Below are 57671 nucleotides of genomic sequence, written 5' to 3' on the forward strand. Positions count from 1 at the left end.
GCCGAGGAGGGCGTACTGCCCAAGGCGCTGGGCCGCATCCACCCGCGGCACGGCTCCCCGTACGTGGCCGGCCTCGCCCAGACGGTCCTCGGCGCGGTCGTCGTCCTGGCCTTCGCGGCAGCAGGGGCCGACCCGTACGGGCAGCTGCTGCTGTGGGTCAACACCCCCGGGATGATCGGCTTGTTCCTGCTCCAGCTGCTCGCCGCGATCGCCGTGCCCTGCTACTTCCGCCGGGTGCGCCACCAGGAGGGCGCGCTGCGGACGGTCGTGGCGCCCGTCGCCGCCGCCGTGCTGCTCGCCACGGCCATCGTGCTGGTGGTGAACCACATCGACCTGTTCACCGGGGCGTCCCCGGCCGTGAACACCGTCCTGATCGTCACGGCACCCGGCGTGTTCGCCACCGGCCTCGCCCTCGCCTGGTGGCTGCGCCGACAACGCCCGGACGTGTACGCCGACTTCGCCGCCGAACCCACCGAATAGCAAAGCCCGACAAGGGAGTTCCTCACATGCCCACCGCCCATCTGGTCCTCTTCGGCGCCAAGGTCCGCACCCTCGACCCGGACCGCCCGTACGCCACGTCCGTCGCCGTACGCGACGGGCTGATCGCGGCGGTCGGCGACGAGACGGACGTACGCGACTGGTGCGGCCCGGGCACCGAGGTCGTCCACCTGGACGGCGCGCACCTGGTGCCCGGCCTCGTCGACGCGCACAGCCACCCCGTGTGGGGGCTGGACATGGCGACCGGGACGGACCTGTCGGGCGTCACGGACCTGGCGGGGCTGCGGGCCGCCCTCGCGGACGCGGAGCGCACCGACGGGTGGGTGACCGGCTTCGGCCTCGACCACAACGCCTTCGCGGGTCGCCCCGTCGACCGGGAACTGATCGAGGACGTCCTGGACGGCACACCCGCCTTTCTGCGCCTCTACGACGGCCACTCCGCCCTCGCGACCGGCCCGGCCCTCACCGCGGCCGGCGTGCACGGCCCCCGGGGCTTCGACCAGCGCTCGGAGGTCGTCTGCGACGCCTCGGGCCGGCCCACCGGGCACCTCGTCGAGCACGCGGCGATGAACCTGGTGGCCGCGATCGCACCGCGCCCGTCCCACGCCGCACGCCGGGCCCGCCTGGTGGAGCTGCTGTCCGCCATGGCCGCGACCGGGCTGACCGGGGCGCACGTCATGGACGCCGGCGACCCGGAGCTGATCGACTCCGTGGCCGCGGAGAGGGTGCTGCCGGTGCGCTTGCGGTTCGCGCCCTGGTGCATGCCGGGCGCGGACCGGACCACCCTGGACGAGCTGGTCGCCGTACAGGGCCGGGGCGGCCGGCACTGGCGGACCGGCGGGGTCAAGTTCTTCATGGACGGCACCGTCGAGGGCGGCACGGCCTGGCTGGAGCACGCCGACTGCCACGGCCAGGGCACGGACGCGTTCTGGCCCGACCCGGAGGCGTACGCCGCCGCCGTACGGCACCTGCACGCGGCCGGCGTGCGCACGGCCACGCACGCCATCGGGGACGCGGCGGTACGGCACGTCCTGGACGTGGTCGAAGGGCTGGGGCCGGGCGGGCACGGGGCGCACCGCATCGAGCACATCGAGACCGTGCCGGACGAGCTGCTGCCGCGGTTCGCTCGGCTGGGAGTGGCGGCGTCCATGCAGCCGCCGCACACCGCGTACACCCGGGCCGACGGCACCGACGAGTGGTCCCGGCGGCTGGGCACCGGACGGGCCGGCCGCGCCTGGCGGCTGCGGGACCTGCGGGACGCGGGCGCGGTCGTGGCCCTCGGCTCGGACTGGCCGATCGCGCACTACGACGCCCGCGCCGTCCTCGCCACGGCCCGCACCCCCATGGGCGCGGCCTCGACACGAGCCGGTCTCACCGGCCTCGAGGCCCTGGAGGGCTGCACCACCCATGCGGCGCTGGCAGCGGGCGAGTCCCACAAGACCGGCCGCATCGCTCCCGGCCTCCGAGCCGACCTGACGGCCCTGGGCCTGGATCCGGTGACCGCCCCGGCGGACGAGGTGGCCCAGGCGCCGGTACGACTGACGGTGACCGGGGGGCACGTGGTGTATCGGGGGACGTGAGGCCCGTCCGGCTCCGCCCGGGCCCCGGCCCGGGTGTGCCGTCGGTGGCGGCAGTGTGGGCGGTGGTGCTGTCAGGTCAGAGCCGGTTGGGTACCGCCGTGGTGGGAGCGGGTCAGGCCTTGGTGGAGGCCACCGGTTCTCGTGGTCGCCGCGGCGTGCCGGCGTCCCGCCTCGGTGTGTCCCTCGGCAGTGCGTAGGGATGCCTTCCGTACCAGACCCCCGCCACCGCGAACCCGAAGGCCAGGCAGAGCATGCCACCGACCGCATCCAGCCAGAAGTGGTTCGCCGTGGCGACGATGACGACCAGCGTCAGCGCCGGGTACAGCAGGCCCAGCACCCGCACCCAGGGCACCGTCGCCAGGGCGAAGATCGTCAGGCCGCACCACACCGACCAGCCGATGTGCATCGACGGCATCGCGGCGTACTGGTTGGACATGTGTTTCAGGTCGCCGGACGCCATCGAACCCCAGGTCTGGTGAACCATGACGGTGTCGATGAAAGCGCCGCCGTTCATCAGCCGTGGCGGCGCCAGCGGATACAGATAGTAACCGACCAGGGCGACGGCGGTCGTCGCGAACAGCACCAGGCGGGTCGCCGCGTACCGGCCGGGATGGCGACGGTACAGCCACACGAGCACACCCAGCGTCACCACGAAGTGCAGCGTCGCGTAGTAGTAGTTCATGCCGATGATCAGCCAAGTCACCGAGTCGGCGGCGTGGTTGACCGACTCCTCGACGGCGATGCCCAGAACGTGTTCGGCCCGCCAGATCCAGTCGGCGTTGCGCAGCGCCTCGGCCTTCTGCTCGGGCACGGCGTTGCGGACGAGCGAGTACGTCCAGTAACTGACCGCGATCAGCAGGAACTCGAACCAGAACCGGGGCCGGCGGGGGGTGCGCAGCCGGGGGAGGAGACCCCGTCCCGGATCGGCCGCGACCGGGTCCGGAACGGCCGCTTTCCGGCCGTCCAGCGTCGTCACGGTCGTGTCACCCATAGGCACAAAGTCTGCCAGAAAAGCCCTGTCTCCCCGATCATCCTCCGCTCTGGTGCGGACCGCATGTTCTACGGCGAAATCCAGCCGAGAACCTCAGGGGCGAGCACGGTCCCCGGGCGCCGAAGCGGTCGAGCCGCGCACCACCAGTTCCGGCATGAACACGAACTCGCTGTGGGGTGCGGGCGTCCCGCCGATCTCCTCCAGCAGCGTGCGGACCGCCGCCTGGCCCATCGCCGGGACCGGCTTGCGGATCGTGGTCAGCGGCGGGTCGGTGAAGGCGATCAGCGGAGAGTCGTCGAAGCCGACCACGGAGACGTCCTTCGGAACCTCCAGGCCACGCTGCCGCGCCGCCCTGATCGCGCCCAGCGCCATCATGTCGCTGGCGCACACCACGGCCGTGCAGTCCCGCTCGATCAGCGCTGTGGCCGCGGCCTGACCGCCCTCCAGGGTGTAGAGGGAGTGCTGGACCAGCTCCCGCTCGACGGTCTCGGCGCCCAGGCCCAACTGGTCCTGCACGGTGCGTACGAACCCCTCGATCTTGCGCTGCACGGGCACGAACCGCTTGGGCCCCAGGGCCAGACCGATCCGCGTGTGCCCCAGGGACACCAGGTGCGTCACCGCGAGGTTCATCGCCGCGCGGTCGTCGGGGGAGATGAACGGCGCCTGCACCTTCGGCGAGAAGCCGTCGACCAGCACGTACGGCACGCCCTGCGCGCGCAGCCGGTCGTAGCGCTGCATGTCGGCGGTGGTGTCCGCGTGCAGCCCGGAGACGTAGATGATGCCGGCGACCCCGCGATCCACGAGCATCTCCGTCAGCTCGTCCTCGGTGGAGCCGCCCGGCGTCTGGGTGGCCAGCACCGGCGTGTAGCCCTGCCGGGTCAGCGCCTGGCCGATGACCTGGGCCAGGGCCGGGAAGATCGGGTTCTCCAGCTCCGGGGTGATCAGGCCCACCAGGCCCTCGCTGCGCTGCCGCAGCCGCACGGGGCGTTCGTAGCCCAGCACGTCGAGGGCGGCCAGCACGGACTGGCGGGTGGTGGCGGCGACGCCCGGCTTCCCGTTGAGGACGCGGCTGACGGTCGCTTCGCTCACCCCCGCCTGAGCAGCGATGTCGGCAAGCCGTGTGGTCACAGGAGTGGACTGTAGCGGCCGGGGTTCCGCTTGCACACCGACGGGACGCCTGGCGCGGGCCGGCGCACGGCCCGCTGGGGGTTGCTTGGTCATCGCGGTCCCTCGAAGTCGTGGTCGGCGTCCGCTCCGCAACGGATGATTCCCTCCGGCGGCAACGGATGGCAAGTGCTTGCAGAGTCTTGCACAACTGCCCCACTCCCCGCCGATCAGCCGGAAATCCCCGTTCCACAACGGTCAGGAGTAGGCCCGGAAGAGGTCACGGCAGGATAACCATCCGCACCCCTTGCAACTTTTTGCTGCAAGGTCTTTCGCAACTCCTTCCAGCGCGGCTAATCTCACCGACGCCCGGCGGCCAACGGCGCAGTCGGCAGCACGAAACGGGCTTTCACCCTCAAGGAGAACTCATGCGGCGTGGCATAGCGGCCACCGCGCTGGTGGCGTCCCTCGCCCTGGCGGCGACGGCGTGCGGCGGAAGCGACAGCGGCGACGAGGCCGACGGCCCGGTCACCATCACCTGGTGGGACACCTCCAACGCCACCAACGAGGCGCCGACGTACCAGGCCCTGGTCAAGGAGTTCGAGGCCGCCAACAAGGGCATCAAGGTCAACTACGTCAACGTCCCCTTCGACCAGGCGCAGAACAAGTTCGACACCGCCGCCGGCTCCAAGGGCGCCCCCGACGTGCTGCGCTCCGAGGTCGGCTGGACTCCGGCCTTCGCCAAGAAGGGCTTCTTCGCGCCGCTGGACGGCACCGAGGCCCTCGCCGAGCAGGACAAGTTCCAGCCCAGCCTGATCGAGCAGGCCAAGTACGACGGCAAGACCTACGGCGTCCCCTTCACCACGGACACCCTCGCCCTCGTCTACAACAAGGCCCTGTTCGAGAAGGCCGGCGTCGAGGCCCCCAAGACCTGGGACGACCTGAAGAAGGCCGCCGCCACCATCAAGGACAAGACCGGCGTCGACGGCTACTGGGGCTCCACCCAGGCCTACTACGCGCAGTCCTTCCTCTACGGCGAGGGCACCGACACCGTCGACGTCGACGCCAAGAAGATCACCGTCACCTCGCCCGAGGCCAAGAAGGCCTACGGCACCTGGCAGGGCCTGTTCAAGGGCAAGGGCCTGCACAAGGCCGACACCACCGCCGACGCCTACGCCCACATCCAGGAGGCGTTCGTCAGCGGCAAGGTCGCCTCGATCGTCCAGGGCCCGTGGGAGATCACGAACTTCTACAAGGGCTCGGCCTTCAAGGACAAGAACAACCTCGGCATCGTCACCGTCCCGGCCGGCTCCACCGGCAAGGCGGGCGCCCCGACCGGCGGCCACAACCTCTCCGTGTACGCGGGCTCGGACAAGGCCCACCAGGAGGCCTCACTGAAGTTCGTGAAGTTCATGACCTCGGCGAAGGCCCAGGAGACCATCGCGCTGAAGAACTCCACGCTCCCCACGCGCGAGGACGCCTACACCGCGAAGGTCAAGGCCGACCCCGGCATCGCCGGCTACCAGGGCGTGCTGTCCTCCGCCCAGCCGCGCCCGGCGCTGCCCGAGTACAGCTCCCTGTGGGGGCCGCTCGACGACGAGCTGATCGAGATCGCGGGCGGCAAGGAGTCCCTGGACAAGGGCCTCGGTGACGCCGAGACCGCCATCACCAAGCTGGTGCCGGACTTCTCCAAGTGACCGCCGCGTGGCTGCCGGGCCCCGGTCATGGGGGAGGGGTCCGGCAGCCACCGGCTCGCGCCTGCGCCCGTGCTTGCGCCCGGGCAGCTCCGTTGACCTCCTTGAACCTCCAGAAGGTGTCGAACCATGACCGTCGTCATCGACCGAGCGACCGGCAAGCGGCGCGGTGAGCGGGAGCCGCGGCCCGGGCCGGCCCGGCGGCTGAAGAACGGCTTCCACAAGCACTGGTACGCCTACGCGATGATCGCCCCGGTGGTGATCGTCCTCGGCGTCCTCGTGCTGTACCCGCTGGCGTACGGCCTGTACCTCACCCTCACCGACGCCACCAGCCTCAACACCGCCCGCACGATCGGCGTCAACGAGATCGACGCCACCTACAGGTTCATCGGCCTGGACAACTACGCCGACATCCTGTGGGGCCCGACGTCCTACGACCGCTTCTGGTCGCACTTCCTCTGGACGATCTTCTGGACGGCCGCCTGCGTCGCCCTGCACTACGGCATCGGCCTCGGTCTCGCGCTGCTGCTCAACCAGAAGCTGCGCGGCCGCACCCTCTACCGGATGATCCTTGTGCTGCCCTGGGCCGTGCCGACCTTCGTGACGGTGTTCGGCTGGCGGTTCATGCTCGCCGACAGCGGCATCATCAACTCCGGCCTGGACTTCCTCCACCTGCCGACGCCGCTGTGGCTGGAGGACACCTTCTGGCAGCGGTTCGCCGCGATCATGGTCAACACCTGGTGCGGCGTGCCGTTCATGATGGTCTCGCTGCTCGGCGGCCTGCAGTCGATCGACGCGAGCCTGTACGAGGCGTCCGAGATGGACGGCGCGAACGCCTGGCAGCGCTTCCGGTACGTCACCCTGCCCGGCCTGCGGTCCGTCAGCACCACGGTCGTGCTCCTGGGCGTGATCTGGACCTTCAACCAGTTCACCATCATCTTCCTGCTGTTCGGCAACACCGCCCCGGACGCCCAGATCCTCGTGACCTGGGCCTACCAGCTGGGCTTCGGGCAGCAGCCGCGCGACTACGCCCAGTCCGCCGCCTACGGAATCCTGCTGCTGTCCCTCCTGATCGTCTTCACGTCCTTCTACCGCCGCTGGCTGAACCGCAACGAGCAGCAGCTCGCGATCTGAGGCAGGAGTCCGAAAATGAGTACGACCACCGTCGAGACCTCCGCCGCGGACACCGAGCGGCGGCCCGCCGGCGCGCCCCGCACGGTCCGCCGGCGCGGCGACCGCAGCCGTGCCGCCTCCTTCGTCTCGCACGCCGTGCTGATCGGCGCGAGCCTGATCGCGCTCTTCCCGATCGCCTGGCTGCTCTTCCTGTCCCTCGGCCCGGACAAGGACGACTACCTCCACCCCGGGCGCATCTGGCGCAAGATGACGTTCGACAACTACGCGTTCGTCCTGAAGGACACGGGCTTCTTCGACTGGCTGACGAGCACGCTGGTCGTGGTGCTCGGTACGACGCTCATCGGTGTCGTCGTCGCCGCGTCCACCGGCTACGCGGTCTCCCGCATGCGGTTCCCCGGCTACCGGAAGCTGATGTGGGTGCTGCTCGTCACCCAGATGTTCCCCATCGCGGTACTGATCGTGCCGATGTACCAGATCCTCTCGGATCTGCAGCTCATCGACAGCTACCTTGGTCTCATCCTTGTCAACTGCACCACGATCGTTCCGTACTGCGCCTGGCTGATGAAGGGCTATTTCGACACCATCCCGTTCGAGATCGACGAGGCCGGGCGGGTCGACGGGCTGACCCCCTTCGGCACGTTCGCGCGGCTGATCCTGCCGCTGGCCAAGCCGGGCCTCGCGGTCGCGGCGTTCTACAGCTTCCTCACGGCCTTCGGTGAGGTCGCCTTCGCCTCGACGTTCATGCTGAGCGACGACAACTACACGTTCGCCGTCGGTCTGCAGACATTCGTCAGCGAGCACGACGCGCAGCGGAACCTGATGGCCGCGACGGCCGTGCTGATCGCGATACCGGCCGCCATCTTCTTCTACCTCGTGCAGAAGAACCTGGTGACCGGGCTCACGGCCGGTGGCACGAAGGGGTGACCCGGTGCCCTCCGGGGCGCTGTTCGAACGGCACGTCACAAACCCGAGGCGGCCGCGGTGCCCATCCGACCCCGCTGTGCCGCGGCCGCCTCGTCACCACCCCACGTCTCACATGACCACACCTCTGTTACGCATCAAGGACGACATGAGCCAGCACTCAGCTGCACCTGCCCCCACCTCCACGTCCGCCGTGGCCGTCGCCAGGCGTCGCGACTGGTGGCGGGACGCGGTGATCTACCAGGTGTACCCGCGCAGCTTCGCCGACAGCAACGGCGACGGCATGGGCGACCTGGAAGGTGTCCGCACCCGCCTGCCGTACCTGCGCGACCTCGGCGTGGACGCCGTGTGGCTCAGCCCCTTCTACGCCTCGCCGCAGGCCGACGCCGGCTACGACGTCGCCGACTACCGGGCCGTCGACCCCATGTTCGGCAACCTCCTGGACGCCGACGCCCTGATCCGCGACGCCCACGAGCTGGGCCTGAGGATCATCGTCGACCTCGTGCCCAACCACTCCTCCGACCAGCACGAGTGGTTCAAGCGAGCCGTCGCCGAGGGGCCGGGCTCCCCCCTGCGGGACCGCTACCACTTCCGCCCCGGCAAGGGGGAGCACGGCGAGCTCCCGCCCAACGACTGGGAGTCGATCTTCGGCGGCCCGGCGTGGACCCAGGTCCCGGACGGTGAGTGGTACCTGCACCTCTTCGCCCCCGAGCAGCCCGACTTCAACTGGGAGCACCCGGCGGTCGGCGACGAGTTCCGTTCCATCCTGCGCTTCTGGCTGGACATGGGCGTCGACGGCTTCCGGATCGATGTCGCCCACGGTCTGGTGAAGGCGGAGGGGCTTCCCGACCTTGGATCCCACGACCAGGTGAAGCTGCTGGGCAACGATGTCATGCCGTTCTTCGACCAGGACGGGGTGCACGAGATCTACCGGCAGTGGCGGCTGATCCTCGACGAGTACCCGGGGGACCGGATCTTCGTAGCCGAGGCGTGGACTCCGACCATCGAGCGCACCGCCCACTACGTCCGCCCGGACGAGCTGCACCAGGCCTTCAACTTCCAGTACCTCAGCACCCACTGGGACGCCGCGGAGATGCGTGAGGTCATCGACCGCACCCTGGACGCCATGCGCCCGGTCGGCGCCCCCGCCACCTGGGTCCTGTCCAACCACGACGTGACCCGGCACGCCACCCGCTTCGCCAACCCGCCCGGCCTCGGCACCCAGATCCGCCTGGCCGGCGACCGGGACCTGGGCCTGCGCAGGGCCCGGGCCGCGACCCTGCTGATGCTCGCGCTGCCGGGCTCGGCCTACGTCTACCAGGGCGAGGAGCTCGGCCTTCCGGACGTCGTGGACCTGCCGGACGAGGTGCGTCAGGATCCGGCGTACTTCCGGGGCGCGGGCCAGGACGGCTTCCGTGACGGGTGCCGGGTGCCGATCCCGTGGACCCGGACCGGGTCGTCGTACGGCTTCGGAGAAGGGGGCAGCTGGCTGCCGCAGCCGGAGGGCTGGGGCGAGCTGAGCGTGGAGGCGCAGACCGGCGAGCCCGGCTCGACCCTGGAGCTGTACCGGGCCGCGCTCGCCGTGCGCCGCGAGCAGCCCGACCTCGGTGCCGGCTCCCGTGTGGAGTGGCTGCGGGCGCCCGAGGGCGTGCTCGCCTTCCGGCGCGGGGAGTTCGTGTGCGTCGCGAACACCACCGGCGAGTCGGTGGCGATGCCGGCGTACGGCCGGGTGCTGGTCGCGAGCGGGGAGATCGTCCAGGTCGACGACGAGTCGAAGGTGCCCGCCGACACCACGGTGTGGTGGACCACCGCCACCGCCTGAACTCGCGCCGGCGCCTGACTTTCCGTTGAATTTCGCACGGCCCGCTGCCCATTCGGGCGGCGGGCCTTTACCATCTGCGTCACCGCAAGGTTTCTGAACCTTGCAGCAAGAACCTTCAACGAAGAAGGAAACCCCACATGGCACGCAGACACCTCTCCGCCGCCGTCGCGCTCGCCGCGGCTGCGGTTGTCATGAACCCGACTAGTGCACAGGCCTCCCCACCTGGCACCAAGGACGTCACCGCCGTCCTCTTCGAGTGGAAGTACGCCTCCGTCGCCCGCGAGTGCACCGACACCCTCGGCCCCGCCGGATACGGCTACGTCCAGGTCTCCCCGCCCGCCGAGCACATACAGGGCCCGCAGTGGTGGACCTCGTACCAGCCGGTCAGCTACAGGATCGCCGGCCGGCTCGGTGACCGCGCGGCCTTCCAGGGCATGGTGAACACCTGCCACGCGGCCGGTGTGAAGGTCGTCGTCGACACGGTGATCAACCACATGTCGGCGGGCAGCGGCACCGGCACCGGCGGCTCGTCGTACACCAAGTACGACTACCCCGGTCTGTACTCGTCGTACGACTTCGACGACTGCACGAGCCGGATCGGCAACTACCAGGACCGCTGGAACGTCCAGCACTGCGAACTGGTCGGCCTCGCCGACCTCGACACCGGCGAGGACTACGTCCGCAGGGCGATCGCCGGGTACATGAACGACCTGCTCTCCCTCGGCGTGGACGGCTTCCGCGTCGACGCGGCCAAGCACGTGGACGCCGCAGACCTGGCGAACATCAAGTCCCGGCTGAGCAATCCGAACGTGTACTGGAAGCAGGAAGTCATCCACGGCAGCGGAGAGGCCGTGCAGCCGACCGAGTACACCGGCAACGGCGACGTCCAGGAGTTCCGCTACGCCTACGACCTCAAGCGGGTCTTCGGCAACGAGAACCTCGCCTACCTGAAGAACTACGGGGAGGGCTGGGGCTACATGAACAGCTCGGTGGCCGGCGTCTTCGTCGACAACCACGACACCGAGCGCAACGGCTCCACCCTCAGCTACAAGGACGGCGCGAACTACACGCTGGCCAACGTCTTCATGCTGGCCTGGCCCTACGGCGCCCCGGACATCAACTCCGGCTACGAGTTCACCGACCACGACGCCGGCCCGCCGAACGGCGGCCAGGTCAACGCCTGCTGGCAGGACGGCTGGAAGTGCCAGCACAAGTGGCCGGAGATCAAGTCGATGGTCGGCTTCCGCAACGCCACCCGCGGTGAGGCCGTCACCAACTGGTGGGACAACGGCGGCGACGCCATCGCCTTCGGCCGGGGCGGCAAGGGGTTCGTGGCCATCAATCACGAGTCCGCCTCCCTGACCCGGACGTACCAGACTTCGCTGCCCGCGGGGACGTACTGCAACGGGCAGAACAACACGACCGTGACGGTGAACTCCAGTGGGCAGTTCACGGCCACGCTGGGCTCGAACACGGCTCTGGTGATCCACGCGGCGAAGCCGAACTGCTGAAAGTTCTTTCCAGCAGTTGCAGGACTCTTGCTGTAAGCGTTTCGGCGGCGATACGTTCGCGCGGGGTCGGACCCGAGAGAGCCGCAACGCAAGGAGTCCACGTCAGTGATACCGAGATGGCCGGTGCCGTCCAGGCGCCGAACCTCCCGTGCCGGACGGGTCGCTGCGGTCACCGCGACCGCGCTGGCCGCAGCACTCGTCCAGCCTCTCGCCGCCGGCGCGGCCACCCCGCCGGCGCCCCCGTCCGACGCGAAGCTCGCCGCCGAGCCCGCCCGGCACGACGCCACCCGTGAGCAGTTCTACTTCGTCCTGCCGGACCGTTTCGCGGGCGGCGACGCACGCAACGACAAGGGCGGGCTGACCGGTTCGCGCCTCGCCACCGGCTACGACCCCACCGACAAGGGCTTCTACCAGGGCGGCGACCTCAAGGGCCTGACCCGGAAGCTCGACTACATCAAGGGCCTCGGCACCACCGCCCTCTGGATGGCGCCGATCTTCAAGAACCAGCCCGTGCAGGGGACGGGCAGCAACGCCTCCGCCGGCTACCACGGGTACTGGATCACCGACTTCACCCAGGTCGACCCGCACTTCGGCACCAACAAAGACCTCGAGACCCTCGTCGACAAGGCCCACGCCAAGGGCATGAAGGTCTTCTTCGACGTCATCACCAACCACACCGCGGATGTCGTCGACTATGAGGAGAAGTCGTACGACTACCTCTCCAAGGGCGCCTTCCCGTACCTGACCGAGGACGGCGTGCCCTTCGACGACGCCGACTACGCGGACGGGCGGCGGGACTTCCCCGAGGTCGACAGCGGCTCCTTCCCGCGCACGCCCAAGGTGACCAGGAACAACAAGGTCCCGTCGTGGCTCAACGACCCGACGATGTACCACAACCGCGGCGACTCCACCTTCGCCGGGGAGAGCTCCGCCCACGGTGACTTCTCCGGCCTCGACGACCTGTGGACCGAGCGGCCCGAGGTCGTACGGGGCATGGAGCGGATCTACCAGCGCTGGGTGCGGGACTTCGACATCGACGGCTTCCGGATCGACACCGTGAAGCACGTCAACATGGAGTTCTGGACGCAGTGGGCCACCGCCCTGGACGCGTACGCCGCCGAGCGGGGCCGCGACGACTTCTTCATGTTCGGCGAGGTCTACTCGGCCGACACGTCCGTCACCGCCCCCTACGTCACCCAGGGCCGCCTCGACGCCACGCTCGACTTCCCCTTCCAGGAGGCGGCCCGGCAGTACGCCTCGCAGGGCGGCAGCGCGCAGAAGCTCGCGAGCCTTTTCCGCGACGACTACAAGTACACGACCGACAAGGCCAACGCGTACGAGCAGGTCACCTTCCTCGGCAACCACGACATGGGCCGGATCGGGCACTTCCTGAAGCAGGACGACCCGAAGGCCACCGATGCCGAGCTGCTGCAGAAGGACAGGCTCGCCAACGAGCTGATGTTCCTCAGCCGCGGCAACCCCGTCGTCTACTACGGCGACGAGCAGGGCTTCACCGGCGCGGGCGGCGACAAGGACGCCCGGCAGAGCATGTTCGCCTCCCGCACCGCCGACTACCTCGACGACGACCTGATCGGCACCGACCGCACCCACGCCGAGGACGCCTACGACACGAGAGCACCGCTCTACCGGCAGATCAGTGCTCTCGCGGGGCTCCGCAAGGCCCACCCCGCGCTGGCCGACGGCGTCCAGGAGCAGCGGTACGCGGCCGACGGGCCGGGCGTGTACGCCTTCTCCCGCACCGACGCGAGGAGCGGCATCGAGTACGTCGTCGCCGTCAACAACGCCGACGAGGCGAGGACGGCGACCTTCGCCACCGGTTCGGCCGGCATGGCCTTCAAGGGCATCTACGGCACCGACGCCCTCCTGAAGAGCGACGGCGACAGGAAGCTCACCGTCACCGTCCCGCCCGGCTCGGCGATCGTCCTCAAGGCGGCCGGCAGGCTCGCGAAGCCCGCCACCGAACCGACGATCTCCCTGGCGGCCCCCGCGGCCGGCGCCACCGGCACCGTGGAGGTCTCCGCGGACGTCGACGGCGGACAGCTGAACCGGGTCGTCTTCGCCGCGCAGACCGGCAACGGCAAGTGGCGGGTGCTCGGCTCCGCCGACCACGCCCCGTACAAGGTCACGCACACCGTCGGCAAGGACGTACCGCCCGGCACGGCCCTGCGCTACAAGGCCGTCGTGGTCGACTCGGCCGGCCGCACCGCGAGCGCCCTGGCCGCCTCCGCCACCGGCACCCCGCCCACCGAGGAGCCGCCCAGCGCCTCCTCCCGCGACTACGCGATCGTCCACTACAAGCGCGCCGACGGCGACTACGCCGACTGGGGCCTGTACGCCTGGGGCGACCTCGCCGACGGCGAGGCCACCCAGTGGCCCGACAGCCACCCCTTCGCCGGCCGGGACGCCTACGGCGCCTTCGCCTGGGTCAAGCTCAAGCCCGGCGCCTCGACGGTCGGTTTCCTCGTCATCGACAAGGACGGCGACAAGGACGTCGCCACCGACCGCACGATCGACGTCACGAAGACCGGCGAGGTCTGGATCGAGCAGGGCAAGGAGACCGTCACCACCGAGCGCCCGGACCACCCGGCCCCGGACAAGACCAAGGCCGTCCTCCACTACCACCGCGCCGACGGGAACCACGACGGCTGGGGCCTGCACGTCTGGACGGGCGCCGCACAGCCCACCGAGTGGTCGAACCCCCTGAAGCCGGTCAAGACTGATACCTATGGTGCGGTCTTCGAGGTACCGCTCAGCGACGGTGCCACCAGCCTCAGCTACATCATCCACAAGGGCGACGAGAAGGACCTGCCCGCCGACCAGTCGCTCGACCTCAAGGCGAACGGCCACGAGGTGTGGCTGTTGAGCGGCCAGGAGAAGTACCTGCTCCCGCAGCCGGCAGGCACCTCCGCCGCGCTCGACCTGACCACGTCCAAGGCGGTCTGGATCGACCGGAACACCCTCGCCTGGAACGGCTCCGAGGCCGCCGCCTCCACGCAGCTGCTGTACAGCCGGGACGGCTCGATCGCGGTGCGGGACGGCGCGCTGACCGGCGACGCCAAGTGGCTGCGCCTGTCGAAGAGCGAGCTCACCGACGCCCAGAAGGCGAAGTTCCCGCATCTGAAGGAGCACGACGCCTGGACCGTCGACCCGCGCGACCGCGACCGGGTCCGCGAGGCCCTGCGCGGCCAGGTCGTCGCGACGCAGCACGCGGTGAACGGGGCCGTGCTCGCGGCGACCGGCGTCCAGATCGCCGGTGTCCTCGACGACCTGTACGACGCGACGAAGGCCGACCTGGGTCCGACGTTCCCCAAGGGCCGTCCCACGCTGTCCGTGTGGGCGCCGACCGCACAGCAGGTGTCCCTGGAGATCGGTGACTCCACCGTCCCGATGCGGCGCGACGCCGGCACCGGCGTCTGGTCCGTCACCGGCCCGGCGTCCTGGAAGGGCAAGCCCTACCGGTACGTCGTGAAGGTCTGGGCGCCCAGCGTCCGCAAGGTCGTCACCAACAAGGTCACCGACCCCTACGCTCTCGCCCTCACCGCCGACTCCGAGCGCAGTCTCGTCGTCGACCTGGACGACAAGGCGCTGAAGCCCTCCGGCTGGTCGACGTACACCAAGCCCAAGGCCGTGCCGCTGCGGGACGCCCAGATCCAGGAGCTGCACATCCGCGACTTCTCCGTCGAGGACCGCACGGCGAAGCACCCGGGCACCTACCTCGCCTTCACCGACAAGGCGAGCGACGGCTCGAAGCACCTGCGCGAGCTGGCGAGGGCGGGCACCTCCTACGTCCACCTCCTGCCCGCCTTCGACATCGCCACGATCCCGGAGCGCAAGGCCGACCAGGCGAGCGTCGACTGTGACCTGGCCTCCTACCCGGCCGACTCCGACAAGCAGCAGGAGTGCGTCGGGAAGATCGCCCCGAAGGACGCCTACAACTGGGGCTACGACCCGTACCACTACACGGTCCCCGAGGGCTCCTACGCCACCGACCCGGACGGCACGGCCCGCACGGTCGAGTTCCGCAGGATGGTGAAGGCCCTCAACGACGACGGCCTGCGGGTCGTGATGGACGTCGTCTACAACCACACCGCGGCCGCCGGCCAGGAGCGGACGAGCGTCCTCGACCGGATCGTGCCCGGCTACTACCAGCGGCTCCTCGCCGACGGCTCGGTCGCGAACAGCACCTGCTGTGCCAACACCGCCACCGAGAACGCCATGATGGGCAAGCTGGTCGTCGACTCGATCGTCACCTGGGCCAAGGAGTACAAGGTCGACGGCTTCCGCTTCGACCTCATGGGCCACCACCCGAAGGCCAACATCCTCGCGGTCCGGGCGGCCCTCGACGCGCTCACCCTGGAGAAGGACGGCGTCGACGGCAAGAAGATCATCCTGTACGGGGAGGGCTGGAACTTCGGCGAGGTCGCCGACGACGCCCGGTTCGTCCAGGCCACCCAGAAGAACATGGCCGGCACCGGCATCGCCACCTTCTCCGACCGGGCCCGTGACGCCGTGCGCGGCGGCGGCCCCTTCGACGAGGACCCCGGCGTACAGGGCTTCGCGTCCGGCCTCTACACCGAACCCAACTCCTCGGAGCACAACGGCACTCCGGCCGAGCAGAAGGCGCGCCTGCTGCACTACCAGGACCTGATCAAGGTCGGGCTGTCGGGCAACCTCGCCGGCTACCGGTTCACCGACACCAGCGGCAAGGAGGTCAAGGGCTCCGAGGTCGACTACAACGGCTCACCCGCCGGCTACGCGGACGCCCCCGGCGACGCCCTCGCCTACGCCGACGCGCACGACAACGAGTCCCTCTTCGACGCACTGACCTTCAAGCTGCCCGCCACGACGAGTGCGTCCGACCGGGCCCGGATGCAGGTCCTGGCCATGGCGACGGCCGCCCTGTCCCAGGGCCCGGCCCTCTCCCAGGCGGGCACCGACCTGCTCCGCTCCAAGTCCCTGGACCGCAACTCCTACGACAGCGGCGACTGGTTCAACGCCGTCCACTGGAACTGCGCCGACGGCAACGGCTTCGGCCGCGGACTGCCCATGGCGGCCGACAACGCCGCCAAGTGGCCGTACGCCAAGCCCCTGTTGAGCAAGGTCAGGGTGGGCTGCGAGCAGATCGACGGCGCCTCGGCGGCCTACCGCGACCTGCTGCGGATCCGTACCACCGAGCGGGACTTCTCCCTCGGCACCGCCGAGCAGGTGCAGTCCCGGCTCTCCTTCCCGCTGTCCGGCGAGGACGAGACACCCGGCGTGATCACCATGCGGCTCGGTGACCTCGTCGTGGTCTTCAACGCCACGCCCGAGCGGCAGGAACAGCGCGTCCCCGCACTCGCCGGGACCGGCTACCGGCTGCACCCCGTGCAGGCGGCGGGGGCGGACTCTACCGTCAAGTCGGCCTCCTACGCGGCGGAATCGGGCACGTTCGCCGTTCCGGGGCGCACGGTCGCCGTCTTCACCCGGGCGGTCGGATAGCCGCACTACGTTGGGTGGGGCAGGCCGCGATCGACGGTCTGCCCCACCCACGTACGCCCCGAGGCGCCAGTCGAAGATGGACCGCAACGGCACGCAGCACAGCCCCGGCACCACCGTGCTGGTCGTGGACGACGTCGCGGCCAGCCGGTACGCCATGGGCGCGGTGCTGAGCCGCGCCGGCCACCGGGTCGTGCCGGTCGCCAGCGGCGGCGAGGCGCTCGTCGAACTCGACGTCCGGCTGCGGGACGGCACCCTGCCCGACGTGGCCCTCGTCGACGTGGGCCTGCCGGACATGAGCGGCTTCGAACTGTGCCGCCGGGTCCGGGCCCGGCCGCCCATGGCCGCCCTGCCCGTCGTGCACTTCTCCGCCGCCGCGACCGCGCCCGGCGACCGGTGCCGGGGACTGGACGCGGGCGGCGACGCCTATCTGACCGTGCCCGCCGAGCCACAGGAGATCCAGGCCGTCGTACGGGCCGCCGTGCGCGGGGCCCGCCGCAGCACGGGCGCCGAGACCGCCGTCCACCGTCTGACGCTGCTGTCCGAGGCCATCGTCACCGTGCAGACCGCCCGCTGCCCGCGGGAACTCGCCGCCGCGGCCGCCGACGGCGCCGCACGCCTCACCGCCTCGCCCGCCGTGGTGTTCGTGATCGGCCCGGACGGCGAGCCGTACCGGGGCACGGCCCGCTGCCGCCCCGCGCCCGAGGACAGCGGCGCCCACCAGGCGGCGGCACGGCTGGTCACCCGGCTCGCGGAGGACCGCACGGGCGTGACCAGCACGGTCGTCCCCGCGCCGCTGTGGCCGGCCGGGATGTTCCGGCCGGGCGTCGAGGAGGACGCCCGGCTGACCGTGGCGACCGCCCAGGACGGCCGGACGGCGGTCTGCCTCGCCACCCCCGTACGGCGGGCCGCGATCACCGACCCCGCGGCCGACGGGCTGCTCGCTCGCCTCGCCCAGGCCTGTGCGCTGGCCGCCGAGCCGCTGCTGCTGTACCAGGTGGAGCGGCACGTCGCTCTCACCCTCCAGCGCAGCTTCCTGCCCCAGCCGCACAAGCTGCCGCACCTGCCCGGCGTCGACATCGTCGTCCGCTATGTGCCCGCCTCCCGGCAGACCGAGATCGGCGGCGACTTCTACGCCGCCCTGCGCACCGGCGAGGGCGTGCTCATCGCGGTCGGGGACGTCGTCGGGCACTCGCTGGACGCGGCCACCGTCATGGTCGAGATCCGGCACGCGCTGCGCGCCTACTGCGTGACCGAGAGCGACCCGGTGGTCCTGGCCGAGCAGCTCGACCGGATGCTCCAGCAGTACCACCCCGACATCACGGCCACCGTGTGCCTGGCCCTGGTCGACCCCGGCAGTGGGCGGGTGCGGATCGCCAACGCCGGGCACATCCCCCCGCTGATCCTGCGCGAAGGGGGCGGTGCCGAGTACGTCGACGCGTGCGGTCCGCTGCTCGGGCTGGGCCTGGAACGGCCCGCGCCGACCGAGCGGCGCCTGGACCCCACCGACCGCCTCCTGATGGTCACCGACGGCCTCATCGAGACCCGCGGCACTCCCCTGGAGACCTCCATGGAACAGCTCCGCACGGCCGCCGCAGACGCCCCGGCCGGCCTCGACACCCTCTGCGACGTGCTGCTCGGCTGCTTCGGCCGGGACCGGGAGGACGACATCGCGATGCTGGCCCTCCGGTTGGCGCCTGTCTAAGGTGAGCCCGTTGCCCGCCCAGAACAGGAGTGCTCATGCCGCAGATCACCGTCGACTATTCCGCCGACCTCGCGGACGGCTTCGACCGGCCCGGGTTCGCGAAGGCGCTGCACGAGGCGACCGTCGAGATCGCGGCCGCCAAGCCGCCGGCGTGCAAGACCCGGTTCCGCCGGACCGAGGACGTCGTGGTCGGCCCCGAGACGGGGGGACACGCCCATGTGCACGTCCACATCGCGCTGCTCCCCGGCCGCACCGAGGAGACGAAGGCCCGGCTCACCGAGGCCACCCTGGAGTTGTTGCGCACCCACCTGAAGGCCGCCGAGGGACGCGTGCTGCACGCCTCCGCAGAGGTGCGCGAACTTGACGCGTCCTACCGGAAGTTCGAGAGCTGAGAAGTCCGAGAGCTGAGAAGTCCGGGCGCTGAGAGGTCGGGGAGCCGCGCGGTCTCAGGTCGCCAGCGCCAGCAGGCGGCCGGCCAGCTGGGCGAACGGGCCGTCCGCCGGCTCCTCCTGGGCGATGCGGCGCATCAGGGCGCCCATCTCCGCGTCCTGGGCGGCGCTGACCGCGGTGAGCGCGGCGAAGTCGTGGACGAGCTGGACCTCCAGCTCGGCCCGTGGGATGCGCCGGCCGTCCAGCCAGATCAGCGCCGTCGACTCGGCGAGGGAGATCCAGGAACGCACGACCAGTTCCAGCCGCGCGGGCGGATCGGTCACGCCCAGATGCGAAAGGATCTGGACATACGCGGCCTGCCGTACGGAGTCGATGAGCGCGTTGGTCGTCGAGGAGCCGACCGCCGGGCCGCCGCGCATGAGGGCGGAGAAACCGGGGCCGTGCTCGTCCACGAAGTCGAAGAAGCGGCGCATCACCCGCAGCAGCCGCGCCCCCAGCGGCCCCTCGTGCGGCTCCACGAAACGGGCCGCGAGATCGTCCGAGGCCCGCTTCAACGCGGCCTCGTACAAGCTGAGTTTGCCGGGGAAGTAGTGGTAGACCAACGGGCGTGAAATGCCCGCGGCCGACGCTATCTCGTCGATGGAGACCTCGTCGGGCGAGCGGCGGCTGAACAGTTCGAGGGCGACGCCGATCAACTGCTGCCGCCGCTCCTCGACTCCCATTCTGCGGCGAACCCCGATAGTCATGCGAACACCTTACCGATCGATTCCGGCCTTGAACGGATCGGATCGGTCAGGGATGTTCACCCGGGTGCACCGGGCGGGCGCCCGGGGCTGTCGGGTGGGCGCCCGGGCCCGTCGGTCAGCGCAGCCCGCCGATCGAACGCCCGTCCCGCAGCGTGCCCTTCAGCTCCGCCCGCGCGCCCCGCTCGGCCGGCACGGTCAGCAGACTGGTCTGCGACGACCCGGCGACCCCGCCCGTCGCCCGGACCGACGCGGTCTCCCGGCTGCCGGCGGCCAGCAGATACCAGTCGCCCGCCTTCGACTTCCACAGCACTCCGGCCAGGACGTGCGGCTCGCGCGCCCCGCACGCCGGGACGTTCTCGGCCTTGGCCGCCACCGCCCCGTACGTCCCACCCGGCGTGTGGAACTGGGCGAGCACCCGCGCCCCGCCGCCCCGCCAGGTCTCCGCCCGAGTGCACACCCACGCCGCCGAACCGCTCGCGTCCGGCAGCGGCTGCTCGTTGAACCCCCAGACGTTGACGCTCCGCACGCCCGCGGAGCGCACCGTGCCCAGCGAGCAGGCGAAGGGCTCCCAGGTGCGCAGGGCCTTGGCGCCGGACGCCTCACCCGGGGACCCGGGCCGCCCGGCGGTGAGCCGGGCCGGGACCAGTTCGCCGAGGTCGGTCAGCAGCCGCGTCCGCGTGCCGTCGGTCAGTTGCAGCACGTTCCACGACGTGCACGCGCCGGACCGCAGGACCGGGCTGGCCAGCGGCGCGGTCACACCGTCGGTGAGGGTCAGGTCCATCGCGCCGGCACCCGGCTTCATCAGGTCCCGCTCGCCCGCCTCCTTCACCCAAGGGGCGGTCAGATAGCGGACGTTGCCGTCGGCCCGGCCCAGGACCACCGCGCCTGCCTCGGCCCGGCCCGCGCCGTCGACCCGCGCGAAGTCGAGGGCGGCGCCCTGCGTGCCCTCCTTCGGCTCGGCGTACCGGGCGATGCGCAGACCGTCGTAGAGGATCACCACGCGCGCCGCGTCGACCGTCCCCGCGTACAGCAGCTGGGGCGGTCCGGCCGGCCCGCCGGACGCGGTGCCGGGCGTCGCGGAGACCCGGACCGTCTCGCCGGGGCGGGCCCAGACGGCCAGGGCGCGGCGCAGCAGGGCCGAGTCGCCGGTGAGATCGCCGCGCGCCGGCCACACCGAGAAGTCGGTGCGCGCCGAGCCGCGCCACGCGGTGGGGGAGACCCGGGTCAGCTTCGCCGGGTCCAGGGCGGCCTGGGCGGCCGGGTTGCGCGCATACGGCGGTGCGGCGGCGCCGTCGGGGCCCCAGCCGTCGCCGGGCAGACCCAGCAGCGCCCCGCACACCAGCAGCGCCGCCCCGGCGGCCAGCGCAGCCTTCAGGTGCTGGCGGCGCCGCATCAGGTCGGTGGGGCGGGCCTGCAGCGAGCAGGGGTCGAACTCGGGGGAGTCGAGCAGCCCGTACTGCGCGGGGATCCCGTCGGCCTCCAGCAGCGCGCCGTCCGCGTCGGCGACGCCCGCGGCCGTGAGCACCTTGCGCACGCCGTCGTCCGTCAGCCGCTCCAGGCCGCGCAGCGCGTAGGCGGCCCGGGCCGGTCCGGACAGGGTGGACAGCCGCTGGTCCAGGGCGAGTTCGTCGGCGCCGCCGGAGCGCGGGAACAGCTTCAGGCCCCACACCTGCGGCAGCACCGGCGGCAGCTGGGACCGCCTGGGCCATGCCTTGCGCTTCAGCGGCAGCCCCGCCTCCAGTGCCGTACGCAGCACCTGGAGACGGACCAGGGCGTAGCCCGGGTCGCCGTCCCGGCCGGTCGACTGGGCGGGGATGACCGGTGCCGGTGTGCGGTTGCGGGGGAGTGCCCGCTGGGTGAGGGCGTGTGCGGTGAGGACGCGCCTGCTGCGGCCCAGGCCCGGCGGCAGCACCAGATAGGCGAGCCGCACGAGCCGCGGATAGTGCTCGACGAGCGCGGCCTCGGCCTGCTCGACATCGACGACCGGGCCGGCGGGGGAAGGGGGCGCGGGGCGCTGGGCGACATCCTGTGACTGCACGTTCAGCAGAACGAGCGAATCGGGGGATGGTCACCTGACAGCGGGGGCGTCACGCCCCCGGCGACTCCTCGGGCTCCACGAGCAGCCGGGCGTAGTTCGCCATCGACCGCTGGTAGCGCGGCAGATGCGGGGCCAGGGCTCCGAGGGCCAGCGACAGCGCCTCGCGGTCGCGGCCCAGGCCGGACAGGCACAGCGCGAGCGTCGCGCGTACGGGGTCGTCCAGCTCGTCGGACGGGGCGTCCAGCTCCGCTTCGAGCAGCTTGACGCCCTCTGCCGCCTGCCCGGTGTTCCGCAGCGAACTGGCCAGCTGGATCTTCGTCCGTCGGACCTTGTAGGGGCTGACGTCGGCGAGGCCGAGCTCCAGCGCCTCCCGGTAGAGCGGGACGGCCTTGTCCGAGTGGCCTGTGGAGTCCCAGGCGCAGGCCTGCTCGAACGGCCCGAGCGGGCTGCCCTCCGGCAGCTCGGCGACGAGGGCGTCGACGGCGGCCCGGAAGCGGGCCTCGTCCTGCTCGGTTTCGGCGTAGTCGTCGAACCGGTCCCACAGGGCGGCCACGCGATCTTCCCAGTCCTGGTTCACCCGGACACACTCGCACGGGAGTGCCTACGCTGACACCCGAATTTGAGCGCTGCGCCCGCCACAGCCGTATCGAAGGCGAGAGCCTCTTGCCGGGGCTCCGTGCGGCATGCGTCCGGACCGTGCCGTGACAAGGACCGGAGGAACAGATGAGGGTGACCCGACCGATGCTCGCGCTGAGCGGCGCGGTGGCGATACTGGCGCTGGCCGGCTGCGGATCCGGCGGCAAGGACGAGGCGGCCGTGCCGGAGGCCGTGACCGGCAGCCTGGAGCACATCGCGGCAGAGGCCAAGTGCAAGCCGAACATGCAGACCGACGCCGACGAGATCCGCCAGGCCCTCTGCAAGAAGGGCAAGGAGAAGTACGTCCTCGCGACCTTCGCCACCGACCGTGGGCAGCGCGAATGGCTGAACAGCGCCAAGGACTACGGCGGCTACTACCTCGTCGGCCGCAAGTGGGTCGCCGTCGGCCAGGAGAAGACGGTCACGGCGCTTCAGGGGGCCCTCGGCGGAACCATGGAGGAGGGCTCCGAGCACATGAACCCCGGCGGCAGCCACAACAAGGGCGGCCACGACGGCGGCAGCAGCCATCACGGCTGACCACGCGGGCGGCAACCGCAAGCGAAAGCCGGCGGTGGGAAATCCCACCGCCGGCTTTCTGCTGTTCTTACCGCGTGAGGACTACTGGCAGTCCTCGCCGTTGTTGATGCACTGGACCATCTCGTTCATCACGTTGTCGTCGAAGAAGTTGATGAAGTCGTTGTGGTCGGTGATCGGCTTGTGCAGCTGCTCCGGGAAGGAGTCCACCGCGAAGGCGTTCTGCACCTGCCCGTTGTTGATCTGCGGCGCCTGGACGTCGTAGACCAGTCGGACCTGGAGCTGGGGGATGGCCTTGAAGCCGTTCGAGCAGCTGCCGTCCGCCTCCACGAAGTCCACGTGGGTGCGGTGGTTGGCGCTGTCGATGTTCTGGCCGTCCCAGCAGCTCTGGAAGTTGGACGTCCGCACCACGCTGCTGCCCTCGGGGCAGATCGGGTACTTGTCCGTCACCTGCCGGTCCTCGAAGCCGGTGCAGCTCCAGGAGGTGTTGGCGTTGTTCAGGCCGTTGGTGAAGGACTTGGCGTCACCCGTGATGATGCGCAGGGCCTTCGGCATCGCGACGACGTCGCTCGTCCGGTTGCCGACGAACTTCAGCTGCGCCTCGGCCGGCTCGACGATCTTGCCGACGTTGCCGTCCTGACCGCCGCCGGGCTGGCCCTGGTCGATGTCCTGCGTACCGTCCTGGATCCGGATCACCGGCCAGAAGTACGTCGACTTGTCGCCCTGGTTCTGGCAGGTCGTCTCGCCATTGGCCAGGTCTTCGTCGCTCGCGAAGGCGTTGTTGTTCTGGTTGCCGACGTAGTCGTGCTGGTGCTGCGCACCGTTGGAGACACCCGGCGCCACGATCACGTTGTCCGAGTTGCGGTTCTCGTTCTCGTTGGTACCGCAGTTCGTGGTGAAGGTGCCGGTGGAACCACCGTCGCCGTTCGCCGCGAGGCCGTTCGGCAGGTTGCGGGAGTTCGGCTGGACGTCCTCGATGTTGATGAAGTCGTCGGCCACCGGGCCGTTGCCGGCCTGACCGCCGTTGCCGCCCTGACCCTGGTCCTGGCCGTTGTCGCCGCCCTGGTCCTGACCGCCGTCCTGGTTCTGACCGCCGTCCTGGTTCTGGTCCTGGCCGTCCTGGTTCTGGCCGTCGTTGTTCTGACCGTCCCCGGCCTGGCCGTCGTTGGTGTTCGCGTCGGCGGCCATGCCCTTGCACTCGGCCATCTGGGCGAGGTTGTCCGGCGCCTGTCCGCCCACCCGCCGGATGTTGATGCCGATCCGGTCGATGGCCGCGGTCCGCTTCGACTTCAGCGGGCCGAGGATGGCGTTGTTGACGAAGCCCGGGTCACCGGCCTGGGCCTGGCGCGTGGAGGCGAGCCGGGTGTAGGCCTCGCTGATCTGCTTGTCGAGGTTCGCCAGCTCCTTGTCCACCCCCTGGCGCGCACCGTCCGGCACATCGGTCAGCTGCTGACCGACGTCCGGGCACTGGATCGTGGCGACCTGTGCGCCCGCGGACTTGGTCTGGTTCGCCGAGTTCTCCTCGTGCGCCGAGGCGTAGAAGTTTGCCCAGATCAGCCCGCCCCCACCGAGCGCTAGGGCCGCCGATGCGGCTATGGCCTTGGTGGCCATCGGCGTCCGGCGTTTTCTTGTGTTGCGTCCCATGGAACTCCTCTGACTTCCTTTTTCGGGGGCATCGAGGCGCCCGACAGGAGTGAAGCGGCGCCCTTCCATACGGAGGCCGTCCCAGGGGTGTTCAGATGTCTCGGAAATTGATGCGAGATTCGTGAGGGAGCTGTGTGCTCAACAGCCCCACAGGCACCGGGAGTTGTTGATCACCGACCGTGGGTGAATCAGCAGGTCCGATATCACCGGCCGTGGTCGAGATACGCGAGAACCGCCAGCACGCGCCGGTTGTCGTCGTCCGAGACCTCCAGTCCCAGTTTGGCGAAGATGTTCGCGGTGTGCTTGGCGATCGCCCGTTCCGTCACCACCAGCCGGCCCGCGATCGCCGCGTTGGTCCGGCCCTGCGCCATCAGCTCCAGCACCTCCCGCTCCCGGGGCGTCAGCCGGGCCAGCGGACGGTCGTCGCCCGACTGCCGCGCCAGCAGCTGCTGGATGACCTGTGGATCCATCGCCGTACCACCGGCGGCGACCCGCCGCACCGCGTCCACGAACTGCTCGGCGTCGAACACCCGGTCCTTCAGCAGGTATCCGACGCCGCCGCTGCCGTCGGCCAGCAGCTCCCGTGCGTACAGCTGCTCCACGTGCTGCGAGAGCACCAGCACCGGCAGCCCGGGCCGCTTCCTGCGGGCGTCCAGCGCGCACTGCAGCCCCTCGTCGGTGTGCGTGGGCGGCAGGCGTACGTCGACCACGGCGACGTCCGGCTCAAGCTCGGCCAGCGCGGCGGCCAGTTCGGGACCGGACTCGACGGCCGCCGCGATCTCGAAGTCGTGCGCCTGGAGCAGCCGGACGAGTCCGTCGCGCAGCAGGAAGAGGTCTTCGGCTAGGACAACGCGCAAGGGATCTCCATGGTGACCATGGTGGGACCGCCCGCGGGACTGCCGACGGCCAGGACGCCGTCGAATGTACCCAGTCGCCGCTCGACCCCGGCCAGCCCCGATCCGGCCCCGATCACCGCACCTCCCTTGCCGTTGTCGGTGACGGTCACCCGCAGATGGCCGTCCGCGTGGTGCAGGTCCACCCAGATCCGGTCGGCGCCGGAGTGCTTCACGGCGTTGGTGAGCACCTCGCTCACGGCGAAGTACGCGGCCGACTCCACGGGCGCCTCCGCCCGCCCGGGCAGGTCCACGTTCACCTCGGTGGCCACCGGCAGCCGCAGCGCCAGCGCCCGTACGGCGTCGCCCAGTCCGCGCTCGGCCAGGACCGGCGGATGGATGCCGCGCACCAGCTCGCGCAGTTCGGACAGCGCCTCGACCGAGGACCTGCGGGCCTGCGCGATCAGCTCCCTGGCCTTGGCCGGGTCCTTGTCGAGGAGCGCCTCGATGGTGCCGAGGTCCATGCCGACCGCGACCAGCCGGGCCTGCGCCCCGTCGTGCAGGTCCCGTTCGATGCGCCGCAGTTCGGCGGCCGAGGTGTCGACGGCATCGCGCCGCGTCTCGGTCAGGACCCGCACCCGCTCGGCCAGTTCGCGCTGGCCCGAGCCCAGGACGGCCTGGGTCAGCCGGAGGTGGACGTCCAGCAGCAGCGGCGTGAGGAAGCGCGCGGAGAAGAGGATGACCAGACCCAGGGCGGCGGCACCGAACGCCGACAGCTGCCCGGTGACCTCGACGAACCCGTACCAGTACCCCTCGGGAAAGACCCGCCACAGCCCGGCCGCGAGCGCGAACCCCTCCAGCGGGTACAGCCACAGCGCGGCCGGCAGCAGCGCGGTGAGGAACCCCGCCGTCATGTCGGCCGGCAGCCACATCAGGTCCCGCCAGGTCGCAGGGTCACGCAGCATCCCGAAGGTGCGCGACCACGGATTGGCGTCCCTCGGCAGCGGCCGGTACGCCGGAGGTATCCGCACCCCGCCCCACTCCGCCGCGAGCACCCGCCGCCAGTTCGCGAACGCCCGCACCCCCTGCAGTACGTACGGCGTCGTGACGAGCCCGATCCCGATCGGGATGAGCGCCATGGACACCAGGGACAGGGTGAAGCACAGCACCGCCCCCGGCAGGGAGACGAGGGCGACCCCCAGCCCCCGCACCGCGGCGAGTGCGAGGCTCCGCCCCTTCGTACGCCCGTTGCCGCTCTTCGTGTCGATGGTCATGGCGTCAGTCTCGCCGAGCGGGGGTGCGGGGTCACTGGGGCGGAACACCCGGTCACGGAGTGGTGCTACGTACACCTCCGCCGGCTGCGAGCACCTTGGCCTCCACCTCCGGGTCCAGGCCCGAGCGCGGCCGGTCCGGGCGCTGTGGCGCAGCGCCGCCGATGTCCTGGAGCCACTGCCAGGTGTCGGCCACGGTCTCCTCGACGGGCCGGCAGCTCAGCCCCGCCGCGACCGCACGTGAGACGCCTCTGTTGTGCAGGGCGTCGTGCAGGTCGCTGCCCGGCGGCACCCACACCGGCAGCTCGGTCCACGGCTGGATGCCCGCCTGGAGGATCACCTCCGGTTCGGTCCACCGGAGTTCGGCCGCGCCGCCGGTGACCGTCACGCAGGTGTCCAGCAGCTCGCCCATCGTGGTGTGCCCCTGCGGACTGGCCAGGTTGTACGGCCCGCTCAGCTCCCGCTCCGCCGCGTGCAGCAGCCACTCGGCCAGGTCACGGACGTCCAGGTACTGGAGGGGCAGGTCACGCGGGCCGGGCGCCAGCACCGGACCGCCGCGCGCCGTGCGGGCCAGCCACCAGGGCAGCCGGCCGATGTTCTCGTACGGGCCGAGGATCAGCCCGGACCGGGCGAGCACCGAACGGTCCTCGCCGAAGGCGTCCAGCACGGCCAGTTCACCACCGAGCTTGTCCTGTGCGTACGCGGTCTGCTCCGCGTCGGCCGAGGCGCCCTCCACCAGCGGCGCGTCCTCGGCGTACCCGGCGGGCCGGGCCGACGCGTACACCGAGCAGCTCGACACGTACACGTACCGGCGGGCGCGGCCCCGCAGCAGCCGCGCCGCGTCCCGGACCGCCCGGGGCGCCGCCGACCAGGTGTCGACGACGACGTCCCACTCGCCCGGGTCCTCGGCGAGGGCGGCCAGACCACCGGGCGTGGTGCGGTCGCCGAGCAGCGACCGCACACCCGGCGGCGCCTCGTGCCGCCCCCGGTGGAAGACGGTCACCTCCCAGCCCCGCCGCAGGGCCGCCTCCACGACGGCCCGGCCCACGAACTCCGTACCACCCAGCATCAGAAGTCTCATGCCGTCGACTCTGCCCGCCGGGGCGGCGGAACGGAACGCCCGTCTGCCGTCAGCAGACTGGCGGACAGCAGCGGCTCAGTGACCCACTGGAGGCACGTACTTGTAGCCGACCCGCCGCACCGTGCGGATCGTGTCGCGGTGCTCGGCACCCAGCTTGCGGCGCAGGCGGGCGATGTGGACGTCGACCGTACGGCCGTCGCCGACGTGCCCGTAGCCCCACACCGTGCCGACCAGCTGGTCGCGGGTGTGCACCCGGCCCGGGTGCGCCACCAGGTGGGCCAGCAGCTCGAACTCCAGATACGTGAGGTCGAGCGGCCGCCCGGCCACCTCGGCGGTGCGCTGCACGGTGTCGACCCGGATCGGCGGCTCGCCACCCGGCTCGGAGACTGCGGGACTTGCGGGGCTTTCAAGGCCTGTGGGCACTGCGGGGCCGGCGGTCTCGGGCCGGTCCGGCACCGCCACCGGGAACGGCGGCTGCTGATCGGCCGGGACGAGCACCAGATAGCCGATCATCGGCGGCTGCCCGGGGAGCGTGGGCAGGGTGTGCTGCGGCGCAGGCAGCCAGGTGGCTCCCGGAGGCAGCAGATCCGCGACCGTCACCACCTCGTCCCGGTCGACGGCACGCAACCGGTGCCGGGGCCCGGTGGCCGACGGGGCGTTGAAGGGGGCGGCGGTGGACAGGGAACGAGTGGTCGCCATGAGAGGTCAGCTCTTTCGCGCGAGGAGTTCGTCGGGGAGTTCGACGGCCGCGAGTTCGTGGTCGGGCTCGCCGAGGACGTACGCGGTTCGCGCTGGCCGAAGGCCGGGGGTACGGCTTTAGAGGGCCGGCGCGTTCGTCGCGCGGCAACACACCCGGTCGAAGTCGTGGTGCTGACGGGACGGCCAGAAGGGCTCGAGGTCATGGCGACCCGTCGCGGTGTACTTCTGGTAGCTGGCCATGGGGCCATTGAAGCAGACCGGTGCCGGGTGCCGGGACCCTCCTCTCACAGCTTGGACACCGGCCGGGAGGCGGACGGCCCGCCCGGCGTCTCATCCCACCAGGCGTTTGCGCCACTCCAGGGGCGTGACGTCGATCGCCTTGCCCGGGTCGCCGTCCCACTGCGCGGACAGCCCGGCCGCGGTCAGCGCCGCCACGACCTGGTGTCCGACGGCCTTCGTGGTCTCCTCGGAGTCGTCGAACCCGCCGTAGTAAAGCGACAGGCCGTGGCCCTGCGCCGCGCCGCGGGTGCCCTGGTGGTGGAAGAAGACGAACCCGCGCACCCCCGGCTTGCCGTCCGCCTCCGCGCCGATCTCCGACATGCCGCAGCCGCGGCAGCAGGTGAAGTCCTCCCGGGCGACGATGCCGTCGTCCTCCAGGGCCGCGAAAGCCCGCTCCAGCCGGTCCGGACCGGTCGGCCCGGCCCACTTCTCCTGCTCCGCCAGCCGCTCCAGCCACAGACTCTCGACCAGCTCGCGGGCCTGCTCCCGGGAAACGGGAGCGGTCTCCTCGCCGTCGTCCATCAGGTACACCGTCTCCCGGATCATCGCCTCGATGCCCAGATAGCCGTCCTGGAGCATGTCGCGGACATACTCCTCGGCCCGCGCGGCCACCTCGGGCGCGAGGGCGGGAGCCTCCTCGGGCAGCCCGAACTCCTCGCGCTCCCAGGTGACTGAGGCGTCCCAGCCGTCCTCCTGCCGCGCCCAGCGCACCATCACGTCGGCGACGAGACCCGGGTCGCTCACCCGGGCCACCCACATGTGGGGGACGCGGCCCGTGCGGTGCTGGAGGTCGTACGCCCCGTCCGCGTCGCGTGCCGTCTGGATGAAGACCAGCGGCCGGTCCGGTATCCGCTGCACCACGAGGAAGTGGTCGTCGTCCCCGCCGATCCGCTCCACCAGCCCGCGCAGTTGCCGCGCCGCGATCCGCGCGTACGTCTGCCCGCTCTCCGTCTTCACCTTGATGGCAAGGCCCCCGTCGATCTCCATGCCCTCACGATGACACGGCCCACTGACAACGCGAGGGGGCGCCCACCGCGAACGGTGAGCGCCCCCAGGAGCCTTGCGGGCGGATCAGACCTGGCCGGCCTTCTCCAGCGCCGAGCAGCAGGTGTCGACGAGCAGGCGGGTCACCACGTACGGGTCGACGTTGGCGTTCGGGCGGCGGTCCTCGATGTAGCCCTTGCCGTCCTTCTCGACCTGCCACGGGATACGGACCGAGGCACCGCGGTTGGAGACGCCGTAGGAGTACTCGTTCCACGGGGCGGTCTCGTGCAGACCGGTCAGGCGGTCGTCGATGCCGGCGCCGTAGTTCTTGACGTGGTCGAGCGGCTTGGAGCCCTCACCGAGCGACTCGGCCGCGGTGATGATCGCGTCGTAGGACTCGCGCATCGCCTTGGTGGAGAAGTTGGTGTGCGCACCGGCGCCGTTCCAGTCGCCCTTCACCGGCTTCGGGTCGAGCGTGGCGGCGACGTCGAAGTCCTCGGCGGTGCGGTAGAGCAGCCAGCGGGCCACCCACAGCTGGTCGGAGACCTCCAGCGGGGCCAGCGGGCCGACCTGGAACTCCCACTGGCCGGGCATGACCTCGGCGTTGATGCCGGAGATGCCCAGGCCCGCCTTCAGGCAGTTGTCCAGGTGCGCCTCGACGACGTCACGGCCGAAGATCTCGTCGGCGCCGACACCGCAGTAGTAGCCGCCCTGCGGGGCCGGGAAGCCGCCCTTGGGGAAGCCGAGCGGGTAGCCGTCCTTGAAGAAGGTGTACTCCTGCTCGATGCCGAAGATCGGCTCCTGGGCCGCGAACTTCTCCTCGACCTCGGCCAGCGCGGCACGCGTGTTGCTGGCGTGCGGGGTGAGGTCGATGTTCAGGACCTCGCACAGTACGAGGATGTCGTCGCCGCCGCGGATCGGGTCCGGGCAGGTGAAGACCGGCTTGAGGACACAGTCCGAGGCGTGGCCCTCGGCCTGGTTGGTGGAGGACCCGTCGAAGCCCCAGATCGGCAGCGCGTCGAGACCGGCGGGGGAGCCCGCGATGATCTTGGTCTTGGAACGCAGCTTGGCCGTCGGCTCGGTGCCGTCGATCCAGATGTACTCAGCCTTGAAGGTCACGGGCCACATCCTTCGGGGGTGTGTCTGGGCGCGTATCGCGGGTGCTTGCGGCGCTGCGGCACTGGGGCGCCGCTCAATGCCCGGCAGCCTGTCAACAGGCGATTTCCCGGCCATTGCTCGAATGTGAACCCCGTGTTACCTGGTGCCGCTGTGCCGCACCTCACGGTGTGAGGGGCGTTTGCCCGCGGGGGAGGAGCCGGTCACCGGCTTCCCTCCGTCAAGCCGGTGACCGGCGCCGCGTGTCCCACAGCGCGCCGGTCCTGCCGCTCCTGGCCGGGAGCGGCAGGACCGCTGACACGTACGAGGAGGCGGCCGAGGGGTGGGCCGCCGCCTCAGTGACTCACTTGTCCTCGTCCGTCCGGCGTCACCCCACCTTCTCGATCACGGCCCGGCGGATCAGGAACTTGCCGGGCTCGCGGACTTGTTCGAAAGCCGCGTTGTTCAGCAGCACACAGCTGCCGGAGACCGAAGTGACCTCCACCGTCGTGGACTTGTTGTTGTCCAGGTTGGTGACCTTCAGCTTCGTGCCGGCCGGGAACTGGTTGCTGGACGCGGCGGGCGCACCGCCCTCGCCGGAGAGCGTGACGGTGGAGCCGTTGCACACCTGCTGCCCGGAGGCGGCAGCGCCACCACCGGGGTTCGCCGCGGGGGCGGACTGAGCCGGCTGTGCGGGCTGCGCGGACTGACCGGGCTGCGTGGCCTGGGAGTCCTGAGCCGACTCCCCCACCACGCACCCCGACGCCTCCTGCTTCCGCTTGATCTCCGCGACGACCGCCTCGCGGTTGGCGATCCGCGCCTCGGACTGCGCGTCCGGGTTGGCCCGCTGATCCGCGATGAACTTCTGGTTGTTGCCGAGGGCGGTGGCGAGGCCCTGGCAGACCGCCGACTCCGCCGCCGACTTGGGGGCCTGCGCGGCGTTCGACGTGCTCGCCATGACGAAGGCCCCGCCTCCCGCCACGGTCGCCGCGCTCACCAGCAGCGCGATCTTCTTCTTCGTACCGAGCGTTCTCCTACGCGACATGCGCGCCTCCTGAAGAGATAGGGGAGCGTACGCCGCTATGTACGAGATACCGAACGAGGTTACTCAGCGGTTACAGGAGTCACTGAAGTAACCTCCGTCACACAAGAAGGAGATCTCCAGGGGCCTCTAACGGGACAGGGCGTCCCGTACGGCCTCGTCGGTGCGCCCGACCACCGCCGTACCGTCGTCCGCCGTGATGATCGGCCGCTGGATCAGCTTGGGATGCTCGGCGAGGGCCTTGATCCACTGCTCCCGCGAACCCGCGTCCCGTGCCCACTCCTTGACGCCGAGTTCCTTGGCGGCGTCCTCCTGGGTGCGGGTGATGTCCCAGGGCTCCAGCCCGAGCCGGTCCAGCACGCCCCGGATCTCGTCCTCGCTCGGCACGTCCTCCAGGTAGCGGCGGACGGTGTAGTCGGCGCCTTCGGCGTCGAGCAGCTTCACGGCACTGCGGCACTTCGAACAGGCCGGGTTGATCCAGATCTCCATGGGCCTACGGTACGCCCTCGTGACATCGGGGAGAGTGGGCTCAAAACCCGTTCTCCACTTGTGTCACCACACCCCCGAAAGCCCTTGTGGCCAGGGCCTTTTGTCAGTGGTGGGCAGTAGAATAGAAGCAGTGTTCGAGGGTGGCGCCGGGATCGCCGAGGACTCCGGAGTGCCGCCCTCACCGCGACAGGAGGATGCCTGTGCCCGCTGCCGCACTCAAGCCGAAGCCGCTGCCCACCCAGTCCACCGCGAAGCGCCCCGTCCTGCTCGACCTGCCCTACGCGCCCCTGGAGAAGCGGCCGCTGCCGCCGGGCCGGCCGCGCGAGTGGTACGTCATGCACAACCGTCGCCTCAAGGCGATGCGCCTCGCCATCGCCCTGCTCGACTCCGGCGTCCACACGCCGAACCAGGCCCGCAACGAGACCATCCGCGACACGGCGGAACTGATCGGCGTCCACCCGCCGTCGGACACGACGTGCCACATGGTGAGGGCGTTCATGCGCTACTCGCGCTGAGCCGCCTGACCTGAACAGAGCCGAACTGAGCGCCGGGTGCCCGTTCGCCAGGGCACCCGGCGTCGGAGTTCTCAAACGTCCTGCCCCGCCGCCAGCTCCTTCTCCAGCGGCGTCCGGAAGCGCGGCGTGATCCTGGTCGTCCCCACCCACCCGCTCAGCCGCTCCGCTTCCTTCTCGATCGCCGCGAGCGCCTCCCGGCCCACCCCCTCCTCGTCGAGGATCCGCCAGACGATCTCCCCGCCGGGCCGCTGGGCCCACCCGCCGACCACGCGTCCGTTCCACCACACCGTCGGCCCGACGTTCCCACTGCCGTCGAACAGCCGGGGCCGCAGCTCCGGCGCGAGATACCAGTCGCGCTGCTGCCACCCCATCGCCGTCGGGTCGAGGCCGGGCAGCAGCGCCGCCCAGGGCTCGCCGGGCTCGGCCACCTCGTCGAGGTCGCCGTCGGTCACCCAACCGGTGCCCTCGTCCAGCGACACCGGCCGTGCCCCGATCGCGGCCAGTGCCGCACGGACCTCCGTCACGCGCCACCCCGTCCACCACTTCAGATCGGCCTCGGTCGCCGGACCGCACGCGGCGAGCCACCGCCCCAGCAGCTCCGCCTGCGCCTGCGCCGGGTCCAGATCGGGATGCTCGGGCGCGACGGCCCAGCGGAACTGGCTGGATGTCCAGGAGCCGAGAGGCCGCCCGCGTACGACCTTCCCCTCGACGCCGAGCACCCTCAGCAGCCGGGTCGAGACCGTGTGCAGGCCCTCGTACTTCTTGCCGGCCGCGTACACGAACTGCACCCGCAGCCGCGGCTCGTCCTGGGCGAGTTCAGCGGCCGTGGCCTGCCCGCGCCGGGTGAGCGCCGCCAGCGCCGACTCCTCGACCTCCGTCAGCCACGCCGCGTCCGGCGCCCCGGCCGCCGCCATGTCGCTGAGCAGCTTGGCCCGCTCCCGGGCGGCGACCGTCAGGCCGGTCGAGGCGTGCACGACGGCCGTCAGGGCCGTGGGGAACACGAACACCGTGTGGCGCATGCCGTGCATCCGCACCAGGGAACGGTCGTCGTACAGGGCGCGCCCGGTCTCCGCCACCGTCTTCGCGGGGTCCGCGAGCCGTGCGCCCACGGCCAGGTACACCGTCGCCGGGTCCGTGCCGTGCAGGGCGACGAGCGAACCGGCGACCTCCTCGGGCGTCCCCGCCCGCGCCTGCCCGGCCAGCCGCTGCCGCAGCGCGAGCCGGGCCCGCCGCTCCGCCACCCCGATGTACCGCTGCGCCTCGCCCATACCGGCCTCCACTCGTTGTGCCCGTCCCACTCCCACTGCATCTTGGCGAACACCACTGACAGTCGACCGTCCGCGGCCCGGCTCAGGCGTACCGCTCCAACAGGCCCGCCACATACGCCTCCAGCCGCCCGCCCAGCACCTGGGGCGTCAGATCCGTCCGGCCCAGCTCCCGCCACGGGCCCGCCAGCTTCGTCGCGTCGGGGGCGTAGGCCAGGGCGTCGAGCAGCCGCCAGTACAGGTGGTCCGGGCCGTCGGCGAGCCGGTGGCCGCCGTGCGCCTCATAGCGCTCCCGGAAACCGAGGCCGTACTCCGGGCCGTGCAGCAGCGCGAGGGCCGTCGAGCAGTGGGCGACGTCCAGGTCGGCGGGGCCCCACGAGGTCTCCACCCAGTCGACGACACCGCTGATCCGCAGGCCGGCCCCCGAGCCGGTGAACAGCACGTTCCCCGGGTGGAAGTCGCGGTGCAGGAAGCAGCCCTCGTACGGCGGCGGGTCGCGGCGGATCACGTCCACCGCTCGTTCCCACATCGCACCCTCGGGTGCGAGCACCCGATCCGGGGACGTCCACGCCTGGTAAGGCCGCGGGCGCTCCTCGGGGACGACCCGGTGGATCCGGGCCAGCTGGGCCGCCAGCAGGTCCACCCGCGGGTCCAGGTCGTCCTCCTCGTCCACCCGGACCCGGCCCGGCAGCACGGACATCAGCAGGGACGGATGGTCGCACTGCTCGGCGGTCGCGTCCACGCCGGTCAGCTCGGGCGCCGGCACGCCCTCCTGCCCGGTCAGCAGCGTGAGCACCTCCGCCTCGCGGGCGAGCAGCCCTGGGGCGTGCCGCCGGAAGAAGGGCTTCACGAAGGTCCGCAGGGCGAGTGCGGTGCCGTCGTCGAGGGTGAGCCGGCGCATCTGGGCGCTCCAACCGCCCGTGAGGAAAGTGGACGTGGCGACCGTACGGCCCTGAGGGAGCTGTTTGGCCACCCACGCGCGGGTCGCCGTCCAGCCCTGGTCGCCGAGCCCGGTCAGCACGGCGGTGACGAACTCCCGCAGGTCTCCGGGGTGGTCGCGGAACCACCTGCCCAACCGGTGCTCCGCCTCGGGGAGTTCCCAGTGGGTGAACTGGGCGCGCCGGGCCAGTGCTTCCGAGACGGCGTCCGTCACGGCGGGCGGGATGACCTCGTCCGTGCCCGGCACCGCCAGCACCGCCCGCCCCTCGTACCCGCGCAGGACGTCGAGCGCGGGTGACTCCCGCCAGCTTCCGGGCCGCCGGATGACCTCGCTGAACCGGCCGTCCCCCGCGCCGAACGGCACGTCCCACGCCTGCGCCGCGTACACCGCCGGCGCGCACAGCCCCAGTGCCGCCACCCGGTCCCCGTAGTGACGGGCGAGATCGGCCACCGTCTGGCCGCTCATGCTGAAGCCGACGAGGACCAGCGGCCCGTCCACGCGCGCGTGGGCGTCGATGACGGACACGGCCTGCTCGAAGCGGCGGCGCAGGCTCAGCTCCCGCAGCAGGCCGGTGCTCTCCCCGTGCCCGGAGAAGTCGAAGGCGAGGGCGTGGCAGCCGCGGGCGGCGAACTCCCCCAGCAGGGGCACCAGCCGGTCCTTGCTGCCGTTGCCCGCGCCGTGCAGCAGTACGGCGGTCGCCCTGGCCGGCTCACCCGGGCCGGGTCCGCCGGACAGCCCGCTGAGTCGTTCACCGTCGACGGTGTGCGTGAAGGGGATCAGCTCACTCATACGGCCATTCACTCACGCACCCGGGCCGCGTGACGGGCGGTCACACCGGGACGATCACAGACCCGGCGCGCCCCACACCGGGAACCAGCGGCTCAGGTCCTGCTCGATCGTCAGGTCCTCGACGAGCGCCGCCCGCACCTGGAGTTCCAGCGCGTTGTCACGCCGCTGCGCCTTTCCGGGCAGGGGCGCGAACGGGTAGAAGGTGCCGCGCTTGTAGAGGTAGACGAGCCCCAGCCGCCGGCCCGACCGGTCCCGGAACCCGGCCAGGGAGCACAGGAGTTGGGGGCCGAAGCCGTTGACATCCATCTGGCTGTTCACGGCGTGCAGGTCCGTCACGAGCGGGGCCAGCTGGTCGGGGGCGCGGTGCGAGACCAGCCAGGAGTAGCCGTAGTCGTCCTGCCGCAGTTCCACCGGCGGGCCGTCGCGGTCGGTGTCCGCGTCCAGCAGAGCCTGCACCTCGCGGTGGGTCTGCTCGAAGGCCGCGCCCTCGACCGTGGCGAAGCACACCGCGCCCTGCCCGGTCGGGGTGAAGCCCGCCGCGGCCTCCAGCGTCACGGCCGCCGACGGCAGCGCGAAGAGCCGGTCGAGATCCGGCGCGACCGGCTTCGTGCGGCCGAGCAGAATGTCCAGCAGCCCCATGCCCCGCTCACACCCCTCCGGGTGCCGTCGCCTCGCCCAGCTCGGCGGAGATCCGGCCGAGCTGGTCGAGCCGCTGCTCCAGGCTCGGGTGGGTCGAGAAGAGCCGCGCGACACCGGGCTCGCGGCCCAGCGCCGGCGTGAAGTAGAAGGCGTTGAAGGCCTGTGCCGTGCGCAGGTCCTTCGTCGGGATGCGGGCGATGTCCCCCGACACCTTGGTGAGCGCGGAGGCCAGCGCCGAGGGCCGGCCGGTGAGCAGTGCCGCCGCCCGGTCCGCGGCCAGCTCCCGGTACCGGGACAGGGACCTGATCAGCAGGAAGCTCAGCGCGTACACGGCCGCCGACACGCCCATCACCGCGGCGAAGACCACCGCCGTGTTCTGGTCCCGCCGGCCCCCGCCGAACAGCTGCGAGTAGAAGGCGAACCGCACGATCAGCCCGGCGAGCACACCGAGGAACGAGGCGACCGTGATCACGGCGACGTCCTTGTGCGCCACATGCGACAGCTCGTGCGCGAGCACGCCCTCCAGCTCGGCCGGCTCCAGGCGCCTGAGCAGCCCGGTCGTCACACAGACCACGGCATGGTCGGGATTCCGCCCCGTCGCGAACGCGTTGGGCATGTCCATATCGGACACGGCCACCACCGGCTTGGGCATGTCCGCGATGGCGCACAGCCGGTCCACCACACCGTGCAGCTCGGGAAACTCCTCCCGCTCCACGACCCGCCCGCGCATCGCGAACAGCGCGACCCGGTCCGAGAACCAGTACTGGGCCCCGAGCACCGCCGCCGCGACCAGCACGACCAGCACCCACGACTTCAGCAGCACGATCAACGCCGCGACGAACCCCACGTACACCAGCCCGAGCAGGAACAGCGTGATCCCCATACGGGTGGTCAACCGCCGGTCGCTCCGGAAGCGGCTGTGCATCTGCATCACCCCGCAGTCAGGCACTCGTCCCACTGCCAGTGTGCACCCGCACAGGCCCATGAACGGGTCGCGATCACCCCCAGGCCCGGCAAAGGCGTCAGCCGCCCGCGGCCACCGCGTACCCGGGCACGGACGGCCACCGAACCGTCAGCACCACCGACTCCTCCTCGGCGCACCAGGAGTGATCGACCCCGCGCCCCCACACGACGTAGTCGCCCTGCCGCTCCAGCAGGACACTGCGACCGGGGAGCTCCACCCGGAAGCGCCCGCTGACGAGAACCAGCAGCGCGGTCCGCTCCTCGCCCCGCACCCACTGCGACCGTTCGTCGCCGGCCGGATGGACACCCCACTTGATCTCGACGGCCTCGCTGTGACGCGGATCGCCGACGTCCTTGAAGTGCCCGAGGAGCCACCCCCGGTCCAGCGCCGCGTCCTTGCCCGCGTTACCCACGTACACACCGTCATCCACGCGGCCGGACGCTAGCACCCGCCTGGACGGCCTCCCTAGTACGGCGCCCGGAAGTTGAGGTACCCGAGCAGCACGATCACCGCGGCCACACAGCCGAGCACCACGGCCGTCGACACCCACGACGAGCGGGACCCGCGCCCGCGCGACCTGTGGTCGGGCTCGGGGCGGAAGGGCACGGGCCCGGGCGGGTTGTGCTTCCACCGGGCGGCGAGCATACGGGCCCGCGCGGAGGGCTCCTTGTGCTCGGCGCTGTCCGCCCATCTGAGGTCGAACTCGCGCTCCTGGCCGTCCTGTTCGTGCTCGGGCATCTCCTGCTCCACCCCCGTGAGGTCCTGGCAGCAGAATAGAACAAACGACCGCGCCCCCGCTGCCCGGACGGACAGCGGAGGCGCGGTCGTGATGCCTCGATCAGGCGTCGATCACACGGATCGGGCGTCGATCACACGTCGAAGTACAGCTCGAACTCGTGCGGGTGCGGACGCAGCTGAAGCGGCGCGATCTCGTTCGTGCGCTTGTAGTCGATCCACGTCTCGATCAGGTCCGGCGTGAACACGTCGCCCTGGAGGAGGAACTCGTGGTCGGCCTCGAGGGAGTCGAGGACGGCCGGGAGCGAGGTCGGGACCTGCGGGACGCCCGCGTGCTCCTCGGGGGCCAGCTCGTAGAGGTCCTTGTCGATCGGCTCGGCCGGCTCGATCTTGTTCTTGATGCCGTCCAGGCCCGCGAGCAGCAGGGCCGAGAACGCCAGGTACGGGTTGCCGGAGGAGTCGGGCGCGCGGAACTCGACGCGCTTGGCCTTCGGGTTCGAGCCCGTGATCGGGATACGCATGGCCGCGGAGCGGTTGCGCTGCGAGTAGACCAGGTTCACCGGCGCCTCGAAGCCCGGGACCAGGCGGTGGTACGAGTTCACCGTCGGGTTGGTGAAGGCCAGCAGCGACGGGGCGTGCTTGAGGATGCCGCCGATGTAGTAGCGGGCGGTGTCCGACAGGCCCGCGTAACCGGCCTCGTCGTAGAAGAGCGGGGAGCCGCCCGACCACAGGGACTGGTGGACGTGCATGCCCGAGCCGTTGTCACCGAAGATCGGCTTCGGCATGAAGGTCGCCGTCTTGCCGTTCTTCCACGCCACGTTCTTCACGATGTACTTGAAGAGCTGGAGGTCGTCAGCGGCGGCGAGCAGCGTGTTGAACTTGTAGTTGATCTCGGCCTGGCCGGCGGTGCCCACCTCGTGGTGCTGGCGCTCGACCTGCAGGCCGGCCCGGTTCAGCTCCAGGGAGATCTCGGCGCGCAGGTCGGCGAAGTGGTCGACCGGCGGGACCGGGAAGTAGCCACCCTTGTAGCGGACCTTGTACCCACGGTTGTCCTCGACGGCACCGGTGTTCCAGGCGCCGGCCTCGGAGTCGATGTGGTAGAAGGACTCGTTCGCGCTGGTCGCGAAGCGGACGGAGTCGAAGACGTAGAACTCGGCCTCGGGACCGAAGTACGCCGTGTCGGCGATACCGGTGGAGGCGAGGTAGGCCTCGGCCTTCTTCGCCACGTTGCGCGGGTCACGGGAGTACTGCTCGCCCGTGATCGGGTCGTGGATGAAGAAGTTGATGTTCAGCGTCTTGTCACGGCGGAACGGGTCGACCCGGGCGGTCGACAGGTCCGCGCGCAGCGCCATGTCGGACTCGTGGATGGCCTGGAAGCCGCGGATGGACGAGCCGTCGAAGGCCAGCTCCTCGTCCGCGTCGAACGCCTCAGCAGGCACCGTGAAGTGCTGCATCACGCCCGGCAGGTCGCAGAAGCGGACGTCGATGAACTTGACGTCCTCGTCCGCGATGAACTTCTTGGCCTCGTCGGCGTTCTGGAACATCCAGCTCCTCCTACTCCCGACCGTCCCGCCGGGGTGGTAGTTCGTTCGTGCGGCCAGTGCGGGTGGCACACGCTGACCTCGACCCTAGGGACGGGTGGTTTCTCGGGCGTGACTCATTTGTTTCGCACAAGTTAACCGGCTCGGGTTCCACCGTAGCCCCGACGCACCCCGGCGTGCCCTGGTCATTTCCGGGCGCAGTACCGTGGACGGGTGGACAACAGGCAAGCACTCGGATCGTGGCTTTCCGGGCCCCGCGCGGCGGCGGAAGAGGCCGGTGTCGACTTCGGATACCGGGGTGAACAGCTCGGTCTGCCCGAGGAGGGACCCGGCTCGATCGCCCGCCCGGGGCGGCGGCTCGGCGCCCTCGCCGTGGACTGGGGCCTGAGCCTCCTGATCGCATACGGTCTCATCACCCAGAGCTACAACGAAGCGGCCCAGATCTGGGCGCCGCTCATCATGTTCGCCTTGATGGTCCTCACGGTCGGTACGGTCGGCTTCACACCGGGCAAGCGGCTCCTCGGCCTGCGGGTGCTCGCCCTGGACACCGGCCGGGTCAGTCCCTGGCGGGCCGTGCTGCGCACGGTCCTGCTCTTCCTCGCGATCCCCGCCCTGATCTGGGACCGCGACGGCCGGGGCCTGCACGACCGGCTGGCGGGCACGGTCGAGGTCCGCATCTGACACGAACGAACGGACATGAAAGAAGGGGCGCCCGGAGTGGTCCGGGCGCCCCTTCGTGTGTCTCGTGAGCGGGCGGTCAGCGCGCCTTCGGCCCGCCGCCCCTCGGCATCCGCATGCCCTTCGGCATCGGCCCCTTCGGCAGCGGCATGTTGCTCATCAGGTCGCCCAGGGCCCGCAGCCGGTCGTTGGTGGCGGTGACCTGCGGGCCGGTCAGCACGCGCGGCAGCTTCAGCATGGTCGTGCGCAGCTTCTTCAGCTCGACCTGGCCCTCGCCCGTGCCCACCACCAGGTCGTGCACCGGGACGTCCGCGACGATGCGGTTCATCTTCCTCTTCTCGGCGGCGAGCAGGGACTTCACCCGGTTCGGGTTGCCCTCGGCGACCAGGACGATGCCGGCCTTGCCGACCGCGCGGTGCACCACGTCCTGGTTGCGGTTCATCGCCACCGCGGGGGTCGTCGTCCACCCCCGGCCGACGTTGTCGAGCACCGCCGCCGCGGCACCGGGCTGGCCCTCCATCTGCCCGAAGGCGGCCCGCTCGGCCCGGCGCCCGAACACGATCGCCGACGCGAGGAAGGCGAGCAGGAGGCCCAGGATGCCGAGATAGATGGGGTGACCGATCAAGAAACCGATCGCGAGGAAGACACCGAAGGTGACGATTCCGACTGCCGCGAGTACAAGACCGATCTTCTTGTCGGCCTTGCGGGTCATCTTGTAGGTCAGGGCGATCTGCTTCAGTCGCCCGGGGTTCGCAGCGTCCGCTGCAGGTTCCTTCCTCGCCATGCCACGAAGTCTACGTGGCCCCACAAGCGCCTACGACGGCAGTGTCCGCCGGGCGACTCGCGGGGGAGGGGAGCGGGCTCATGGGTGGACGGAGAGGGACCGGGACACGGACTGCTCGAGGACGCGCTGCGCCTCGACCCGGTCCTTGGCGCGGCGGCGGTCCTCCAGCACGGAGGTCCAGGCGTTGCGGCGGGCGGTGCGCTGACCGCTGCTCAGCAGCAGCGACTCGACGGCACGCAGGGCGGTGGTGAAGGACGGAATCGCGGTGGCGCGAACGGGCGCGGCCTGCATGGGTCAGGTCCCCCCTCGGGAGCGGTGTACGTGCTGTGAGTTCAGCGTCACTGATTGGTGTTACCAGGGCGTGTCCGACCGGTCAAACACCCATGAAGCCCCGGCGGGGATCCGTGGAACGCCGACGCGGCCCTGACATACGCCCTCATCTGCGAGGACGGTCAGGACCGCGTCATATCGGTCACTACCGGCGAGTAGTCTCTTGTGCGCGAATTCACACGCTTGTCTCGCCCTGTGGCGGGAAGGGCGGTGACGGTTCGTCAGACGGTTTGGGCCGCGATGCGCGCGTCCCGCTGCTCCATGGCCATCCGGTAGAGCCGCCCGGCGCGGTACGAGGACCGCACCAGCGGGCCCGACATCACACCGGAGAAGCCGATCTGCTCGGCCTCCTCCTGCAGCTCCACGAACTCGTGCGGCTTGACCCAGCGCTCCACCGGGTGGTGGCGCACGGAGGGCCGCAGGTACTGCGTGATGGTGACCAGCTCGCAGCCCGCGTCGTGCAGCTGCTTCAGCGCCTCGCTGACCTCCTCGCGGGTCTCGCCCATGCCGAGGATGAGGTTCGACTTGGTGACGAGGCCGTAGTCGCGGGCCTCCGTGATGACCTTCAGGGAGCGCTCGTAGCGGAAGCCGGGGCGGATCCGCTTGAAGATCCGCGGGACCGTCTCGACGTTGTGCGCGAAGACCTCGGGACGGGAGGAGAAGACCTCCTCCAGCTGCTCCGGGACGGCGTTGAAGTCGGGCGCGAGCAGCTCGACCTTCGTCCGGCCGGCCTCGCGGCCCGCCGTCTGCCGGTGGATCTGGCGGACCGTCTCCGCGTACAGCCACGCGCCGCCGTCCTCCAGGTCGTCGCGGGCGACGCCGGTGATCGTGGCGTAGTTCAGGTCCATGGTGACCACGGACTCGCCCACGCGGCGGGGCTCGTCGCGGTCGAGCGCCTCGGGCTTGCCGGTGTCGATCTGGCAGAAGTCACAGCGCCGGGTGCACTGGTCGCCGCCGATGAGGAAGGTGGCCTCGCGGTCCTCCCAGCACTCGTAGATGTTGGGGCAGCCGGCTTCCTGGCAGACCGTGTGCAGGCCCTCGCTCTTCACGAGGTTCTGCATCTTGGTGTACTCGGGGCCCATTTTCGCCCGGGTCTTGATCCACTCGGGCTTGCGCTCGATGGGGGTCTGGCTGTTGCGGACCTCCAGGCGCAGCATCTTGCGTCCGTCGGGTGCGACTGCGGACACGACCGGCTCCCTAGCGATTGATTCTTCGGCGTCCTCAAGGGTACGCCCGTTGATTTGAATGCCTGTGTGGGTGCCAGCCCCTCCACGGCCCGTTTTATGCCGCCGGCGCCTTCTCGATCTCCCGCGGCTTCAGCTCGGCGTTCTCCAGGACGTCCCGCAGGTGCCGTTCGACGACCGGCAGGACCTCCTCGATCGTCACGTCGCGGCCCAGTTCGTTCGCCAGGGAGGCGACCCCCGCGTCCCGGATGCCGCACGGGATGATCCGGTCGAACCACTTGTTGTCCGGGTTCACGTTGAGCGCGAAGCCGTGCATGGTGACGCCCTTGGCCACGCGGATGCCGATCGCGGCGATCTTGCGGTCCTCACGGCGCTGGCCCGCGTTGGAGGGCGCGTACTCCGGCCCGTTCAGGCGCGGGTCGAACTCCTCGTCGTGCAGCCGCGGGTCGAAGTCCAGGGCCAGGCCGCCCAGCGCCGGGCGCTGCTCGACCGGGTCGCCCAGGACCCACACCCCGCTCCGGCCCTCGACCCGGGTGGTCTCCAGGCCGAACTCCGCGCAGGTGCGGATCAGGGCCTCTTCGAGGCGGCGCACGTGCGCCACGACGTCCACCGGGCGCGGGAGCTTCTGGATCGGGTAGCCCACCAGCTGGCCGGGGCCGTGCCAGGTGATCTTGCCGCCGCGGTCCACGTCGATGACCGGCGTGCCGTCGAGGGGCCGCTCGTTGTCCGCCGTGCGCCGTCCCGCCGTGTAGACCGGGGGGTGCTCCAGGAGCAGCACGGTGTCGGGGACCTCGTCCGCGAAGCGCGCCGCATGCACCCGGCGCTGTTCGTCCCACGCCTCCTGGTACTCGACGGCCTCGTCACCGAACCCCATGCGGACGAACCGCAACTCACTCACGGCAAGCGCCTCCCTAGGACGGGTGTGTCAGGCACGTATCGCGCCCCAGCCACTGTACGTCCGGCCCGGACACGTCAGTCCTGGGGGCAATCCTCACACGATCGGATGAATGTCCGCGAAAATGTGTGATGGGGTGTTTACTCTCCGCTACATTCGCGCCGTCCAGCAAGCCATAAGGCCTGCTCACAGGCAATCCGGCAGATCACCCACACCGGAAGGCAGGAGACCGCACCGCACCATGACGGAACGACCCGCGCAGCGCACCCCCAACCGACAGCTCGCCGCGCTCATCGCAGAAGCGGGGTTCTCCAACGCGGGTCTCGCCCGTCGCGTGGACCAGCTCGGTCTCGAACACGGGCTCGATCTGAGATACGACAAGACATCCGTCACCCGGTGGCTGCGCGGCCAGCAGCCCAGGGGCACCACGCCCGCGCTGATCGCCGAGGTCTTCACCCGGCGCCTGGGCCGCCGCCTCACCGCCCAGGACCTCGGCCTGGACGCCTGCGCGCCCGTCTACGCGGGGCTTGAGTTCGCCGCCACCCCCGAGGAGGCCGTCGACATCGTCAGCGGGCTGTGGCGCAAGGACTCCGGCAGCCACGCCGAGCTGCGCAAGATCGCCTTCACGCCCGCCGGGCTCGTCGTGCCCAGCCGGGACTGGCTGATCGGCCGCGCCGACGAGAAGGTGGCCCGGGGTGAGCCGCCCGCCGCCCGCATCCCGGCGCAGGGCCGCGTCGCCCTCCGTCCCCCGTCCGAGCAGGGCGTGGCGTCCCTGCCCCGCCAGCGCGGGCAGGCCGAACGCGGACCGGGCCAGAAGGTGACCGCCGGCGACATCGCCGCCCTGCGCTCGGTCGGCGAGCTGTTCCGCACCCTCGACGACGCCTACGGCGGCGGTCACGCCCGCCAGGCCCTCGTGCGCTATCTGGAGCACGAGTGCGAGCCCATGCTGCGCGGCACCTACGGCGAGCAGACCGGCCGCCGGCTGTTCGCCGCCGCCGCCGACCTGACCCGGCTCGCGGGCTGGACGTCGTACGACATCGCCGCGCACGGACTCGCCCAGCGCTACTTCGTGCAGGCGCTCCGCCTCGCCCAGGCGGCCGGGGACCGGACGTACGGGGCGTACGTGCTGGTCACCATGAGCCGGCAGGCCGTCTACCTAGGGCACGGGCGGGAGGCGGTGCAGCTCGCGCGGGTGGCGCAGCAGGGCGTCGGCACCTCGGCCCCGCCGGTCGTACAGGCGCTGCTGCACGCCTCCGAGGCACGCGGGCACGGCGTGCTCGGCGAGGTGCGGGCCTGCACCGCCGCACTGGTCCGCGCCGAGCGCGCCCTGGAGACGGCCCGGTCCGGGGACGACGTCCCCCACTGGGCCAAGTTCTTCGACGAGGCGCAGCTCGCCGACGAGTTCGGGCACTGCCACCGGGACCTCCAGCAGTTCCGCGCCGCCGCCCAGCACGCGGAACGCTCACTCCAGCTCCGTGCCCCGTCCTACGCCCGCAGCCGCCTGTTCTGCCGCGTCGTCCTCGCCACCGCCCGCCTCGGCCTCGGCGAACTCGACCAGGCCTGCCAACTGGCCGCGGAGGCCGCGGGCCAGGCCGCGGAGATGCGCTCGGTGCGGGCGGTGGAGTACGTGCGGGACTTCGAGCGACGACTGGAGCCGTACAAGGACGCGGCGCCCGTGCGGACTTACCGCGACAAAGTAGCGGCCCTTGGGTGAAGGAACTCAGGGGCGCGGGGAACTGCGCGACAAGCCACGACGCACCCGCACCCGGCGAACCACCTACGCAGCCCTCGGCACAGTCGGCAAGGGGTCGGCGACATGCATGGACCGCCCGACCCCCAGGTCCGCCAAAATCGCCGCCGACGCCCGATGCCCAGAGTGCAGAGCACCCTGAACCGTACTGGTGTCCCGGTGATCCCCACACACATACAGCCCCGCAAGCAACCGCACCGGCCGCCGCAGATCATGCGGCGGCCGCATCGCCGGCACAGCCTCCGCCGTGTGATGCACCGCCAACGTCTCCCACCGCGCCGTCGACACCCCGTACAACCGCGCCAGATGCATCCGCACAGCCGTGTCGACATCCCCCGGCGGCCGCCCCAGCACCGTCGAGGACACCAGCGCCCGCCCCGCCGGAGCCCGGGACGGATCGACCCGGCTCACCACAGCCGTGTGCGCGACCGGCCCGCCCAGGTCCGCGTCGAGCAACAGCGACGCCCCCGTCGCCGGCGGCTCGTCGGTCGTGTGATGCACCACCGTCACCGGATGGAATTCCGGCACCCGCAACCCGGGAAGCAGCTCGGCCGCGGCCCTGGCGTCCGTCGCCACCAGTACCGCCCGGCAGCGGATCTCGCCGTGCTCCGCGGTGGTCACCGAGGTCGTGGACACGGAGGTGACGCGCACGCCGGTGTGCACCGTGCCCGGCGGCAGCGTGCTCGCCAGCAGCTCCGGCAGGGCCTCGGCGCCGCCCTCCGGCAGACACAGCCGGCCGCCCGCGAAGGCGCGCAGCGCGAGGTCCGCGCACCGGCTGGACGTCGTCAGGTCCGGGTCGCACAGCAGGGCGGCGAGCAGCGGACGCAGGAAGCCGTCGATCGTACGGGCCGGCAGCCCGCGGGCCGCCAAAGCCTCACCGGCGGGCAGCTCCGGGCGGGCCAGCAGCCGTTCGGCCGGTGTGCCCGCCAGCCGGGTCAGGGCGGCACCCAGGCGGGCCTGGTCGACGGCCGTGCCCAGTGGCGCGCCGGACCGGCTCCGGGGTGCGGAGACCTGCCGGCCGGGCACCGCCACCGGCCTCCTGGGCGGCCTGGGTGCGGACGGCGGGCGGGGAGCACTCGCCAGGGCGCGCACCGCATGCAGTGCGCCCCGTGCGCCCCCTGTGCCTGCCTGGACGCCCGCGCGATGGTGGCGTCCGTCCCCGTGCAGCAGGACCCCCGGCGCGAAGGGGCGCAGCACGAGGGTGCCGAGGCCGGGTGTCAGTCGTAGTTCCGGGTATGCCGTGGACAGCAACTGGCCGATTCTGTCGAGCCGGAAGCCGTCGACCTTCTCCGTCGCCATGCGGCCGCCGACCCCGTGGGCGGCCTCCAGGACCATGGTCGTCACTCCTGCGCTGGTCAGCCGGTGCGCGGCCGAGAGTCCGGCGACCCCGGCCCCCACCACGACCACGTCCGCCTGGTAAGCGGGCTCAAGCACGTGCCCCTCCTCGAGGTTGCGCGGGCGCTGGAGACGTCATGCCCTCAACAGGCCCCAGGGATACGCCAGTTCTGGTCGAGGGTAGGGCCGTGATCGGTCATGGGGAGTCGCGCATCGGCAGGGCACGGTCGCACAGCGGTCGCATACGGACGCCTTGTGGGCATGGAGTGGTCATAGGTGGCTGGTGTGCGGCGCGAGGGGCTGTCTCGGAACGGTCGGTCGGCGGTCTCGGAGTGCGTCACAACGCCGCCCGGATAGCCCCCTCGATCTCCGGGAAGGCGAACCGGAACCCCGACTCCAGCAGTCGCGTCGGCAGGGCCCGGGCGCTGCCGAGCACATCCCCGGCCATCTCGCCGAGCACGGCCTGCAGGACGGGCGCGGGCACCGCGAACAGCGTCGGGCGGTGCAGCACGCGCCCCATCGCCGCCGTGATCTCACGGTTCCTCAGCGGGTTCGGGGCGGTGAGGTTGAACGGCCCGGACAGGCCGTCGGTGTCCATGAGATGCCGGATCGCGGCGACCTCGTCGTGCAGCGCGACGAACGACCAGTACTGCCGCCCGTCGCCCATCCGCCCGCCGAGGCCGGCCCGGAACAGCGGGAAGAGCCGCCCCCACGCACCGCCCTCGCGGGACACGACCAGCCCGGTCCGGGTGAACACCGTGCGGACACCGGCCTCCTGGGCGGGGGCTGTCGCGGCCTCCCACTCCACGCACAGCTCGGGCAGGAAGCCCTCGCCCGCCGGCGCGCTCTCGTCGACGGTCCGGTCCCCGGTCTCGCCGTAATAGCCCATGGCGCTGCCGTTCACGAAGACCCGCGGCCGGTCCTTCTCGTCCAGCGAGGCGACCGCGCGGGCGAGCGCCGCCGTGCCGTTCACCCTGCTGTCGCGGATCCGCTGCTTGTAGGCGTCGGTCCAGCGGCGGTCGCCGACCCCCGCACCGGCCAGGTTCACCACCGCTTCGCATCCGGCGAGCCCGGCCGCGTCCACACGCCCGCCCTCGGGATCCCAGCGGACCTCGTCCGCGGCCCGGGGCGCATGGCGCACCAGGCGCACCACCTCGTGCCCGTCCGCGGCCAGGGACCGCACCAGGGCGCCGCCGATGAGACCGGACGCACCGGCCACTGCGATTCGTGAGCGTTCCATGGGCCCCATCCTGCCTGCCGGCGCGATAAATCCGGCGTACGGCCACAAGCCATCGCCGTAGGGTGACGCCATGCCCGAGTCCCGCGATCTCCGTATACGCGTCGCCATGCCCGATGACGGCGAAGGGCTGGCCCTGCTGGACCGGCTCGCGTGGTCGCACCTGCACGCCGTGGTGCCCGAGCCGCAGCCGCCGTACCCGCCGTTCTTCAGCGAGCGGCACGCCCCCGAGGACTGCCTGGTCGCCGAAGCCGGTGACCGCCTGGCGGGCTACCTCCACCTCGGCTTCCCGACGCCGGTCGACTCGAACCGGCACGTCCGGCAGATCCAGGGCCTCGTCGTCTCGGAGGAGGCGCGCGGCCGGGGCGTCGGGCGGGCACTCGTCCGGGCCGCCGTGGACGAAGCACGCCGGCGCGGGGCCCGCCGCCTCACCCTGCGCGTCCTCGGTTACAACACCCCGGCGCGCAAGCTCTATGAGGCCGAGGGATTCGTGGTGGAGGGAGTCCTGCCCGAGGAGTTCCGGCTCGACGGACAGTACGTGGACGACGTACTGATGGGACGTTTCCTCTGAGCGGGTACCAGGACGCCTACGACGCGGCCAGCTCGCCCGTGTCCACCGGCGCCGTCGCGTTCGCCGCGCGCTCGGCGTCGGAGGAGACCTCGGCCGCCGTCAGCACGTAGCCCGTCTCGGCGTCCGAGGTGGAGCGGGCGAAGACCACGCCGAAGACCCGGCCGTCCGTGGTGAGGAGCGGGCCGCCGGAGTTGCCGGGGCGGACCGTGGAGCGGATCGAGTAGATCTCGCGGGTGACGGTGTCGTCGTTGTAGATGTTCTGGCCCGTCGCCCGGACCCGGTTCGCGACCGTCGCCGCCTGGAGGTTCAGGTCGCCGTCCTGCGGATAGCCCGCGACGACCGCCGAGTCGCCGCGCTCGGCGTTGTCGTCGAACCGCAGCACGGGCGCCTTGAGCCCCGGCACGTACAGCACGGCCACGTCCTTCTGCGGGTCGAAGAGCACCACCCGCGCCTCGTACGTCCGCCCGACCCCGCCGATCTGCACGGTCGGCTCGTCGATGCCCGCCACCACGTGGGCGTTGGTCATCACGTGCTCCCGCGCGTACACGAACCCGCTGCCCTCGCGGCCCTGGGTGCCCGCGACGCCCTCGACCTTGACGGTGCTCAGCTTGGCGGCGTTCGTGGCGGCCGCCGTGACGCTGTCGCCGGAGGGTGCGGCGACCTCGGCGGTCGACTCGTTCTCGAAGGGGTTGAAGACCTGCGGGAAGCCCGCCTCGGTCAGCGCCGACGTGGCCCGCGAGAACCAGGCGGGGGTGGTGTCCGGCATGGTCTCCTGCACCGCGCCGAGCAGCCGCGAGTCCCGGATCGCCGAGGTGACCAGCGGCGAGGAGGACGCGCCCAGGACGCTCGCGGCCACCCACGCCACGATCAGGACCGCGACCGAGTTGGCCACGGCCCCGCCGATCCCGTCCGCCACTCGGAGCGGCCCCCGGTCCAGCTCCCGCCGCAGCCTGAGCGCGAGACGCCCCGCCAGCTCGTGGCCCACCACCGCCGGGAGCAGCACCGTGAACACCGCCGTCACCGTCGCGCGGGTCGTGCCCGGCGGCACCAGGTCCATCACCCACGGCAGGATCCACACGCCGACGACCGCACCGCCCACGAAGCCCGCCAGCGACACACAGCCGGCCACCAGCCCGCGCCGGTAGCCGGACGCCGCATAGGCCAGGACCACCAGCAACAGCAGGATGTCGAGCAGGTCCACGCAACGCCGCCTTTCTGTCGGAACCCTTTAATACGCGGGGGGAGGGCCCGGTGATCAGTCACACGCGCGTGGATGATCAGAACCGGCCACGCGCCCGTGCACTCGGAAAAACGTCGCGGACCGTGACGATGGTTCCACCGGGTGGCACATCACACATCGCGGACGGACCGGATCAGGCCGACAGTGGGTCCATGCGTGTCTTCCGAAGACGGCGGGGCACGCGCCGGCACCGCGCCGCCGGGACACCCGGCACAGCCGGTATGCCGCGCGCGGCCCGGGTGCTGCTCGGCTGTCTGCCGGGCGTCGCCGCCGTCGCGGCGCTGGTGCTGTGCGCCCACGGCGTCGAGAACGCCGCCGAGACCAGCGCCCGCCCGGCCACGCACCGCCCCGCCGCCACGCCCTACGCCGCACCGCGCCCGCACATCGTGCCGAGATCGCAGTGGCTGGGCGACGCCGCCCGCAAGCAGCCCGGCCCGCGCTACGACGACCGGGTCGCCGCCGTCTTCGTCCACCACACCGACTCGCCCAACGGCTACGACTGCGCCGACGCGCCCCGCATCCTCAGGGACCTGTACACCGGCCAGACCGGCACCCGCGACTGGGACGACATCGGCTACAACTTCGTCGTCGACCGCTGCGGCACCGTCTACGAGGGCCGCGCCGGCGGCGTCGAGCGGGCCGTCACCGGCGCCCATACCCAGGGCTTCAACCACCGCACCACCGGCATCGCCGCCCTCGGCACCTTCACCGCGGGCATGCCCGTACCCCGGGCGATGATCCACGCCATCGCCGCGCTGTCCGCCTGGAAGCTGGGCCTGACCGGCACCGACCCGCGGGCGAGCGTCCGCCTGGTCTCCAGCAACGGCCTGAGCCGGTACGCGGCGGGCACCACCGCCGAGCTGCCCGCCCTCGCCGGCCACAACGACGGCTACATGACCAGCTGCCCGGGCGCCGCCCTGCACGCCAGGCTGCCGGAGATCAGGCAGCTGGCCGCCCGGTTGCAGGGCCGGCCGGCGGGTCCACAGGAGGGCCACAGCCGGCGCGCAGCGTCCTCCGATCCCGGCGCCCTACCGTCGTCCCCACAGCGGGCCGACCGGAGGTGGGGATCATGAACAGCAGCCGTACGGAGGACCCGGCGCGCACCCGGCCGGGCGGCCCCTGGGCGGTCCTGTGCGCGGTCGCGACCGTCGTCCTGGGCCCGGCCGCGGCCACCGCGTCCGCCCTCGACCAGGCCAACGCCGCCCCGCTGCACCAGGCGGGGACGGGCGACCAGACGCACGCGCTCCCCTCCGACACGAGGCGCCGCCCCATCGCCTGATTCAGCCCCTGAAGCGCTCCCACAGCCGGGGATAGCGCTCGGCGAGCAGGTCCTCGTTCTCGAAGTCCAGCGGGGTGCCCTCCGGTTCCGGGGGCGCGGGCGGGATCGCCAGGTCGGGGGCGACCGTACCGGTGAGCTGCTCGTAGGCCTCGTCCGCCGCGTAGCCGAGCTCCTCGCCGTCGCCGTCGATCTCCTCGTCGAAGTCGCCCAGCAGATCGGCGAGCGAGTCCGGGTCGTGCACGGCGCCCTCGAAGACATGGCGGCCTTGGCCGATCAGCCAGCACCGGAAGAAGTCGAAGGCGTCGTCGCTCGCCCCGTCGAGCAGCACCCAGGCGGCGCCCCACAGGTCCCAGCGGTAGGCGCGGTTGTAGCGGGACTCGAAGTGCCGGGCGAAGTCCAGGACCGAGTCCGGGTCCTTCTGCGTGAGCCGCTCCACGAGCAGGTCGGCCTGCTCCTCCGGGTCGCCCTCGGCGGCCTCCCGGGTGTCGTCCACCAGCTCCCAGAACTCCGTCTCGTCCATCACGGGTCCAGCATCGGCCCTGGGGCACAGGGGCGCACCCGGAGTGCGCGGGATCGTTATACGCCGTCCCGGGGGTGGTACAGCCCGGCCAGCCGCAGCGCGTCCCCTGCGAACCGCTCGCGCAGGCTCTCCGGCGCCAGTACCTCCACCTCCGGGCCCAGTGCCGTCAGCTGGGTGTGGGCGACGTCCTCGGACTCCACCGGAAGGGCCACCGTCACCCAGCCGTCGTCGTCCGGGGCGTCCGCGTCCGCCAGGGCCTCACGGGCGGACAGCGAGTCGAGGGCGTGCGGCAGTCTGCGTACACCGTCCGGGGACAGCCGCACCACGATCCGCGCCCGCAGGATGGACCGCGCGAACTGCTCCGCCCGCTCCTCCCAGAAGGCCGGCAGATCGAACTCCGGCTCCCGCTCGAAGCGCTCCTCGCCCGGGTCCACCGCAGTGAACCGGTCGATCCGGTACACCCGGAAGGAGCCGCCCCCGGCCACCCGTGCGCACAGGTACCAGACGCCCGCCTTCAGCACGAGCCCGTACGGCTCCAGCTCCCGGACGACCTCGTCCTCCCCGCGCCGGTAGCGCGCGGTGATCCGCCGGTCGTCCCACACCGCGTCGGCGACCGCCGGCAGCAGCACGGGCGTCTCCGGCTCCCTGAACCAGTTCGGCGCGTCCAGGTGGAACCGCTGCGCCGCCGTCCTCGACGCGTCCCGCAGGGAGGGCAGCAGAGCCGCGGACACCTTCAGCCGGGCCGCCGAGGCGGCGTCCTCCAACCCCATCTCGCGCAGCGCCCCCGGCACCCCGGACAGGAACAGCGCCTCGGCCTCGCTGCGGTGCAGCCCGGTCAGCCGCGTACGGTACCCGCCGACCAGCCGGTACCCACCGACCCGGCCCCGGTCCGCGTACACCGGCACACCCGCCTCCGACAGCGCCTGGGCGTCCCGGGTGACCGTCCGCTCCGACACCTCCAGCTCACGGGCGAGCTCGGCGGCCGTCATGGAGGGCCGGGACTGGAGCAGCAGCACCATCTTGATGAGCCGGGCAGCGCGCATGGACCACATCATGCAGGAGGAGGCCCCCGCCGCAGCGGGAGCCTCCTGCACACAAGCCCTTACAGGCCGTACTTCGCGCGCGCTTCCTTCACGGCCGTCGCCTTGACCTCGCCGCGCCCCGCGAGCTGTGCCAGGGCCGCGACGACGATCGACTCGGCGTCGACGCCGAAGTGGCGGCGGGCCGCCTCACGGGTGTCCGAGAGGCCGAAGCCGTCGGCGCCCAGCGAGGACCAGTCCTGCTCGACCCACTGCGCGATCTGGTCCGGGACCTGGCGCATGTAGTCGGAGACCGCCAGCACCGGGCCCTCGGCACCCTGGAGCGCCTGCCGGACGAACGGCATCCGCTCCTCGCCGCGCAGCAGCGCCTCGTCCGCCTCCAGGGCATCCCGGCGCAGCTCGCTCCACGAGGTCGCCGACCACACGTCGGCCGCCACGCCCCACTCCTCGGCGAGCAGCGCTTGCGCCTTCAGCGCCCAGTGGATCGCCGTACCGGAGCCGAGCAGCTGGATCCGCGGGGCGTTGGCCGGGGGCGTGATGCCCGCCGACTCCGCCGTGTTGAAGCGGTACAGGCCCTTGACGATGCCCTCGTCGATGCCGTCCACGGACGGCTTCGCGGGCTGCGGCAGCGGCTCGTTGTAGACGGTCAGGTAGTAGAAGACGTTCTGGTCCTCACCCGGGGCCGCCTCGCCGTACATCCGGCGCAGACCGTCCTTGACGATGACCGCGACCTCGTACGCGAACGCCGGGTCGTATGTCAGCGCCGCCGGGTTCGTCGCGGCGATGACGGGGGAGTGGCCGTCGGCGTGCTGGAGGCCCTCACCGGTCAGCGTCGTGCGGCCCGCCGTGGCGCCGACGAGGAAGCCGCGGCCGAGCTGGTCGCCGAGCTGCCACATCTGGTCGGCCGTGCGCTGCCAGCCGAACATCGAGTAGAAGATGTAGAACGGGATCATCGTCTCGCCGTGCGTCGCGTACGACGTCGAGGCGGCGATGAAGTCGGCCATCGAACCGGCCTCGGTGATCCCCTCGTTGAGGATCTGGCCGTTCTTGGCCTCCTTGTAGTACATCAGCTGGTCGCGGTCGACCGGCTCGTACGTCTGGCCCTTGGGCGAGTAGATGCCCAGGGACGGGAAGAGGCTCTCCATACCGAAGGTGCGCGCCTCGTCCGGGACGATCGGCACCCAGCGCTTGCCGGTCTCCTTGTCGCGGACCAGGTCCTTGACCAGGCGGACGAACGCCATCGTCGTCGCCACGTTCTGCGAACCCGAGCCCTTGTCGAAGGACGCGAACGCCTTCTCCGCCGGGGCGGGCAGCGGCGCGGCCGGGTGGACGCGGCGGGCCGGGGCCGGACCGCCGAGGGCGGCACGCCGCTCCTGGAGGTAGCGGACCTCGGGGGAGTCGGCGCCCGGGTGGCCGTAGGGGACCACGCCGTCGACGAAGTCGCTGTCCTTGATCGGCAGGCCGAGCAGGTCGCGCATGTTCTTGAACTCGTCCACCGTCAGCTTCTTCATCTGGTGGTTGGCGTTCTTCGACGCGAAGCCCTCGCCGAGGGTGTGGCCCTTGACCGTCTGGGCCAGGATCACCGTCGGTGCGCCCTTGTGCTCGACGGCCGCCTTGTACGCGGCGTACACCTTGCGGGACTCGTGACCACCGCGCGAGAAGTGGAAACACTCGAGGATCTTGTCGTCGCTCAGCAGCTTCGCCAGCTCCGCCAGCGCCGGGTCGGCGCCGAAGAAGTCCTGGCGGATGTAGGCCGCGTCGCGGGTCTGGTACGTCTGGATCTGCGCGTCCGGTACCTGGCGCAGACGGCGTACCAGCGCGCCCGTGGTGTCGAGCTGGAACAGCTCGTCCCAGGCCGTGCCCCACAGCGTCTTGACGACGTTCCAGCCGGCGCCTCGGAACTGGGCCTCCAACTCCTGCACGATCTTGAAGTTGGCGCGGACCGGGCCGTCGAGGCGCTGCAGGTTGCAGTTGATGACGAAGGTGAGGTTGTCCAGCTCCTCACGGGCCGCCAGCGCGAGTGCCGCCGTCGACTCGGGCTCGTCCATCTCGCCGTCGCCGAGGAACGCCCACACGTGCGAGGCGGAGGTGTCCTTGATGCCGCGGTTGGTGAGGTAGCGGTTGAAGCGCGCCTGGTAGATGGCGGAGAGCGGGCCCAGACCCATGGAGACGGTCGGGAACTCCCACAGCCAGGGCAGGCGGCGCGGGTGCGGGTAGGAGGGCAGGCCGTTGCCGCCCGCCTCGCGGCGGAAGTTGTCGAGCTGCTCCTCGGTCAGACGGCCGTCGAGGAACGCGCGGGCGTAGATGCCGGGGGAGGCGTGGCCCTGGATGTAGAGCTGGTCGCCGGAGCCGTCGGCCTCTTTGCCTTTGAAGAAGTGGTTGAAGCCGGTCTCGTAGAGCCAGGCCGCGGAGGCGAAGGTGGCGATGTGGCCGCCGACGCCGTACTTGCTGCCCCGGGTGACCATCGCGGCCGCGTTCCAGCGGTTCCACGCGGTGATCCGCTGCTCCATCGCCTCGTCACCGGGCACGGCCGGCTCGGCGGCGGTGGGGATGGAGTTGACGTAGTCGGTCTCCAGGAGCTTCGGCAGCGCGATGCCGGCGCCCTCGGCACGCTCCAGCGTGCGCCGCATCAGGTACGCGGCACGGTGCGGCCCGGCCGCCTCGGTCACCGCGTCCAGGGAGGCCTGCCATTCGGCGGTCTCCTCCGGGTCCCGGTCCGGGAGCTGGTCGAGCTCGCTCGGCTGGATGGCGTTGGGGTCGGTCATGTCGCCGCCTTCCTCAGTCGAAGGGGGTTCCCTCACGTAAGGGGATCGGGGGTGCCCTTTGTCTTTGGCAGGACAGGGCTGGAGCTTGGGTGGCAAGCCCGTCGGCGACTGTAACTCGCTGATCGATGATCGATCAAAGGGTTGAGGGGCAAAACCTCTTGATCACGAGAAAGTAGGCACGGGGTGCCTCCGGCTGTGGCACGCGGTGACGGCGTTGCTGAGGGTTTTCGCAGGTGGGAGGCGTTTGAGCGGGGGTGTGCTCGGGTGTCACGCCCGGGGCGCGCAGCCCAGGACGTGCGCCTTCACGAGCTCGGCGATCCGGGGGTCGCGGCGCTTGAAGGCGGCGACCAGCTCCTCGTGCTCCTCGGCGTACGACTGCTGCCGGGTGCCCAGCCAGCGGATCGACAGGGCCGTGAACACCTCGATGCCGAGGCCTTCCCAGGTGTGCAGCAGGACCGAGTTGCCCGCCGCGCGGACCAGTTCGCGGTGGAACGCGACGGTGTGGCGGACCTGGGCCGTGCCGTCGGAGATGCGGTCGGCCTCGTAGAGGGCGCTGACGTGCGGTTCCAGGGCCGAGCAGTCCTCGGCGAGGCCCTGGGCCGCCAGTTCCGCGGCGATGGCCTCCAGGCCGGCCCGCACCGGGTAGCTCTCCTCCAGGTCGGCGGCCGTCAGGTTCCTGACGCGGACGCCCTTGTTCGGGGCGGACTCGATCAGGCGCAGGGACTCCAGTTCGCGCAGGGCCTCACGGACGGGGGTCTGGCTGACCTCCAGTTCGGTGGCGATGCGGCGCTCGACGATCCGCTCGCCCGGCTGCCAGCGTCCGCTGATGATCCCCTCCAGGATGTGCTCGCGGATCTGCTCGCGCAGCGAGTGGATGACGGGCGCGGTCATGTGGGCTCCTTAGGCGGGATTGACGTTTAGACAATACGGCCGGTTCGCTCCGCGGGTGGGGTGGGTGACGGCGCTTTGGTGCAGGTGAGACGAGGCTTACACGGGGTGTTCGCCCAGCAAAGTGCCCCCGCCCGGAGATGTCCGAGCGGGGGCACCGTGCAGCCGTACCGGCGATGGAGGTCAGAGGCCGAGCTCGACCTCGAACTCGCCCGCCTCCAGGATGGCCTTGACCGCCGTCAGGTAACGGGCCGCGTCGGCGCCGTCCACCAGGCGGTGGTCGTAGGACAGGGTCAGGTACGTCATGTCGCGGACGCCGATGACCGGGCCGTCCTCCGTCTCGATGACGGCGGGGCGCTTGACCGTGGCGCCGATGCCGAGGATGGCGACCTGGCCCGGGGGCACGATGATCGTGTCGAAGAGCGCGCCGCGCGACCCGGTGTTGCTGATGGTGAAGGTCGCGCCGGACAGCTCGTCCGGGGTGATCTTGTTGGCGCGGACCTTGCCCGCGAGCTCCGCCGTGGCCTTGGCGATACCGGCGAGGTTGAGGTCACCGGCGTTCTTGATGACCGGGGTCATCAGGCCCTTCTCGGAGTCCACCGCGATACCGATGTTCTCGGTGTCGAAGTAGGTGATGGTCCCCTCGGCCTCGTTGATCTTGGCGTTGATCGGCGCGTGCGCCTTCAGCGCCTGGGCCGCGGCCTTGACGAAGAACGGCATCGGGGAGAGCTTGACGCCCTCACGGGCCGCGAACGCGTCCTTGGCACGGCCACGCAGCTTCATCAGCCGGGTGACGTCGACCTCGACGACCGAGGACAGCTGGGCCTGCTCGTGCAGGGCCTTGACCATGTTGTCGCCGATGACCTTGCGGATCCGCGGCATCTTGATGGTCTGGCCGCGCAGCGGGGACGCCTCCAGCGTGGGGGCCTTCTTCGCGGCGGCCGGAGCGGCGGCGGCCGGAGCCGGGGCAGCGGCGGCGGCCTTGGCGGCCTCGGCGGCGGCCATGACGTCCTGCTTGCGGATACGGCCGCCGACGCCGGTGCCCTTGACGGTGGACAGGTCGACGCCGTTCTCGGCGGCGAGCTTGCGCACCAGCGGGGTGACGTAGGCACCGTCGTCGGCCGGCTTGGCGGCGGCCGGAGCGGCCGGGGCCTGGGCCGGAGCCGGGGCGGGAGCAGGAGCGGCCGGGGCCGGCTCGGGAGCCGGGGTGACCTGCTGCTGCGGAGCTGGGGCCGACGGAGCCTGCGGAGCCGGGGCGGGCTGCGCCGGAGCCGGAGCCGGAGCCGGGGTGGGCTCGGGCTGGGCCGGGGCGGCCGGGGCCTCCTGCGCCGGGGCGGCGGCCGGAGCGGCACCCGCCACGCCGATGACGGCGAGCTTGGCGCCGACCTCGGCGGTCTCGTCCTCGCCGACCACGATCTCCAGCAGCGTGCCCGAGGTGGGCGCCGGGATCTCGGTGTCGACCTTGTCGGTGGAGACCTCGAGCAGCGGCTCGTCGGCCTCGACGCTGTCACCGACCGACTTCAGCCAGCGGGTGACGGTGCCCTCGGTGACGGACTCGCCCAGGGCGGGC

51 protein-coding genes (2 of these 51 only partly in view) are annotated in these 57671 nt (G+C 71.3%); 17 read left to right on the forward strand and 34 right to left on the reverse strand.

From position 1 onward, the window contains the following. Window positions 1-480: the 3' portion of an APC family permease gene (locus MQE23_RS31870; RefSeq protein ID WP_243380924.1), read on the forward strand. It extends 972 nt beyond the left edge of the window; the window shows 480 of its 1452 coding nt (coding positions 973-1452); its start codon lies beyond the left edge, outside the window; it ends in the stop codon at window positions 478-480. A 26-nt stretch (window positions 481-506) separates the two neighbouring features. Continuing rightward, on the forward strand, window positions 507-2078 hold the full coding sequence (locus tag MQE23_RS31875) for an amidohydrolase (RefSeq protein ID WP_243380925.1): 1572 nt from the start codon (window positions 507-509) through the stop codon (window positions 2076-2078). Between the two features lie 112 nt (window positions 2079-2190). Here MQE23_RS31875 and MQE23_RS31880 read toward each other — a convergent pair whose 3' ends face one another. After that, window positions 2191-3069 (reverse strand): phosphatase PAP2 family protein, encoded by an 879-nt coding sequence (locus MQE23_RS31880; protein ID WP_243380926.1) that lies wholly within the window; start codon window positions 3067-3069, stop codon window positions 2191-2193. A 93-nt stretch (window positions 3070-3162) separates the two neighbouring features. Further along, complete coding sequence (locus MQE23_RS31885; RefSeq protein ID WP_020277042.1) at window positions 3163-4197, reverse strand: LacI family DNA-binding transcriptional regulator; 1035 nt, start codon at window positions 4195-4197, stop codon at window positions 3163-3165. 404 nt (window positions 4198-4601) lie between these two features. Here MQE23_RS31885 and MQE23_RS31890 point away from each other — a divergent pair, with 404 nt between their 5' ends. The 8 genes from MQE23_RS31890 to MQE23_RS31925 all read left to right on the forward strand — a co-directional run bounded on the left by MQE23_RS31890 (window position 4602) and on the right by MQE23_RS31925 (window position 18848). Further along, complete coding sequence (locus tag MQE23_RS31890; RefSeq protein ID WP_243380927.1) at window positions 4602-5870, forward strand: extracellular solute-binding protein; 1269 nt, start codon at window positions 4602-4604, stop codon at window positions 5868-5870. A 126-nt stretch (window positions 5871-5996) separates the two neighbouring features. Next, window positions 5997-7001 (forward strand): sugar ABC transporter permease, encoded by a 1005-nt coding sequence (locus tag MQE23_RS31895; RefSeq protein ID WP_020277044.1) that lies wholly within the window; start codon window positions 5997-5999, stop codon window positions 6999-7001. A 15-nt stretch (window positions 7002-7016) separates the two neighbouring features. Continuing rightward, window positions 7017-7925: a carbohydrate ABC transporter permease gene (locus MQE23_RS31900; protein WP_020277045.1), complete on the forward strand. Its 909-nt coding sequence runs from the start codon at window positions 7017-7019 to the stop codon at window positions 7923-7925. Window positions 7926-8070: 145 nt separating this feature from the next. Then, window positions 8071-9744 (forward strand): glycoside hydrolase family 13 protein, encoded by a 1674-nt coding sequence (locus MQE23_RS31905; RefSeq protein WP_243380928.1) that lies wholly within the window; start codon window positions 8071-8073, stop codon window positions 9742-9744. Between the two features lie 137 nt (window positions 9745-9881). Then, window positions 9882-11255: an alpha-amylase family protein gene (locus MQE23_RS31910; protein WP_243380929.1), complete on the forward strand. Its 1374-nt coding sequence runs from the start codon at window positions 9882-9884 to the stop codon at window positions 11253-11255. Between the two features lie 105 nt (window positions 11256-11360). Then, the gene (gene pulA / locus MQE23_RS31915) at window positions 11361-16754 is read left to right on the forward strand and encodes a pullulanase-type alpha-1,6-glucosidase (RefSeq protein WP_243380930.1); all 5394 of its coding nucleotides are present in this window, start codon (window positions 11361-11363) and stop codon (window positions 16752-16754) included. Between the two features lie 76 nt (window positions 16755-16830). Then, a complete protein-coding gene (locus MQE23_RS31920; protein WP_243380931.1) occupies window positions 16831-18456 on the forward strand; it encodes a fused response regulator/phosphatase in 1626 nt (541 codons plus the stop codon). Window positions 18457-18491: 35 nt separating this feature from the next. Then, the gene (locus MQE23_RS31925; protein ID WP_037673691.1) at window positions 18492-18848 is read left to right on the forward strand and encodes a 5-carboxymethyl-2-hydroxymuconate Delta-isomerase; all 357 of its coding nucleotides are present in this window, start codon (window positions 18492-18494) and stop codon (window positions 18846-18848) included. A gap of 54 nt (window positions 18849-18902) precedes the next feature. Here the strand turns inward: MQE23_RS31925 and MQE23_RS31930 are convergent, their stop codons facing one another. The 3 genes from MQE23_RS31930 to MQE23_RS31940 all read right to left on the reverse strand — a co-directional run bounded on the left by MQE23_RS31930 (window position 18903) and on the right by MQE23_RS31940 (window position 22207). Then, a complete protein-coding gene (locus MQE23_RS31930; protein WP_128092701.1) occupies window positions 18903-19592 on the reverse strand; it encodes a TetR/AcrR family transcriptional regulator in 690 nt (229 codons plus the stop codon). A gap of 115 nt (window positions 19593-19707) precedes the next feature. Next, complete coding sequence (locus tag MQE23_RS31935; RefSeq protein ID WP_243380932.1) at window positions 19708-21630, reverse strand: hypothetical protein; 1923 nt, start codon at window positions 21628-21630, stop codon at window positions 19708-19710. A 49-nt stretch (window positions 21631-21679) separates the two neighbouring features. Continuing rightward, a complete protein-coding gene (locus tag MQE23_RS31940; RefSeq protein ID WP_243380933.1) occupies window positions 21680-22207 on the reverse strand; it encodes a tetratricopeptide repeat protein in 528 nt (175 codons plus the stop codon). A gap of 146 nt (window positions 22208-22353) precedes the next feature. Here MQE23_RS31940 and MQE23_RS31945 point away from each other — a divergent pair, with 146 nt between their 5' ends. Further along, window positions 22354-22803 carry a hypothetical protein gene (locus MQE23_RS31945; protein ID WP_082319965.1) on the forward strand — a complete coding sequence of 150 codons (450 nt, stop codon included), beginning with the start codon at window positions 22354-22356 and terminating at the stop codon, window positions 22801-22803. A gap of 81 nt (window positions 22804-22884) precedes the next feature. Here the strand turns inward: MQE23_RS31945 and MQE23_RS31950 are convergent, their stop codons facing one another. The 10 genes from MQE23_RS31950 to MQE23_RS31990 form a co-directional block, all read right to left on the reverse strand. Further along, entirely contained in the window at window positions 22885-24444 is a 1560-nt protein-coding gene (locus tag MQE23_RS31950; RefSeq protein ID WP_037670829.1) for a DUF1996 domain-containing protein, read from the reverse strand. 203 nt (window positions 24445-24647) lie between these two features. Beyond that, a complete protein-coding gene (locus MQE23_RS31955) occupies window positions 24648-25301 on the reverse strand; it encodes a response regulator transcription factor (protein WP_020274443.1) in 654 nt (217 codons plus the stop codon). Further along, entirely contained in the window at window positions 25286-26551 is a 1266-nt protein-coding gene (locus tag MQE23_RS31960; RefSeq protein WP_243380934.1) for a sensor histidine kinase, read from the reverse strand. The genes MQE23_RS31955 and MQE23_RS31960 overlap by 16 nt, the downstream gene beginning before the upstream one ends. 52 nt (window positions 26552-26603) lie before the next feature. Continuing rightward, complete coding sequence (locus MQE23_RS31965; RefSeq protein ID WP_243380935.1) at window positions 26604-27629, reverse strand: NAD-dependent epimerase/dehydratase family protein; 1026 nt, start codon at window positions 27627-27629, stop codon at window positions 26604-26606. Between the two features lie 75 nt (window positions 27630-27704). After that, window positions 27705-28328: a winged helix-turn-helix domain-containing protein gene (locus MQE23_RS31970; RefSeq protein ID WP_020274440.1), complete on the reverse strand. Its 624-nt coding sequence runs from the start codon at window positions 28326-28328 to the stop codon at window positions 27705-27707. Between the two features lie 117 nt (window positions 28329-28445). Continuing rightward, window positions 28446-28568, reverse strand: a complete 123-nt coding sequence (locus MQE23_RS43540; RefSeq protein ID WP_020274439.1) for a hypothetical protein — start codon at window positions 28566-28568, stop codon at window positions 28446-28448. Window positions 28569-28658: 90 nt separating this feature from the next. After that, window positions 28659-29594 (reverse strand): hypothetical protein, encoded by a 936-nt coding sequence (locus MQE23_RS31975; RefSeq protein WP_020274438.1) that lies wholly within the window; start codon window positions 29592-29594, stop codon window positions 28659-28661. Window positions 29595-29678: 84 nt separating this feature from the next. Further along, window positions 29679-30710 carry a glutamine synthetase gene (gene glnII / locus MQE23_RS31980; RefSeq protein ID WP_020274437.1) on the reverse strand — a complete coding sequence of 344 codons (1032 nt, stop codon included), beginning with the start codon at window positions 30708-30710 and terminating at the stop codon, window positions 29679-29681. Window positions 30711-31074: 364 nt separating this feature from the next. Next, window positions 31075-31731: a hypothetical protein gene (locus tag MQE23_RS31985; protein WP_020274436.1), complete on the reverse strand. Its 657-nt coding sequence runs from the start codon at window positions 31729-31731 to the stop codon at window positions 31075-31077. A 126-nt stretch (window positions 31732-31857) separates the two neighbouring features. Next, complete coding sequence (locus MQE23_RS31990; RefSeq protein ID WP_020274435.1) at window positions 31858-32217, reverse strand: arsenate reductase family protein; 360 nt, start codon at window positions 32215-32217, stop codon at window positions 31858-31860. Window positions 32218-32417: 200 nt separating this feature from the next. Here MQE23_RS31990 and MQE23_RS31995 point away from each other — a divergent pair, with 200 nt between their 5' ends. After that, window positions 32418-32732 carry a hypothetical protein gene (locus MQE23_RS31995; protein ID WP_020274434.1) on the forward strand — a complete coding sequence of 105 codons (315 nt, stop codon included), beginning with the start codon at window positions 32418-32420 and terminating at the stop codon, window positions 32730-32732. Window positions 32733-32803: 71 nt separating this feature from the next. Here the strand turns inward: MQE23_RS31995 and MQE23_RS32000 are convergent, their stop codons facing one another. From MQE23_RS32000 to glnA, 7 genes are all read right to left on the reverse strand, one after another. Beyond that, complete coding sequence (locus MQE23_RS32000; RefSeq protein WP_243380936.1) at window positions 32804-34000, reverse strand: winged helix DNA-binding domain-containing protein; 1197 nt, start codon at window positions 33998-34000, stop codon at window positions 32804-32806. Between the two features lie 82 nt (window positions 34001-34082). Then, complete coding sequence (locus tag MQE23_RS32005; protein ID WP_243380937.1) at window positions 34083-35726, reverse strand: alpha/beta fold hydrolase; 1644 nt, start codon at window positions 35724-35726, stop codon at window positions 34083-34085. A 54-nt stretch (window positions 35727-35780) separates the two neighbouring features. Beyond that, a complete protein-coding gene (locus MQE23_RS32010) occupies window positions 35781-36365 on the reverse strand; it encodes a hypothetical protein (protein ID WP_243380938.1) in 585 nt (194 codons plus the stop codon). A gap of 7 nt (window positions 36366-36372) precedes the next feature. Then, a complete protein-coding gene (gene htpX / locus MQE23_RS32015) occupies window positions 36373-37290 on the reverse strand; it encodes a zinc metalloprotease HtpX (protein WP_037670836.1) in 918 nt (305 codons plus the stop codon). Window positions 37291-37387: 97 nt separating this feature from the next. After that, window positions 37388-37759, reverse strand: coding sequence for a signal peptidase I (locus MQE23_RS32020; RefSeq protein ID WP_243380939.1), 372 nt, complete (start codon window positions 37757-37759; stop codon window positions 37388-37390). 35 nt (window positions 37760-37794) lie between these two features. Next, window positions 37795-38067 (reverse strand): hypothetical protein, encoded by a 273-nt coding sequence (locus tag MQE23_RS32025; protein ID WP_037670833.1) that lies wholly within the window; start codon window positions 38065-38067, stop codon window positions 37795-37797. Window positions 38068-38198: 131 nt separating this feature from the next. Continuing rightward, window positions 38199-39608 (reverse strand): type I glutamate--ammonia ligase, encoded by a 1410-nt coding sequence (glnA, locus tag MQE23_RS32030; protein ID WP_020274427.1) that lies wholly within the window; start codon window positions 39606-39608, stop codon window positions 38199-38201. 210 nt (window positions 39609-39818) lie between these two features. On the opposite strand from glnA, the gene MQE23_RS32035 reads away from it, so the two are divergent. After that, complete coding sequence (locus MQE23_RS32035) at window positions 39819-40286, forward strand: RDD family protein (RefSeq protein WP_010037124.1); 468 nt, start codon at window positions 39819-39821, stop codon at window positions 40284-40286. A gap of 76 nt (window positions 40287-40362) precedes the next feature. Here MQE23_RS32035 and MQE23_RS32040 read toward each other — a convergent pair whose 3' ends face one another. From MQE23_RS32040 to lipB, 4 genes are all read right to left on the reverse strand, one after another. Beyond that, entirely contained in the window at window positions 40363-41067 is a 705-nt protein-coding gene (locus MQE23_RS32040) for a DUF4191 domain-containing protein (protein ID WP_243380940.1), read from the reverse strand. Window positions 41068-41145: 78 nt separating this feature from the next. After that, complete coding sequence (locus tag MQE23_RS32045; RefSeq protein WP_010037129.1) at window positions 41146-41358, reverse strand: hypothetical protein; 213 nt, start codon at window positions 41356-41358, stop codon at window positions 41146-41148. A gap of 260 nt (window positions 41359-41618) precedes the next feature. Continuing rightward, on the reverse strand, window positions 41619-42584 hold the full coding sequence (gene lipA, locus MQE23_RS32050; protein ID WP_020274424.1) for a lipoyl synthase: 966 nt from the start codon (window positions 42582-42584) through the stop codon (window positions 41619-41621). Window positions 42585-42678: 94 nt separating this feature from the next. After that, window positions 42679-43479: a lipoyl(octanoyl) transferase LipB gene (gene lipB / locus MQE23_RS32055; RefSeq protein ID WP_037670820.1), complete on the reverse strand. Its 801-nt coding sequence runs from the start codon at window positions 43477-43479 to the stop codon at window positions 42679-42681. Window positions 43480-43717: 238 nt separating this feature from the next. Here lipB and MQE23_RS32060 point away from each other — a divergent pair, with 238 nt between their 5' ends. After that, the gene (locus tag MQE23_RS32060; protein ID WP_020274422.1) at window positions 43718-45190 is read left to right on the forward strand and encodes a hypothetical protein; all 1473 of its coding nucleotides are present in this window, start codon (window positions 43718-43720) and stop codon (window positions 45188-45190) included. A 63-nt stretch (window positions 45191-45253) separates the two neighbouring features. Here MQE23_RS32060 and MQE23_RS32065 read toward each other — a convergent pair whose 3' ends face one another. Together MQE23_RS32065 and MQE23_RS32070 are read right to left on the reverse strand one after the other, a co-directional pair. Then, window positions 45254-46660: an NAD(P)/FAD-dependent oxidoreductase gene (locus tag MQE23_RS32065; protein WP_243380941.1), complete on the reverse strand. Its 1407-nt coding sequence runs from the start codon at window positions 46658-46660 to the stop codon at window positions 45254-45256. A gap of 238 nt (window positions 46661-46898) precedes the next feature. Then, entirely contained in the window at window positions 46899-47801 is a 903-nt protein-coding gene (locus MQE23_RS32070; RefSeq protein WP_243380942.1) for a TIGR01777 family oxidoreductase, read from the reverse strand. 70 nt (window positions 47802-47871) lie between these two features. Here MQE23_RS32070 and MQE23_RS32075 point away from each other — a divergent pair, with 70 nt between their 5' ends. Then, window positions 47872-48369 carry a GNAT family N-acetyltransferase gene (locus MQE23_RS32075; RefSeq protein ID WP_243380943.1) on the forward strand — a complete coding sequence of 166 codons (498 nt, stop codon included), beginning with the start codon at window positions 47872-47874 and terminating at the stop codon, window positions 48367-48369. Between the two features lie 16 nt (window positions 48370-48385). Here MQE23_RS32075 and MQE23_RS32080 read toward each other — a convergent pair whose 3' ends face one another. Continuing rightward, complete coding sequence (locus tag MQE23_RS32080; RefSeq protein WP_020274419.1) at window positions 48386-49570, reverse strand: MarP family serine protease; 1185 nt, start codon at window positions 49568-49570, stop codon at window positions 48386-48388. Window positions 49571-49830: 260 nt separating this feature from the next. Here MQE23_RS32080 and MQE23_RS32085 point away from each other — a divergent pair, with 260 nt between their 5' ends. Continuing rightward, window positions 49831-50682 (forward strand): peptidoglycan recognition protein, encoded by an 852-nt coding sequence (locus MQE23_RS32085; RefSeq protein ID WP_243382832.1) that lies wholly within the window; start codon window positions 49831-49833, stop codon window positions 50680-50682. Next, window positions 50679-50888, forward strand: coding sequence for a hypothetical protein (locus MQE23_RS32090; RefSeq protein ID WP_243380944.1), 210 nt, complete (start codon window positions 50679-50681; stop codon window positions 50886-50888). Before MQE23_RS32085 ends, MQE23_RS32090 begins: the two co-directional genes overlap by 4 nt. Before the next feature lies 1 nt (window position 50889). Here the strand turns inward: MQE23_RS32090 and MQE23_RS32095 are convergent, their stop codons facing one another. From MQE23_RS32095 to sucB, 5 genes are all read right to left on the reverse strand, one after another. After that, the gene (locus MQE23_RS32095; RefSeq protein WP_037666590.1) at window positions 50890-51408 is read right to left on the reverse strand and encodes a DUF4240 domain-containing protein; all 519 of its coding nucleotides are present in this window, start codon (window positions 51406-51408) and stop codon (window positions 50890-50892) included. 56 nt (window positions 51409-51464) lie between these two features. Then, the gene (locus MQE23_RS32100) at window positions 51465-52451 is read right to left on the reverse strand and encodes a YafY family protein (RefSeq protein ID WP_243380945.1); all 987 of its coding nucleotides are present in this window, start codon (window positions 52449-52451) and stop codon (window positions 51465-51467) included. Window positions 52452-52510: 59 nt separating this feature from the next. After that, entirely contained in the window at window positions 52511-55213 is a 2703-nt protein-coding gene (aceE, locus tag MQE23_RS32105) for a pyruvate dehydrogenase (acetyl-transferring), homodimeric type (protein ID WP_243380946.1), read from the reverse strand. 267 nt (window positions 55214-55480) lie between these two features. Next, window positions 55481-56104, reverse strand: a complete 624-nt coding sequence (locus MQE23_RS32110) for a GntR family transcriptional regulator (protein WP_020274416.1) — start codon at window positions 56102-56104, stop codon at window positions 55481-55483. 180 nt (window positions 56105-56284) lie between these two features. Further along, a protein-coding gene (sucB, locus tag MQE23_RS32115) for a 2-oxoglutarate dehydrogenase, E2 component, dihydrolipoamide succinyltransferase (RefSeq protein WP_243380947.1) crosses the window boundary here: on the reverse strand, window positions 56285-57671 show its 3' portion. The gene runs 404 nt beyond the window's last position; 1387 of the gene's 1791 nt are visible here — the last part of the coding sequence; its start codon lies off the right edge, out of view — the gene reads right to left on this strand; its stop codon occupies window positions 56285-56287.

It is taken from the genome of Streptomyces sp. HP-A2021, from assembly GCF_022807935.1.
Classification (GTDB): Bacteria; Actinomycetota; Actinomycetes; order Streptomycetales; family Streptomycetaceae; genus Streptomyces; species Streptomyces afghaniensis.

Bases quoted from the DNA above. Each gene is read 5' to 3' on its own strand.
- MQE23_RS31875 (WP_243380925.1), top strand. From the start codon at position 507: ATGCCCACCGCCCATCTGGTCCTCTTCGGCGCCAAGGTCCGCACCCTC.
- MQE23_RS31880 (WP_243380926.1), bottom strand. From the start codon at position 3,069: ATGGGTGACACGACCGTGACGACGCTGGACGGCCGGAAAGCGGCCGTT.
- MQE23_RS31890 (WP_243380927.1), top strand. From the start codon at position 4,602: ATGCGGCGTGGCATAGCGGCCACCGCGCTGGTGGCGTCCCTCGCCCTG.
- MQE23_RS31895 (WP_020277044.1), top strand. From the start codon at position 5,997: ATGACCGTCGTCATCGACCGAGCGACCGGCAAGCGGCGCGGTGAGCGG.
- MQE23_RS31900 (WP_020277045.1), top strand. From the start codon at position 7,017: ATGAGTACGACCACCGTCGAGACCTCCGCCGCGGACACCGAGCGGCGG.
- MQE23_RS31905 (WP_243380928.1), top strand. From the start codon at position 8,071: ATGAGCCAGCACTCAGCTGCACCTGCCCCCACCTCCACGTCCGCCGTG.
- MQE23_RS31910 (WP_243380929.1), top strand. From the start codon at position 9,882: ATGGCACGCAGACACCTCTCCGCCGCCGTCGCGCTCGCCGCGGCTGCG.
- MQE23_RS31920 (WP_243380931.1), top strand. From the start codon at position 16,831: ATGGACCGCAACGGCACGCAGCACAGCCCCGGCACCACCGTGCTGGTC.
- MQE23_RS31925 (WP_037673691.1), top strand. From the start codon at position 18,492: ATGCCGCAGATCACCGTCGACTATTCCGCCGACCTCGCGGACGGCTTC.
- MQE23_RS31930 (WP_128092701.1), bottom strand. From the start codon at position 19,592: ATGACTATCGGGGTTCGCCGCAGAATGGGAGTCGAGGAGCGGCGGCAG.
- MQE23_RS31945 (WP_082319965.1), top strand. From the start codon at position 22,354: ATGAGGGTGACCCGACCGATGCTCGCGCTGAGCGGCGCGGTGGCGATA.
- MQE23_RS31950 (WP_037670829.1), bottom strand. From the start codon at position 24,444: ATGGGACGCAACACAAGAAAACGCCGGACGCCGATGGCCACCAAGGCC.
- MQE23_RS31960 (WP_243380934.1), bottom strand. From the start codon at position 26,551: ATGACCATCGACACGAAGAGCGGCAACGGGCGTACGAAGGGGCGGAGC.
- MQE23_RS31965 (WP_243380935.1), bottom strand. From the start codon at position 27,629: ATGAGACTTCTGATGCTGGGTGGTACGGAGTTCGTGGGCCGGGCCGTC.
- MQE23_RS31970 (WP_020274440.1), bottom strand. From the start codon at position 28,328: ATGGCGACCACTCGTTCCCTGTCCACCGCCGCCCCCTTCAACGCCCCG.
- MQE23_RS43540 (WP_020274439.1), bottom strand. From the start codon at position 28,568: ATGGCCAGCTACCAGAAGTACACCGCGACGGGTCGCCATGACCTCGAG.
- MQE23_RS31975 (WP_020274438.1), bottom strand. From the start codon at position 29,594: ATGGAGATCGACGGGGGCCTTGCCATCAAGGTGAAGACGGAGAGCGGG.
- MQE23_RS31985 (WP_020274436.1), bottom strand. From the start codon at position 31,731: ATGTCGCGTAGGAGAACGCTCGGTACGAAGAAGAAGATCGCGCTGCTG.
- MQE23_RS31990 (WP_020274435.1), bottom strand. From the start codon at position 32,217: ATGGAGATCTGGATCAACCCGGCCTGTTCGAAGTGCCGCAGTGCCGTG.
- MQE23_RS32000 (WP_243380936.1), bottom strand. From the start codon at position 34,000: ATGGGCGAGGCGCAGCGGTACATCGGGGTGGCGGAGCGGCGGGCCCGG.
- MQE23_RS32005 (WP_243380937.1), bottom strand. From the start codon at position 35,726: ATGAGTGAGCTGATCCCCTTCACGCACACCGTCGACGGTGAACGACTC.
- MQE23_RS32010 (WP_243380938.1), bottom strand. From the start codon at position 36,365: ATGGGGCTGCTGGACATTCTGCTCGGCCGCACGAAGCCGGTCGCGCCG.
- htpX (WP_037670836.1), bottom strand. From the start codon at position 37,290: ATGCACAGCCGCTTCCGGAGCGACCGGCGGTTGACCACCCGTATGGGG.
- MQE23_RS32025 (WP_037670833.1), bottom strand. From the start codon at position 38,067: ATGCCCGAGCACGAACAGGACGGCCAGGAGCGCGAGTTCGACCTCAGA.
- glnA (WP_020274427.1), bottom strand. From the start codon at position 39,608: ATGTTCCAGAACGCCGACGAGGCCAAGAAGTTCATCGCGGACGAGGAC.
- MQE23_RS32040 (WP_243380940.1), bottom strand. From the start codon at position 41,067: ATGGCGAGGAAGGAACCTGCAGCGGACGCTGCGAACCCCGGGCGACTG.
- MQE23_RS32045 (WP_010037129.1), bottom strand. From the start codon at position 41,358: ATGCAGGCCGCGCCCGTTCGCGCCACCGCGATTCCGTCCTTCACCACC.
- MQE23_RS32060 (WP_020274422.1), top strand. From the start codon at position 43,718: ATGACGGAACGACCCGCGCAGCGCACCCCCAACCGACAGCTCGCCGCG.
- MQE23_RS32070 (WP_243380942.1), bottom strand. From the start codon at position 47,801: ATGGAACGCTCACGAATCGCAGTGGCCGGTGCGTCCGGTCTCATCGGC.
- MQE23_RS32075 (WP_243380943.1), top strand. From the start codon at position 47,872: ATGCCCGAGTCCCGCGATCTCCGTATACGCGTCGCCATGCCCGATGAC.
- MQE23_RS32085 (WP_243382832.1), top strand. From the start codon at position 49,831: ATGCCGCGCGCGGCCCGGGTGCTGCTCGGCTGTCTGCCGGGCGTCGCC.
- MQE23_RS32090 (WP_243380944.1), top strand. From the start codon at position 50,679: ATGAACAGCAGCCGTACGGAGGACCCGGCGCGCACCCGGCCGGGCGGC.
- MQE23_RS32095 (WP_037666590.1), bottom strand. From the start codon at position 51,408: ATGGACGAGACGGAGTTCTGGGAGCTGGTGGACGACACCCGGGAGGCC.
- MQE23_RS32100 (WP_243380945.1), bottom strand. From the start codon at position 52,451: ATGCGCGCTGCCCGGCTCATCAAGATGGTGCTGCTGCTCCAGTCCCGG.
- aceE (WP_243380946.1), bottom strand. From the start codon at position 55,213: ATGACCGACCCCAACGCCATCCAGCCGAGCGAGCTCGACCAGCTCCCG.
- MQE23_RS32110 (WP_020274416.1), bottom strand. From the start codon at position 56,104: ATGACCGCGCCCGTCATCCACTCGCTGCGCGAGCAGATCCGCGAGCAC.